58 protein-coding genes, 1 other RNA gene and 1 pseudogene (2 of these 60 cut by a window edge) are annotated in these 55,211 nt (G+C 73.3%); 37 read left to right on the forward strand and 23 right to left on the reverse strand.

The annotated features are described in order from the left end of the window. Together EDF64_RS12920 and EDF64_RS12925 are read right to left on the reverse strand one after the other, a co-directional pair. Nucleotides 1-646: the 5' portion of an ABC transporter ATP-binding protein gene (locus EDF64_RS12920; RefSeq protein ID WP_133520392.1), read on the reverse strand. The gene continues 1,238 nt to the left of window position 1, outside the view; the window shows 646 of its 1,884 coding nt (coding positions 1-646); the start codon lies at nt 644-646; its stop codon lies off the left edge, out of view. A gap of 81 nt (nt 647-727) precedes the next feature. Further along, nucleotides 728-1,090 (reverse strand): hypothetical protein, encoded by a 363-nt coding sequence (locus tag EDF64_RS12925; RefSeq protein ID WP_133520393.1) that lies wholly within the window; start codon nt 1,088-1,090, stop codon nt 728-730. A gap of 59 nt (nt 1,091-1,149) precedes the next feature. Here EDF64_RS12925 and EDF64_RS12930 point away from each other — a divergent pair, with 59 nt between their 5' ends. Beyond that, on the forward strand, nt 1,150-2,172 hold the full coding sequence (locus EDF64_RS12930) for a phosphotransferase family protein (RefSeq protein WP_166645731.1): 1,023 nt from the start codon (nt 1,150-1,152) through the stop codon (nt 2,170-2,172). Here EDF64_RS12930 and EDF64_RS12935 read toward each other — a convergent pair. Beyond that, nucleotides 2,126-3,001, reverse strand: coding sequence for an SMP-30/gluconolactonase/LRE family protein (locus EDF64_RS12935; RefSeq protein WP_166645732.1), 876 nt, complete (start codon nt 2,999-3,001; stop codon nt 2,126-2,128). The genes EDF64_RS12930 and EDF64_RS12935 overlap by 47 nt on opposite strands. Nucleotides 3,002-3,232: 231 nt before the next feature. Here EDF64_RS12935 and EDF64_RS12940 point away from each other — a divergent pair, with 231 nt between their 5' ends. Beyond that, nucleotides 3,233-4,435 (forward strand): MFS transporter, encoded by a 1,203-nt coding sequence (locus EDF64_RS12940; RefSeq protein ID WP_243736383.1) that lies wholly within the window; start codon nt 3,233-3,235, stop codon nt 4,433-4,435. A 20-nt stretch (nt 4,436-4,455) separates the two neighbouring features. On the opposite strand, the gene EDF64_RS12945 is transcribed toward EDF64_RS12940, so the two are convergent. Further along, nucleotides 4,456-4,740, reverse strand: coding sequence for a hypothetical protein (locus EDF64_RS12945; protein ID WP_133520396.1), 285 nt, complete (start codon nt 4,738-4,740; stop codon nt 4,456-4,458). Beyond that, nucleotides 4,737-4,976 (reverse strand): hypothetical protein, encoded by a 240-nt coding sequence (locus EDF64_RS12950; RefSeq protein WP_133520397.1) that lies wholly within the window; start codon nt 4,974-4,976, stop codon nt 4,737-4,739. Before EDF64_RS12950 ends, EDF64_RS12945 begins: the two co-directional genes overlap by 4 nt. Nucleotides 4,977-5,179: 203 nt before the next feature. On the opposite strand from EDF64_RS12950, the gene EDF64_RS12955 reads away from it, so the two are divergent. Further along, the gene (locus EDF64_RS12955) at nt 5,180-5,359 is read left to right on the forward strand and encodes a helix-hairpin-helix domain-containing protein (protein WP_133520398.1); all 180 of its coding nucleotides are present in this window, start codon (nt 5,180-5,182) and stop codon (nt 5,357-5,359) included. A 41-nt stretch (nt 5,360-5,400) separates the two neighbouring features. Here the strand turns inward: EDF64_RS12955 and EDF64_RS12960 are convergent, their stop codons facing one another. Further along, nucleotides 5,401-6,162, reverse strand: a complete 762-nt coding sequence (locus EDF64_RS12960; protein ID WP_133520399.1) for an alpha/beta fold hydrolase — start codon at nt 6,160-6,162, stop codon at nt 5,401-5,403. 64 nt (nt 6,163-6,226) lie between these two features. On the opposite strand from EDF64_RS12960, the gene EDF64_RS12965 reads away from it, so the two are divergent. Beyond that, nucleotides 6,227-6,649 carry a MarR family winged helix-turn-helix transcriptional regulator gene (locus EDF64_RS12965; RefSeq protein WP_133520400.1) on the forward strand — a complete coding sequence of 141 codons (423 nt, stop codon included), beginning with the start codon at nt 6,227-6,229 and terminating at the stop codon, nt 6,647-6,649. A 47-nt stretch (nt 6,650-6,696) separates the two neighbouring features. Here EDF64_RS12965 and EDF64_RS12970 read toward each other — a convergent pair whose 3' ends face one another. The 6 genes from EDF64_RS12970 to EDF64_RS12990 all read right to left on the reverse strand — a co-directional run bounded on the left by EDF64_RS12970 (nt 6,697) and on the right by EDF64_RS12990 (nt 13,400). Beyond that, nucleotides 6,697-8,373, reverse strand: coding sequence for a long-chain-fatty-acid--CoA ligase (locus tag EDF64_RS12970; RefSeq protein WP_133520401.1), 1,677 nt, complete (start codon nt 8,371-8,373; stop codon nt 6,697-6,699). A gap of 104 nt (nt 8,374-8,477) precedes the next feature. Further along, entirely contained in the window at nt 8,478-9,239 is a 762-nt protein-coding gene (locus tag EDF64_RS12975; RefSeq protein ID WP_133520402.1) for an SDR family NAD(P)-dependent oxidoreductase, read from the reverse strand. A gap of 79 nt (nt 9,240-9,318) precedes the next feature. Continuing rightward, nucleotides 9,319-11,772: an excinuclease ABC subunit UvrA gene (locus EDF64_RS12980; RefSeq protein ID WP_133520403.1), complete on the reverse strand. Its 2,454-nt coding sequence runs from the start codon at nt 11,770-11,772 to the stop codon at nt 9,319-9,321. Between the two features lie 71 nt (nt 11,773-11,843). Further along, complete coding sequence (locus EDF64_RS18265; protein ID WP_166645733.1) at nt 11,844-12,011, reverse strand: hypothetical protein; 168 nt, start codon at nt 12,009-12,011, stop codon at nt 11,844-11,846. 192 nt (nt 12,012-12,203) lie between these two features. Then, the gene (locus EDF64_RS12985) at nt 12,204-12,683 is read right to left on the reverse strand and encodes a VOC family protein (RefSeq protein ID WP_133520404.1); all 480 of its coding nucleotides are present in this window, start codon (nt 12,681-12,683) and stop codon (nt 12,204-12,206) included. 30 nt (nt 12,684-12,713) lie between these two features. Continuing rightward, the gene (locus EDF64_RS12990; protein ID WP_133520405.1) at nt 12,714-13,400 is read right to left on the reverse strand and encodes a hypothetical protein; all 687 of its coding nucleotides are present in this window, start codon (nt 13,398-13,400) and stop codon (nt 12,714-12,716) included. A gap of 118 nt (nt 13,401-13,518) precedes the next feature. Here EDF64_RS12990 and EDF64_RS12995 point away from each other — a divergent pair, with 118 nt between their 5' ends. Continuing rightward, a complete protein-coding gene (locus tag EDF64_RS12995) occupies nt 13,519-13,935 on the forward strand; it encodes a VOC family protein (RefSeq protein WP_133520406.1) in 417 nt (138 codons plus the stop codon). Here the strand turns inward: EDF64_RS12995 and EDF64_RS13000 are convergent. From EDF64_RS13000 to EDF64_RS13005, 3 genes are all read right to left on the reverse strand, one after another. After that, nucleotides 13,916-14,863 carry a methyltransferase family protein gene (locus tag EDF64_RS13000; protein WP_133520407.1) on the reverse strand — a complete coding sequence of 316 codons (948 nt, stop codon included), beginning with the start codon at nt 14,861-14,863 and terminating at the stop codon, nt 13,916-13,918. The genes EDF64_RS12995 and EDF64_RS13000 overlap by 20 nt on opposite strands. Nucleotides 14,864-15,021: 158 nt before the next feature. Further along, nucleotides 15,022-15,159, reverse strand: coding sequence for a hypothetical protein (locus tag EDF64_RS18270; protein WP_166645734.1), 138 nt, complete (start codon nt 15,157-15,159; stop codon nt 15,022-15,024). 84 nt (nt 15,160-15,243) lie between these two features. Beyond that, nucleotides 15,244-16,044: an alpha/beta fold hydrolase gene (locus EDF64_RS13005; protein ID WP_243736384.1), complete on the reverse strand. Its 801-nt coding sequence runs from the start codon at nt 16,042-16,044 to the stop codon at nt 15,244-15,246. Here EDF64_RS13005 and EDF64_RS13010 point away from each other — a divergent pair. Continuing rightward, nucleotides 16,043-16,246: a hypothetical protein gene (locus EDF64_RS13010; RefSeq protein ID WP_133520408.1), complete on the forward strand. Its 204-nt coding sequence runs from the start codon at nt 16,043-16,045 to the stop codon at nt 16,244-16,246. The genes EDF64_RS13005 and EDF64_RS13010 overlap by 2 nt on opposite strands. 64 nt (nt 16,247-16,310) lie before the next feature. Here the strand turns inward: EDF64_RS13010 and EDF64_RS13015 are convergent, their stop codons facing one another. Next, nucleotides 16,311-16,574, reverse strand: a complete 264-nt coding sequence (locus EDF64_RS13015; protein ID WP_133520409.1) for a hypothetical protein — start codon at nt 16,572-16,574, stop codon at nt 16,311-16,313. Nucleotides 16,575-16,697: 123 nt separating this feature from the next. Between EDF64_RS13015 and EDF64_RS13020 the strand changes: the two genes are divergently transcribed. The 3 genes from EDF64_RS13020 (at nt 16,698) to EDF64_RS13030 (ending at nt 19,869) form a co-directional block, all read left to right on the forward strand. After that, nucleotides 16,698-17,657 carry an SDR family NAD(P)-dependent oxidoreductase gene (locus EDF64_RS13020; RefSeq protein WP_166645735.1) on the forward strand — a complete coding sequence of 320 codons (960 nt, stop codon included), beginning with the start codon at nt 16,698-16,700 and terminating at the stop codon, nt 17,655-17,657. Between the two features lie 217 nt (nt 17,658-17,874). Continuing rightward, nucleotides 17,875-18,903 (forward strand): transporter, encoded by a 1,029-nt coding sequence (locus tag EDF64_RS13025; protein ID WP_133520411.1) that lies wholly within the window; start codon nt 17,875-17,877, stop codon nt 18,901-18,903. Nucleotides 18,904-19,059: 156 nt separating this feature from the next. Continuing rightward, entirely contained in the window at nt 19,060-19,869 is an 810-nt protein-coding gene (locus tag EDF64_RS13030) for a DUF1684 domain-containing protein (RefSeq protein ID WP_133520412.1), read from the forward strand. Between the two features lie 256 nt (nt 19,870-20,125). Here EDF64_RS13030 and EDF64_RS13035 read toward each other — a convergent pair whose 3' ends face one another. Further along, nucleotides 20,126-20,686, reverse strand: a complete 561-nt coding sequence (locus tag EDF64_RS13035) for a histidine phosphatase family protein (RefSeq protein ID WP_133520413.1) — start codon at nt 20,684-20,686, stop codon at nt 20,126-20,128. A gap of 73 nt (nt 20,687-20,759) precedes the next feature. Between EDF64_RS13035 and EDF64_RS13040 the strand changes: the two genes are divergently transcribed. From EDF64_RS13040 to EDF64_RS13100, 13 genes and pseudogenes are all read left to right on the forward strand, one after another. After that, a complete protein-coding gene (locus tag EDF64_RS13040) occupies nt 20,760-22,244 on the forward strand; it encodes a reverse transcriptase family protein (protein WP_133520414.1) in 1,485 nt (494 codons plus the stop codon). A gap of 97 nt (nt 22,245-22,341) precedes the next feature. Beyond that, complete coding sequence (locus EDF64_RS13045; RefSeq protein ID WP_133520415.1) at nt 22,342-23,643, forward strand: acyl-CoA dehydrogenase family protein; 1,302 nt, start codon at nt 22,342-22,344, stop codon at nt 23,641-23,643. Next, nucleotides 23,640-24,404: an LLM class flavin-dependent oxidoreductase gene (locus EDF64_RS13050; RefSeq protein WP_133520416.1), complete on the forward strand. Its 765-nt coding sequence runs from the start codon at nt 23,640-23,642 to the stop codon at nt 24,402-24,404. Before EDF64_RS13045 ends, EDF64_RS13050 begins: the two co-directional genes overlap by 4 nt. Further along, nucleotides 24,401-25,663: an NtaA/DmoA family FMN-dependent monooxygenase gene (locus tag EDF64_RS13055; RefSeq protein WP_133520417.1), complete on the forward strand. Its 1,263-nt coding sequence runs from the start codon at nt 24,401-24,403 to the stop codon at nt 25,661-25,663. Before EDF64_RS13050 ends, EDF64_RS13055 begins: the two co-directional genes overlap by 4 nt. Nucleotides 25,664-25,809: 146 nt before the next feature. After that, on the forward strand, nt 25,810-26,229 hold the full coding sequence (locus EDF64_RS13060; protein WP_208108908.1) for a carboxymuconolactone decarboxylase family protein: 420 nt from the start codon (nt 25,810-25,812) through the stop codon (nt 26,227-26,229). Between the two features lie 26 nt (nt 26,230-26,255). Beyond that, entirely contained in the window at nt 26,256-27,449 is a 1,194-nt protein-coding gene (locus EDF64_RS13065) for an LLM class flavin-dependent oxidoreductase (RefSeq protein WP_133520484.1), read from the forward strand. After that, nucleotides 27,446-28,816, forward strand: coding sequence for an NtaA/DmoA family FMN-dependent monooxygenase (locus EDF64_RS13070; protein WP_133520418.1), 1,371 nt, complete (start codon nt 27,446-27,448; stop codon nt 28,814-28,816). Before EDF64_RS13065 ends, EDF64_RS13070 begins: the two co-directional genes overlap by 4 nt. After that, complete coding sequence (locus EDF64_RS13075; protein ID WP_133520419.1) at nt 28,813-29,841, forward strand: LLM class flavin-dependent oxidoreductase; 1,029 nt, start codon at nt 28,813-28,815, stop codon at nt 29,839-29,841. The genes EDF64_RS13070 and EDF64_RS13075 overlap by 4 nt, the downstream gene beginning before the upstream one ends. After that, entirely contained in the window at nt 29,838-30,899 is a 1,062-nt protein-coding gene (locus tag EDF64_RS13080) for an ABC transporter permease (RefSeq protein WP_133520420.1), read from the forward strand. The genes EDF64_RS13075 and EDF64_RS13080 overlap by 4 nt, the downstream gene beginning before the upstream one ends. Then, on the forward strand, nt 30,896-31,807 hold the full coding sequence (locus tag EDF64_RS13085) for an ABC transporter permease (protein WP_133520421.1): 912 nt from the start codon (nt 30,896-30,898) through the stop codon (nt 31,805-31,807). Before EDF64_RS13080 ends, EDF64_RS13085 begins: the two co-directional genes overlap by 4 nt. Then, nucleotides 31,804-33,477, forward strand: a pseudogene (locus tag EDF64_RS18680) (dipeptide ABC transporter ATP-binding protein). Before EDF64_RS13085 ends, EDF64_RS18680 begins: the two are co-directional and overlap by 4 nt. Next, entirely contained in the window at nt 33,474-35,099 is a 1,626-nt protein-coding gene (locus tag EDF64_RS13095) for an ABC transporter substrate-binding protein (protein WP_133520422.1), read from the forward strand. Before EDF64_RS18680 ends, EDF64_RS13095 begins: the two are co-directional and overlap by 4 nt. Next, the gene (locus EDF64_RS13100; RefSeq protein WP_133520423.1) at nt 35,096-36,274 is read left to right on the forward strand and encodes an LLM class flavin-dependent oxidoreductase; all 1,179 of its coding nucleotides are present in this window, start codon (nt 35,096-35,098) and stop codon (nt 36,272-36,274) included. The genes EDF64_RS13095 and EDF64_RS13100 overlap by 4 nt, the downstream gene beginning before the upstream one ends. Nucleotides 36,275-36,814: 540 nt before the next feature. Here the strand turns inward: EDF64_RS13100 and EDF64_RS13105 are convergent. The 3 genes from EDF64_RS13105 to EDF64_RS13115 are packed head-to-tail and all read right to left on the reverse strand — an operon-like array spanning nt 36,815 to nt 39,775. Next, nucleotides 36,815-37,864 carry a transporter substrate-binding domain-containing protein gene (locus tag EDF64_RS13105; RefSeq protein ID WP_133520424.1) on the reverse strand — a complete coding sequence of 350 codons (1,050 nt, stop codon included), beginning with the start codon at nt 37,862-37,864 and terminating at the stop codon, nt 36,815-36,817. A 25-nt stretch (nt 37,865-37,889) separates the two neighbouring features. Beyond that, on the reverse strand, nt 37,890-38,663 hold the full coding sequence (locus EDF64_RS13110) for an amino acid ABC transporter ATP-binding protein (protein WP_133520425.1): 774 nt from the start codon (nt 38,661-38,663) through the stop codon (nt 37,890-37,892). Further along, nucleotides 38,663-39,775, reverse strand: a complete 1,113-nt coding sequence (locus EDF64_RS13115; protein WP_133520426.1) for an amino acid ABC transporter permease — start codon at nt 39,773-39,775, stop codon at nt 38,663-38,665. The genes EDF64_RS13110 and EDF64_RS13115 overlap by 1 nt, the downstream gene beginning before the upstream one ends. Nucleotides 39,776-39,982: 207 nt before the next feature. On the opposite strand from EDF64_RS13115, the gene EDF64_RS13120 reads away from it, so the two are divergent. The 4 genes from EDF64_RS13120 (at nt 39,983) to EDF64_RS13135 (ending at nt 42,719) form a co-directional block, all read left to right on the forward strand. Continuing rightward, nucleotides 39,983-40,231, forward strand: coding sequence for a DUF4287 domain-containing protein (locus EDF64_RS13120; protein ID WP_133520427.1), 249 nt, complete (start codon nt 39,983-39,985; stop codon nt 40,229-40,231). A 96-nt stretch (nt 40,232-40,327) separates the two neighbouring features. After that, nucleotides 40,328-40,903 carry a hypothetical protein gene (locus EDF64_RS13125; protein ID WP_133520428.1) on the forward strand — a complete coding sequence of 192 codons (576 nt, stop codon included), beginning with the start codon at nt 40,328-40,330 and terminating at the stop codon, nt 40,901-40,903. Beyond that, a complete protein-coding gene (locus EDF64_RS13130; protein WP_133520429.1) occupies nt 40,900-41,568 on the forward strand; it encodes an RES family NAD+ phosphorylase in 669 nt (222 codons plus the stop codon). The genes EDF64_RS13125 and EDF64_RS13130 overlap by 4 nt, the downstream gene beginning before the upstream one ends. A 77-nt stretch (nt 41,569-41,645) precedes the next feature. Continuing rightward, the gene (locus EDF64_RS13135; RefSeq protein WP_133520430.1) at nt 41,646-42,719 is read left to right on the forward strand and encodes a hypothetical protein; all 1,074 of its coding nucleotides are present in this window, start codon (nt 41,646-41,648) and stop codon (nt 42,717-42,719) included. A gap of 161 nt (nt 42,720-42,880) precedes the next feature. On the opposite strand, the gene EDF64_RS13140 is transcribed toward EDF64_RS13135, so the two are convergent. After that, nucleotides 42,881-43,444 carry a GIY-YIG nuclease family protein gene (locus EDF64_RS13140; RefSeq protein ID WP_133520431.1) on the reverse strand — a complete coding sequence of 188 codons (564 nt, stop codon included), beginning with the start codon at nt 43,442-43,444 and terminating at the stop codon, nt 42,881-42,883. A gap of 67 nt (nt 43,445-43,511) precedes the next feature. Beyond that, nucleotides 43,512-44,357, reverse strand: coding sequence for a siderophore-interacting protein (locus tag EDF64_RS13145; protein WP_133520432.1), 846 nt, complete (start codon nt 44,355-44,357; stop codon nt 43,512-43,514). 75 nt (nt 44,358-44,432) lie between these two features. Between EDF64_RS13145 and EDF64_RS13150 the strand changes: the two genes are divergently transcribed. The 11 genes from EDF64_RS13150 (at nt 44,433) to EDF64_RS18275 (ending at nt 55,064) form a co-directional block, all read left to right on the forward strand. Next, nucleotides 44,433-45,101: a heme oxygenase (biliverdin-producing) gene (locus tag EDF64_RS13150; protein ID WP_133520433.1), complete on the forward strand. Its 669-nt coding sequence runs from the start codon at nt 44,433-44,435 to the stop codon at nt 45,099-45,101. After that, nucleotides 45,098-45,391 (forward strand): DUF2470 domain-containing protein, encoded by a 294-nt coding sequence (locus EDF64_RS13155; RefSeq protein ID WP_208108909.1) that lies wholly within the window; start codon nt 45,098-45,100, stop codon nt 45,389-45,391. Before EDF64_RS13150 ends, EDF64_RS13155 begins: the two co-directional genes overlap by 4 nt. 132 nt (nt 45,392-45,523) lie before the next feature. Further along, a complete protein-coding gene (locus EDF64_RS13160; protein WP_133520434.1) occupies nt 45,524-48,181 on the forward strand; it encodes a phosphoenolpyruvate carboxylase in 2,658 nt (885 codons plus the stop codon). A 140-nt stretch (nt 48,182-48,321) separates the two neighbouring features. Then, on the forward strand, nt 48,322-49,533 hold the full coding sequence (locus EDF64_RS13165) for a multidrug effflux MFS transporter (protein ID WP_243736385.1): 1,212 nt from the start codon (nt 48,322-48,324) through the stop codon (nt 49,531-49,533). Between the two features lie 155 nt (nt 49,534-49,688). After that, nucleotides 49,689-50,027 (forward strand): STAS domain-containing protein, encoded by a 339-nt coding sequence (locus EDF64_RS13170; protein WP_133520436.1) that lies wholly within the window; start codon nt 49,689-49,691, stop codon nt 50,025-50,027. Beyond that, entirely contained in the window at nt 50,024-50,470 is a 447-nt protein-coding gene (locus tag EDF64_RS13175; RefSeq protein ID WP_133520437.1) for an ATP-binding protein, read from the forward strand. Before EDF64_RS13170 ends, EDF64_RS13175 begins: the two co-directional genes overlap by 4 nt. Before the next feature lie 66 nt (nt 50,471-50,536). Continuing rightward, nucleotides 50,537-51,496 carry an AraC family transcriptional regulator gene (locus EDF64_RS13180; protein WP_133520438.1) on the forward strand — a complete coding sequence of 320 codons (960 nt, stop codon included), beginning with the start codon at nt 50,537-50,539 and terminating at the stop codon, nt 51,494-51,496. A gap of 41 nt (nt 51,497-51,537) precedes the next feature. Then, the gene (locus EDF64_RS13185) at nt 51,538-52,095 is read left to right on the forward strand and encodes an RBBP9/YdeN family alpha/beta hydrolase (RefSeq protein ID WP_133520439.1); all 558 of its coding nucleotides are present in this window, start codon (nt 51,538-51,540) and stop codon (nt 52,093-52,095) included. Between the two features lie 126 nt (nt 52,096-52,221). Further along, entirely contained in the window at nt 52,222-53,370 is a 1,149-nt protein-coding gene (locus EDF64_RS13190; protein WP_133520440.1) for a hypothetical protein, read from the forward strand. A gap of 81 nt (nt 53,371-53,451) precedes the next feature. After that, nucleotides 53,452-54,327: a Nif3-like dinuclear metal center hexameric protein gene (locus tag EDF64_RS13195; protein WP_133520441.1), complete on the forward strand. Its 876-nt coding sequence runs from the start codon at nt 53,452-53,454 to the stop codon at nt 54,325-54,327. 2 nt (nt 54,328-54,329) lie between these two features. Beyond that, nucleotides 54,330-55,064, forward strand: coding sequence for a zinc ribbon domain-containing protein (locus EDF64_RS18275; RefSeq protein ID WP_166645736.1), 735 nt, complete (start codon nt 54,330-54,332; stop codon nt 55,062-55,064). 71 nt (nt 55,065-55,135) lie between these two features. On the opposite strand, the gene rnpB is transcribed toward EDF64_RS18275, so the two are convergent. Continuing rightward, an RNA gene (gene rnpB / locus EDF64_RS13205) (RNase P RNA component class A) lies at nt 55,136-55,211 on the reverse strand; it runs 285 nt beyond the window's last position.

The following is a 55,211-nucleotide window of genomic DNA, read 5'->3' on the forward strand; positions in this document are numbered from 1 at the left end:
TGTGGTCGGCGGCCTCTCGGCGCAGCGCAGCGAGGCGACTGCCCATCCGGCGTGCGGGGATGAGGAAGACCGGGAGCATGACCACCGCGAGCACCGTGACGAGCCACGAGGTGCTGAGCATGACGGCCAGGGTGAGGATCAGCGCCACGACGTTCGTGACCACGCCGGACAGCGTGCCGCTGAAGGCCTGCTGCGCACCGATCACGTCGTTGTTGAGGCGGCTCACGAGGGCGCCCGTCCGCGTGCGGGTGAAGAACGCGATCGGCATCTTCTGCACGTGGTTGAAGACGGCGGTGCGGAGGTCCAGGATCACACCCTCGCCGATCCGCGCCGAGTACCAGCGGGTCACCAACGACGTGGCGGCGTCGGCGACCGCGACGAGGGCGATGACGACGGCGAGCCAGACGATCGTGCCGACCGCGCCCCGAGCAGCGATGACGTCGACCACCTGGCCGGCGAGCACCGGCGTCGCGACGGCCAGGAACGCCCCCACGACGGAGAGGACGATGAAGACCACCAGCTTGGACCGGTACGGCACGGCGAACGTCATGATCCGCCGCACGGACTCGCGGGAGATGCCGTGCTTGCCGTCCCGGGCGGTGGAGATCTTGTAGAGCGAGCTCCAGGCAACGCCTTCCATGCTCATGGCAGTTCCTTCCGTCGGGCGCCGGGCCCGACCGAGCCGTCGGGTGACGTGCCCGACGGAGCGCAGGGAGTCAGGATACGACTAGGGCTTCTCGTCGACGAGCGCGATGAACCGGCTGCCCACACCCTCGACCTCGCGCCGCGTGAGCCCGGCCGTCGGGTCCGGCGCCTGCCACGGCTCGTGGTAGTCGCACATCAGGTAGTCCCAGTCGGGCCACCACTTCTTCGGTCGAGCCGTCTCGGCGAAGGCGCACACCACGCACTCGAGGCGCACCCAGACCTTCTTCTTCCCGGTGCGGTTCGCCCGGGACTGCACGAGCCATGCCGGCGGGTCCTGCTCGATGGCGTCGAGCTCGGCTTCGCTGAGGCGCGAGGGGATCCCGTGGTGGGTCGCCATCTCGAGGGGGATGTCGAGCCGGACGGCGGCTTCACGTCGGGAGAGCATCCGACCAGGGTATCCGGACCGGGGGAGCAACACCGGCGCGGGTCCGACATGATGGGAGCGTGGCGGACGAGGTGGTCGACCAGGCGTGGCTCCGGACGGTGCTCGCGTCGGTGGGTGGATCGACGGACCGCACGGAGCGTCTCACGGGCGGCGCGGTGAACCACACCTACCGGGTGGACCGAGCGGACGCCGAACCGGTCGTCCTCCGCTTCGCCGTCGACCCGCTCCGCACCGACGAGTTCCCGGTCGAGGCATGGGCGGCCGAACAGGCGAGCCGCATCGGGATCCCCACCGCGAGACCCATCGCGCACGGCGTCGAGGGCGGGGTGCCGTACGCGCTGTCGGAGTACGTCGCACCGGACCCCCGGGCCGTCCACCGACCCTGGCGCTGGCTCGGCACCTACGCCCGCTCCGTCGCCGCGATCCCGCTCCGCGACGCACCGCCGATGCTGTACTCCCGGTTCGGCACGGACCTCGCACACGCGTGGTCCGCCCACCTCGCCTACAACCTCGACGCGCTCGGCCCGCACGACCCGATCCGCCGCGACGGCGCGTACGCGTCACCCGAGGGCGTGCACGACCTGCTCGAACCGCTGCTGACGGGGGAGTTCGCGTTCGGACTCGCACACGGCGACCTCGCTCCGCGCAACCTCGTCTCCCGCGGCCCCGACCGCCCACCCGTCCTCATCGACTGGGGCGCTGCCGAGACCGGCCCGACGCCCTGGACGGACGCACGCCGCGTCTTCGAGTGGACGTTCGTCGACGGATCGGTCGCACGAGCGGACCACGACGACTTCACGGCAGCGGCCGGGCTGACCTCGGCGGCGGACCTCCGGACCCTCGCGTCGATGACGGCGCTGCACCTGCTCGACGTCACACGATGGGCACGCGAACACCGGCCGGACCAGTACGACGAGTACGTCGGACGCTGCCGCACCGGACTCGACCGGATCGCCCGCACCCCGGTCGAGCGCCAGCGTCGCCGGCACCCCGGACGAGCGCCAGCGTCGCCGGCACCCCGCACGAGCGCGAGCGTCACCCGCGGCCCGACGGACCGGGCACGGCGACGCGGACCGCGCTGATCCGCCCGGCCCGCGTCCGCGCCGTGGTGCCCGGGTCGTAGCTGTCCGCCGTCGCCAGGTACAGGGTCCGCCCGTCGTCGCCGCCGAGCGCGCAGTCGATCGCGCACCGACCCGGAGCGTCGATGCGGTCCGTCACCTCGCCGCCCTCGACGACGCGGAGGAACTCGCCGGTGTCCACCGAGCACACCCAGATCGCACCCTCGGCGTCCACCGTGCTGCCGTCCGGGGTCACGCCCTCCGGCAGGGCCGCCCACACCCGGCGCCCCGTGAGCGACCCGTCCGCCTCGATGTCGAACGCGGTCAGCCGTCCACCCCACGTCTCGCTCACCACGAGGGTCCGTGTGCCGGGCAGCACGTTCGCACTGTTCGGGAACACCAGCCCCTCGGCCGCGAGCCTTACGGTGCCGTCCGGCTCGATCACGTACAGCGGACCGGGCCGGAGCTCCTCGCCGCCGTACAGGTCGTACCCGAACGCCCCGATGTACGTCCGACCGGTCGCCTCGTCGACGACCAGGTCGTTGAGGAGCGACGACTCGATCCCGGACAGGTCCGCGAACTCCTCCGTCGAGCCGTCCGGCCGCACCGCCACGACCGTGCGCGACTCCATCGCGCTCACCACCAGGCGACCGTCCGCCAGCCACCCGAGCCCGGACGACTGCCCCGCGACCGTCGCCTCCAGCCGCGGACCGACACCGGCGGCGGGATCGATCGAGAACACCTCACCGGTGTGCATGTCCGAGTACCAGAGCCGCCCGCCGTGCCAGCGGTTCCCCTCGGGGAACCGGATACCGGAGACGACGTCGGACGCAGAGTCGAGAGTGGTGTGCACACCTTCACCCTGCCACCGCGCCGGTGGGCACGAGACGAGCCGTCCGTCACGTCCCGCACACCGGTGACCGCCTGGAGGCGCGACCTGCGTTCCGGACGCGAGTCGCGCCTCCAGGCGGTCACCACCCACCACCGTGAGCGGGGTTCCGACAGAACCCGTCTGCACAGCACCTGGCGCACCGGCGACGCCGTCGCATTCCATGGAGGTCCGACACCAGCGAAGGACCGGCGTTTGACCACCTCCACCCCCGCGACCACCACCTCGTCACCCGTCCCCGCCGCGCGCGGACGGATGCCGTGGCTCCCGCTCACCGCGCTCGCCGCCATCGGGTTCGTCCTGCTGTCGGCGGAGACCATGCCCGCCGGACTCCTGCCGGTGATCGCACGCGACCTCGGCACCGGTGAGGCCGTCATCGGGCAGTTCATCAGCGTCTGGGCACTCGGTACCGTGGTCGTCACCGTCCCCGCCATCACGTACACCCAGGGGTTCCGCCGGAAGCCCCTGCTGCTCGCGGCGCTTGCCGGGTTGGTGATGGCGAACGGTGTGACGGCGGTGTCGTCCGACGTCGTCCTGTCGCTCGTGTCCCGCTTCGTCGGCGGGGCGTTCACCGGCGTGCTCTGGGGGATGCTGGCGGCGTACGGACGGCGGATCAGTCCGCCGGACCGCGGCGGGCTGGCACTCGCTGTGGTCGCCACCGGCGCTCCCGTGGGGTTCGCGCTCGGCACGCCGCTCGGCGCGTGGGTCGGCGGGGTCCTCGACTGGCGGTGGTCCTTCGCCGGGCTGTCGGTGCTCGGCGTCGTCCTCATCGTCGTCATCGCGGCGATCGTCCCCGGGCTGAGCGGGCACGCGCGCACAGCCCGGCTGCCGCTGCGCCGCGTGTTCCTGCTGCGGGGCATCCCGATCGTGCTCCTGGTGATCGTGGTCTGGATGCTCGGTCACAACACGATCTACACGTACATCGCGCCGTTCCTCCGCGACGGCGGGAGCGGGCTCACCCCCGACCTCGTGCTCCTGGTCTACGGGGTGGCGTCGATCGGTGGCGTCGTCGTCACCGCCCTCGTGATCGACCGCCACCCGCGGTTGCTCCTGCAGGCGAGCATCGTGGCGTTCGTCGTCGCCGCCGTGGTGCTCGTCGTGGAGCACGCATCGCCGGTCGCGGTCCTGCTCGCGGCGGGGCTGTGGGGGCTCTCGTTCGGTGGCGCGTCGCCGCAGCTGCAGAGCGCGCTGTCGATCGCCGGGGGTGCCCAGGCGGACCTCGCGAACGCGTTCCTGCCGGTCGCGTTCAACCTGGCGATCTTCGCCGCCGGGCTGGTCGGGGCGGTGCTCCTCGGGGTCTCCGGCGGCCTGGTGCTCGGCGTGTTCATGGCGGTGCTCGGGGTCGTCGCCCTCGGGCTCACCGTGGTCGGGCGAGCGACCTTCTCGGCGCGGGGCTGACGCGGACCGGCGCCGTGTGGTCAGGTGCGGGTGGCCCGGCCGACCGCGTACCCGACGGCGATCGCCACCGTGGTGAGCATGACCGCGGCTGCTGCGCAGGGGAGCACCCGGAAGTCCACCCCGCCGCCCTCGGGCGCGAAGACGACCACCTGGATGCCGAGCACGACCGCGGCCACCGCCCCGACGACCGCGAACGTCGCGACCACCGCGAGTTGCGCGGCGTACGCGTTCCACGTGCGGCGGACCGGCGGGGTCGGTGCGGGACGGCCGTCACCGTACGGCGAAGGGTCGGGCACTGCGCTCACCGCGACTCGGCGCGGAACGCGCGGACGGCGTTCCAGATCGCGACGGCGCCCACGACCGCGCCGACGAGGACGATCCCCCAGAGGAGCGGGACGCCGACGGCCGGACCCGAGGTGCACACGCTCTCGCCCTCGCCGGCAGCTGCATCCGCGCAACTGCTCACGCGGAGGAGCGCGGAGAACACCACGACGATCAGGGTGACGACGGCGACCGTCGACCATGCGATTCCCCGGTGCATCCCTGCGTCCCCCGTTCGACGGTGCCTGCACGACCGAGCCTGGCGCACGACGCCCCCGCACGCCAGTCACGATCGTGCAACGTCCGCGGTCGCCCCTGGGACCGACCCACGGACGGACTGGAGGCGCGGTGCGGGCTGGCACCGCGCCTCCAGGCCGTCATCGGGTGGACTCTCCAGCCGACGCGACCCCGTAGGTTGGCCCCGTGAGCAACGACCTCCCTGCCATCGGGGCGCCGGCGAAGCGGGCGCTCGACGAGGCGGGCGTGCGCACGTTGGACGACCTGCGACGAGTGGGCCCGGATGCACTGGCCGGGCTGCACGGGGTCGGGCCGAAGGCGCTGCGGCTCCTGCGGGAGGCGCTCGAGGCGCCCGCCGGGGACTGAGCCGTCGCGGCGCGCGTCAGCGGTGGACGCGCGTCGGTGGATCAGTGTGCGGCCAGGAACGGGTCGATCACCGCCCAGGTCGCCTCGGGCGCTTCGAGGTGGGGCAGGTGGCCCGCGGCGGCGACCTCGGCGAACTGCGCTCCCGGCACGGCGGCGGCGACGGCTCGCCCGTAGTCGGGCGTGACGATCCGGTCGCTGGCGCCCCAGACCACGAGCGTCGGCACCTGCACGGCGCCGAGGCGGGCGAGGAGCGTCGGGTCGCTCATGCCCCCGGCCACCGCGGCCATCGTGCGGCCGTTCGCCTGCTGCACCGCGCGCTGCTCGTCGGTGAAGCCGGCGGGGTCCTGGTAGCCGCGCTCCGGGTCGTGCCAGGCGGCCTCGGCGAGACCACGCGCGTCGAGGGAGAAGAAGTCGGCGATCGGCTGCCCCTCGACGACGACGCCGACCCCGTCGATCACGACCACGGCACCGAGCCGACCGGCGAAGCGGTCGTCGGCGGCGGACTGGACGGCCATCTCGAGGGCGATCCAGCCGCCGATGGACGACCCGACGACGAGGACGTCCCGCTCGTCGTGGTCGACGAGCGCCTCGAGGTAGGTGCGGGCCAGGTCGGCGACCGAGGCGATGGACTCGGGTCGCTCGGTGCCGTCCCAGCCGGGGTGCGTCGGGGCGGTGGCCAACCGTGTCGCGGCGAGGTGGCCGACGATCGGGGCGACGGTGCGGGGACCTCCGCCGCCGTGCAGGACCAGCGCGGGGCGGGTGCCGGGCGTACCGGCTTGGAGGACGGGGATGGTGGTGGTCATGGTGGCCCCTTCTCGAAGGTTCTGTATCAACATGCTTATATACGGTTGTTGATACGGTAACACCATGTCGACGGATCTCGAAGCACTCGGGCAGGCGGTCAAGCGGGCGCAGTACCGGAACCACCGCACGATGGACGCCGCCCTGAAGGACGTCGGCGTGAGCCTCGTGCAGTGGGATGCCCTCCGCGCGATCGACCGCACGCCGGGTGCCTCCGGGCACGACCTCGCCACGGCCACCTTCCAGAGCGACCAGTCGTTCGGCACCCTGGCCGCGCGCCTCGTCGAGCGCGGACTGGTCGAGCGGACCGCCGGGCGGGGGCGACGGATCGAGCACGCGCTGACCGACGCCGGCCGGACCGCACTCGCCGATGGCCATGCCGTGGCGGGCCGGGTCCTGCAGGAGCTCTTCGCGCCGCTGGACGAGGGGGAGCGGGCGCGGCTGGGAGAGTTGCTCGGGGCGCTCACCGCGGGGGTGGCGGGGGACTGAGGCGGGCGAGCACGGCCCACTGGTCCGTCCGCGCTCGACCCGCCGCGTCAGGACGCCGTGGGCACCGCCGCGCTGAACCGCTCGACGAGGTCCCGCTTCAGCACCTTCCCGCTCGGCCCCAACGGCAGCGCGTCGACCACGTGCACGACGCGCGGGTACTTGTACGCCGCGATCTCGTCCGACACGAAGGTCACCAGCTCCTCCGGGGTCACCGTGGCGTCGGCGCGCAGCACGACCGCGGCCTCGATCTCCTGGCCGTGCAGCTCGTGCGGGACGCCGAACACCGCGGCCATGGCGACGTCGGGGTGCGTGGCGAGGACCTCCTCGACCTGCCGCGGGTACACGTTGTAGCCGTTGCGGATGATCATGTCCTTCGTGCGGTCGACGATCGTCAGGTACCCGTCGTCGTCCTTCGTGCCGAGGTCACCGGTGCGGAACCAGCCGTCGACGATCGCCGCCGCGGTGTCCTCCGGTCGGTCGAGGTAGCCGTTCATCAGGTTGTGCCCACGGATGACGAGCTCACCGATCTCGCCGTGGGGCAGCAGCGCGATCGAGTCGGGCACCGCGGGGTCGGCGATCTCGACGTCGACACCCCAGATCGGCGTGCCGATCGTGCCCGGTCGCGGCGGTGTCCCGACGTGGTTGAAGGTGGCGACGGGCGAGGTCTCGGTCAGGCCGTAGCCCTCGTGGATCGGGGCGTCGAAGACGGTCTGGAACCGTTCGAGCACGGCGAGGGGCAGCGAGGCGCCACCGGAGATCGCGTAGCGGAGCGACGGGCGGGCGTCCGTGCGGGTCGCGGCGTCGAGGAGCGCCATGTACATCGTCGGGACGCCCATGAAGATGCCGCACTCGTGCTCGACCATCGCGGCCAGCGCGGCGTCGCCGTCGAACTTCGGCAGCATGACGATCGTGGCGCCGGCACGGAACCCGGTGTTCATCGTGCAGGTCTGCCCGAAGGTGTGGAACAGGGGGAGCGCGCCGAGCAGGACGTCGCCGCGTCGCATGTCGAACGTGGACATGAGGTTCGTGTTCGCCTGTTCGAGCAGGGCGAAGTGCGACCCCTCGGCGCCCTTGGGCTTGCCGGTGGTGCCGCTCGTGTACAGGATCGTCGCGGTGTCGAACGGGTCGCGCGGGACGTAGGTGTCGAGGGGCTCGGCCGTCGCGGCGAGTGCCTCCAGCCGAGCGGGCGCGGCGGCGGCGGGCGCGGCGGTGCCGGGCGCGACTGCGTCGCCGGACGCAGCGGTGGCCGTGACGGCCGCGCCGTCGTCTGCCGCCGGCGCGAGCACGGTCACCGTCTCGACGCCGGCCAGGGCGGCGCCCGCGGCACCCTCGGCGAGCAGCGGTGCGGCGCACACCAGCAGGGCTGCCCCGCTGTCGCGCAGCACGTACTCGATCTCGCGCCGCTTGAGGAGCGCGTGCACCGGCACGGCGACACCGCCGAGCGCGAGGACGGCGTAGTACACCCGGGCGAAGTCGGCCACGTTCGGCACGAGCATCGCGACGCGGGACCCCTCGGTGATGCCCTGCTCGCGGAGCGCCCCGGCGTAGGCGAGGGTCTGCGCCCACAGCTCGGCGTAGGTGGTCCGCTGCTCGCCGACGATGACGGCGACGTCGTCCGGGTACCGCGCGGCGGACTCGGCGAGGATCGCGGCGACGGAGGCGGTGGCCCGGGTCGTGCGTGCGGTGCCGGCGTCGTCGCTGGCGGTGGGGGTGGTGCGGGTCATGCCGGTCTCCGTCTTCGCTGACGATTCGAGGTCTCCTCGATCGTACGTCTCGGCGTCGGCTCGCGATGCGACCCAACCTGGGGTGGCGCCCCCCTCGGCCGCCGTCAGCGCGCCGTCCACCCGCCGTCGATCGGCAGCGCCGTCCCCGTGATGAGCGATGCGCCCCCACCCGCCAGGAACGTGACGGCCGCAGCGACCTCCTCCGGCTGCCCGATGCGGTGCAGTGCGGCGATGCGCTCGACGGTGTCCTGTCGGAAGGCCTCGTCGGACAGCGCCGGTTCGGTGCCGTCCGTCTCGATGAAGGTCGGCGCGACGGCGTTCACCCGGATGCCGTACTGCCCCCACTCGACCGCCAGGCACTTCGTCATGTGGATCACGGCCGCCTTGCTCGTGCAGTACGAGGACTCGCCGGGCAGCGCGACGAGCCCCGCCTGCGAGGCGATGTTGACGATCGACCCGCCGCCCGCGCCCCGCATGTGCTTCGCCACGTGCTGGGAGACGAAGAACGTCGACTTCGTGGTGAGGGCCCAGACCGCGTCGAAGTGCTCCTCGGTCACGTCGAGGGCGTCCTCCACGATGCCGCCGCCGGCGTTGTTGACCAGGACATCGATGGTCCCGAGCTCCTCGACCACGGCGTCGATGGCCGCTCGGCATGCCGCGAGGTCGGTCACGTCCATCCGGACGGTGGTCACCCGCCGCCCGAGTGCGCGGATCTCGTCGGCCAGCGCGGTCGCGCCCTCCGGGTCGCGCACCCCGAGCGCGACGTCGGCGCCGTGCGCGGCGAGGTCGAGGGCGATTGCCCGTCCGATCCCGCGGGAGGCAGCGGTCACCAGGGCGACGGAGCCGGTCAGGGGCGTGGAGTGCATGCGTGGTCCTTCAGGTCGGCCGGGAGGCGCGGTGCGCGTCGTCCCCGTCGCCATCCTCCTGCAGGTGGCCGGTCGGCGCTCACGCGTGCTGCAGTTCCTCCCGCAGGAACGGTGCGGTCCGGCTCGCGGGTGACGCCGCCACCTCGGCGGGGGACCCGGCCGCGACCACGCGGCCGCCCGCGTCACCGCCGCCGGGGCCCATGTCGATGACGTGGTCGGCCTTCGCGACGACGTCCATGGCGTGCTCGACCACGACGACCGTGTTGCCCGCGTCGGTGAGGCGGGCGAGCTGTTCGGTGAGCAGTTCGACGTCGGCCGGGTGCAGGCCGGTCGTCGGTTCGTCGAGCAGGTAGAGCGTGTGACCGGAGCGTGCGCGTTGGAGTTCGGTGGCGAGCTTGATGCGCTGGGCTTCCCCGCCGGACAGCTCGGGTGCGGGCTGCCCGAGCCGGAGGTAGCCCAGTCCGACCTGGCGGAGCACCTCGAGGGCGCGGCCGGCGGCCGGGATCGCGGCGAGGAACGGAGCCGCCTCGTCGACCGTCATGCCGAGCACGTCGGCGATCGTGGCGTCGTGCCAGCGCACCTCGAGCGTCTCGGCGGTGTACCGGGACCCGTGGCACTCCGGGCACGGTGCCCAGCTCCCGGGCAGGAACAGGAGCTCGACGGACACGGAGCCCTCGCCCTGGCACACCTCGCACCGGCCGCCGGCGACGTTGAACGAGAACCGTCCGGCGGTCCAGCCGCGGGCCCGGGCGTCGTCGGTCGCCGCGAACGCCGCGCGCACGGCGTCGAACAGCCCGGTGTAGGTGGCGAGGTTCGACCGGGGCGTCCGGCCGATCGGCTTCTGGTCGACCTGCACGACGCGGTCGACGAGGGGGTGGTCCGCCGCCACCGCGGGCAGGACCCCGCCGACGAGCGAGGACTTGCCGGAGCCGCTGACACCGGTCACGGCGGTGAGGACCCCGAGCGGCACGTCGACGTCGAGTCCCCGGAGGTTGTGCAGGGTGACGTCCCGGAGCTCCAGTGTGCCGACGGGGACCCGCGGACTGCGGGCTTCGGCGGGCCCGGCGCCCGGGATGAGGAAGCGGCGTGTGACGGAGCCGTCCACGTCGGCCAGGCCGTCCACCGGGCCGCTGTAGAGGACGGTGCCGCCACCCGCGCCCGCACCGGGTCCGACGTCGACGATCCAGTCCGCCCGCCGCACGATGCGCATGTCGTGCTCGACGACGAAGACGCTGTTGCCGCCGGCACGCAGGTCCTGCAGCACCTCCATGAGCGATTCGGCGTCCGCCGGGTGCAGGCCGGCGCTCGGCTCGTCGAGCACGTAGACCACGCCGAACAGGCCGGACCGGAGCTGTGTGGCGATCCGCAGACGCTGGGTCTCACCGGGGGAGAGCGTGGGGGTCGCCCGGTCGAGCGAGAGGTACCCGAGTCCGAGTCCGGTGAGCACCTCGACGCGGGTGAGCAGGTCGCGGGAGATCGCGACGGCGACCTCGGTGTGCTCGCCCGACGACGCCCGGGAGGTAGCGGGGCCGGCGTCGGTGATCGTCGCGATCGGACGCAGGACATCGGCGAGCGCCGTCAGCGCGAGCCCGTTCAACTCGGCGATGGTGTGCCCGCCGACGGTCACGGCGAGGGCGGCCCGGGTGAGCCCGGTGCCGTGGCAGAGCCCGCACGGACCGGACTCGACGAACCGCAGCGCCTTCTGTCGCTGGGTCTCGCTCTGGGAGTCGGCGAGCGTGTGCAGGATGAACTGCCGGGCGCTCCAGAACCGTCCCTTGTACGGCTTGGCCACCCGGTCGCGCTTCGGGTGGACCTCGACGACCGGCTGCTCCTCGGTGAACAGCAGCCAGTCGCGGTCCTCGCGGGGGAGTTCCCGCCAGGGTCGTTCGATGTCGTACCCGAGGACCGCCGTCACGTCGCGGAGGTTCTTCCCCTGCCAGGCACCGGGCCACGCGGTGATCGCGCCGTCCCGGATGCTGAGTGCGTCGTCGTGCACGGCGGACGCCTCGGTGACCTCGTGCGCGGTGCCGAGTCCGTGGCAGCGCGGACACGCACCGGCGACGGTGTTCGGCGAGAACGAGTCCGACTCGAGGCGGTCCGCGCCCTCGGGGTACGTGCCGGCGCGGGAGAACAGCATGCGCATCGAGTTCGACAGCGTCGTCAGCGTGCCGACCGTCGAGCGGGTGCTCGATGCTCCGCGGCGCTGCTGCAGGGCGACCGCGGGTGGCAACCCGGTGATCGAGTCGACGTGCGGTGTCGAGCCCTGGGCGATGAGCCGTCGGGCGTACAGGGCGACGGACTCGAGGAAGCGGCGCTGTGCCTCGGCGAAGACCGTGCCGAACGCGAGCGAGGTCTTGCCCGAGCCGGACACACCGGTGAACGCGACGATGCGGTCGCGGGGGACGTCCACGTCGACGCCGCGGAGGTTGTTCTCGCGGGCACCGCGGACGCTGATGAAGCCGTCGCGCTCGGTGCCGGTCGTGGTGGTGGTCGGCGAGGGCAGCGCAGGGGAGGGCAGCGCGGAGGAGGGCATCCTCACGATGCTAGGCGCGGGCGGCTGAGCGCCGACGCCGGGTGCTGCGGGGCGTTCGTCAGCGCCGTTCCTCAGGGGCGGTACTCGTCGGGTTTCTTCGTCGCCGTCGTCGGCGGCTGCCCGGGCGGGACCACCCCGCCGGAGCCGAGCGACGTCAGCACGCCCGCGATGACCTGCCACGCGCGCAGTGCCACGCGGCCCGCGGTCTGCAGCACGGTCAGCATCGTTCCCCCGATCACGTCGTCGTCGTGCTCACCGTACCGTCGCGCCGTGCCCGTCGGACACCCCCGGCGACGTCGATGCGCAGGATCCGGCTCGTCGCGGCCGCGGCCCCCACGACCGCGGCCGCGAACGACCGGACTCCCCGCACGACCACCACGATGCACCTGCCACGCGGCCGTCGCATCCGCCGAACGGATGAAACATGACCGTCAGTCGACTGTCTCGTGCTCGTGGAGCTCGCCGCCGCTGCCCGGTCCCTTCCGCAGGTCCTGCGCGAGCATGACGAGGATGCCGCTCGGTCCCCGGAGGTACGTCAGCCGGTAGACGTCGCCGTAGGTCGCCACCCCGCGCAGCGGCAGGCATCCGTGCCGCTCCGCGATCGCCAGCGCCGCGTCGAGGTCGTCCACCGAGAACGCGACCCGGTGCATGCCGATCTCGTTCGGCAGGGTCGGCTCGGTGTCGATCGCGTCGGGGTGGATGTACTCGAAGAGTTCCAGTCGCCCGTGGCCGTCCGGGGTCTGGAGCATCGCGATCTTCGCGTGGTTGCCGTCGAGGCCCACGGCGGTGTCGGCCCACTCGCCGCTGACGGTGTCCCGACCGACGACGGCGAGTCCGAGGTCCGTGAAGAACGCGACGGCCTCGTCGAGGTCCCGGACGGCGATCCCGACGTTCTCCAGTGCGATGCTCATGGCTCGGAGGCTAGCGCGGAGCCGGCGTCGTCACCCGGCTCGCTCCGCCGCGCGTGCGTCCGCCGCCGCGAGTCCTGCGCGCATCCGTTCCGCCGTCCCTGCAGCCCAGCCCCCGGAACTCGCCAGCGGGAGTTCGGTCATGTACCGGCGGCGATGCTCGGGGTAGTCGCGCACGATCCGGTCCGGGTCGCTCAGGACGCTGGCGTAGAGCGCGGGACCGTCCGCGTAGAAGAGGTCGGCGACGACGAGCCGGCCGTCGGACCCGCGCATCACGTTCGCCGGGTTGTCGTCGAGCGGGCCCCACCACGGTTGTTCCCGCGCACCGAGACCGTGCACGGAGGTGATGCAGCGCGCGAGCTCCGCCACGGACGGGTCGCGTCGGGCGATCAGCTGCTGGAACGCCGTGCCCTCGTCCTCGGGGACGGGCGACAGGTACTCCATCACGGTGAGGTCCGCACCGCCGGCGAGTACCCGGTGGTCGACGAGCTCCGGGACCTGCCTCGTGTGGGCGGCTTCCCGGTAGAGCATCGCGGAGTAGGGGCCAGCCGGGTCGAACGGGCTGATCCGGGCGGCGAGGGTGCCGGACGGCGATCGCAGCGCGACTGCCCAGTCACCCGTGCCGCACGGCGTCCACCCGAAGCGTTCGAGGGTGCCCACGACCTCCGTCCACGGCATGTCGTCGGTCAGGTGCTCGTCGAACGCGTCCTCGGGTCCCATGCACCCATCCTCCACGCCCGCGGCGCCCTACCCCCCCCCTTCCCGTCCCCGCTCCGGTCTGGGACGATGGCCGCGACACGGACGACGGCGTCCGTGCGCGACCCGCGAGGAGTCCACCATGACCGTCCGGCTCAACCCCTACATCGGCTTCCGCACCCAGGCCCGCGAAGCCCTCGGGTTCTACCAGTCCGTGTTCGGCGGCGAGGTCGCGCTCAGCACCTTCGGCGAGGCCGGCATGACCCAGGACCCGGCCGACGCCGACAAGGTCATGCACGGCCAGCTCGACGGCGCGGACGGCCTCGTGCTGATGGTCTCCGACGCCCCCACCGGCATGGAGTCGCCCGAGGTCAGCAACATCTCGATCTCCCTCAGCGGTGACGACGGGGAGGCGCTCACCCGCTACTGGAACGGCCTTGCCGAGGGCGCGTCGATCATCGAGCCGTTGACCGAGGCCCCCTGGGGTGACACCTTCGGCATGCTCACCGACCGGTTCCGGGTGACCTGGCTCGTCAACATCAGCGGCGCGGCGGGCTGACGGCCTCCGCCGGCGCGATCGCGGCGATCGGCCACCGCGGCACCCAGCAGCGGACCCGGGCGGCGTACCGACGGAAGTCGCCGCCGAACCGGTGCTCCAGGTCGGCTTCCTCGAGCGGCCGGACGATGCAGTTCCAGACGATGGAGCCGGCGAGCGCGTAGACGACGACCATCCACGACGACAGCAGCAGGCCGACGGCGACGCCCTGCGTGATCCCGGCGAGGGCCATCGGGTTCCGGACGGACCGGTAGGGCCCGGCGACGACGAGCCGGTTCGGCATCGCGGACGGCAGCGGCGTGCCGTTGCCCTGGGTGGACATGGCGGCGGCCGAGGCGATGCCGAGCGCACTCGCGGCGACGAGGACGACCGCGCCGGTGACGACCGAGGTGACCGTCACCGCGTCGGGCAGCGGTGGGTGCAGCTGCCACCGGTGCTCGGCGAACGCGATGACGAGCGGGAGCACCCCGAGGAACAGGCCCCAGAAGACGACGATCTGCACGACCGTCCCGAGCACGTGCCGTCCGCGCGGCGCGTCCGGGTCGGCGGTGCGGAAGCGCAGCGGCCCGGCGGCCACCCACTCGGTCGGGATCCGTCCGAGCAGCACGAGTGCCAGAGCGAGCGCCGACCCGACGGTCGCGCCGATCATGACGAGGACGCCGACCCCGGCCTCGGTGGTGACCGTGGCCCAGATCGCCAGGGCGGCCATCACGACCGCCGTCCAGACCGTCGCGATCACGCCCGCGGTGCGGACGCCAGCGGCCGCCAGACCGGAGGCGACGACGAACAGCGGCACGTCGAGCGCGGCGACGACGACGGGGTCGAGCGACCCGAGGGTCGCGACCCGGACGGCCGGCACCGAGAAGACGGCGACCCACCAGACCGCTCCGGCGACGGCCTGCACCGCGAAGTACAGCCGACCCCAGGACATGCGAGCACGGTAGCAGTGAGCGAGACCGGAGACGGACTGGAGGCGCGGTGCCAGCTGGCACCGCGCCTCCAGTCCGTCAGGAAGTCACCGCGAGATCACTCGTGACCGTTGCGCAGTCAGCTCTGCTCGTTGCGCAGTCAGTCGTGCTTGTTGAGCAGTCAGTCGTGCTTGTTGATCTGGCCCAGCCAGCGGCCGAAGGACGGTGCCTGTTCGTCGTGCAGGCTGGTGAGGACCGGCTTCGGCAGGCAGGTGCGGTCGTCGTCGATGCCGGCGCTCTTGTGGAGGTCGAGGCTCATGGTGTGCTCCTTCGCATTCGGTGCTGAGTTCGACACCGAACGGGCCCGTTCCATTCCCACCCGGAGCCGCGGATCACGGAGTCGTCACACGGTGTGGTGTCGGCCCCGGCGCCGCGGCGCGACGCCGTCGGACTTCTCCGCGGCGTGGAACCCACGCACGAGGTCGGCGACGAGCGCGGGCTTCTCGACGATGAGACCGTGCGTGGCACGGGGGACGACGGCGAGCTCACCGTCGGGGAGCGCCTCGAGCATCGCCGCGAGGTGGTCGAGGCGGACCTCGTCGTCGTCGCCGCAGAGGATCAGCACGGGCATCCGGAGGTCGTGCAGGCGCGCGGTGCGCACGTCCGGCTCGGACTCGTGCAGCGTGCGTGCCTTGGCGGTCACGATCGCCCAGTGGTCCGCGCCGTCCGGGGACACCTCGGCGTAGGCGTCCGCCATGAACTGCGGCGGCTCGCCCTCGAGCACGCCGGGGTACCAGCCGTCGACGGCGTGGGGCGCACCGCCGAACACGAGCGAGCGGACGAGGTCGGGGCGGTCCAGCGCGAGGTGGAGCCCGACGACGGCACCGTCGCTCCATCCGAGCACGTCGACCGGTCCTGCGCCGAGGCCCTCGACAGCCCCAGCGACGACCGCTGCGGCGTCGGCGAAGTGCCACGGCCCCGGCACGTCCGCCGTCCGACCGTGCCCGGGGCGGTCGACGAGCACCACCCGGCGCTCCGCGAACGCGTCGGCGAGCATCCCCATGCTGCGCGAGTCGGTCCCGCCGGGGTGCAGGAGCAGGAGCGGCACACCGTCGCCGCCGGTGTCGGAGGTCCACGTCGTCGTCGCCATGGTCGAGTGTCCCACCGGGTCGGGCAGAATGGGGTGCGTGAACGAGACGGGCATGCCGCGCTTCCGACGGATCTGGTCCACCGTGCAGGTGGGCGTCCTCGCCGTCGCCGTCGTGTTCTGCATCGTGATGCTCGTGATCGGGCAGGGCAAGCTCGACCGGGTCTACGCGGTCGCGGCGGTGTTCTTCGGGCTGGCGCTCGTCGGGCACAGCACGTACCTGTGGCTCGTCAACCGGGGTGCGCGCGACCGCCCCTGACCGGATCGCTCCGCGAGCGACCGACCCTGACCCGATCGCTCCGCGAGTGGCCCGGGTGTGGTCGCTACTCGGCGAATCGGACGGCCAGCGGCACGAGCAGCCCGGCGACCCACACGAGCACCATCAGCAGCGCGCCGATCGCGATGAACCGGCGGCGGCGGCGCAGCTTCGGACTGCGTTCCTCGCCCCACATCTGCGCACGCACGAGCACCCGGTTCGCCTGCTCGACGACCTTCCGGACCTCCGGGTCGTCGAGCTCGAGCACCCCGGCCCGGGCGTGCTCGGCGATGACCGTGGCTTCGTCGACGGTGAGGTCGTCCTTGCGCATGGGCCCATGCTCCCACGCGGTGCCCGCCGCCGACAGGGCCGTCGTCGAGCGTGCGTCGATCGGCGCATGAGGGGTACGCCGACCTGGACGACGGCGCAGGGCACGGCGCGTACCAACGAGCACATGGCACATCGGTTCCGCGGGAAGATCGTCGTCGTCACCGGAGCCTCGAGCGGCATCGGGAGGGCCGCGGCGCACGAGTTCGCCCGACAGGGCGCCACGCTCGTACTGGCCGCGCGGAGCCACGACAGCCTCGAAGCCGCCGCCGCCGAGTGCCGCGAGCTCGGTGCCGAGGCGATCGCGATCCCCACCGACGTCGCCGACGAGCACCAGGTGAAGGACCTCATCGCCACCACGACGACCCGCTTCGGCCGGATCGACGTCTTCGTCGGCAACGCTGCGCTGTTCGTCTACGGCCTGTTCGAGCAGACCCCGACCGAGGCGTTCAAACGGGTCGTCGACACGAACCTCTACGGCCACCTCAACGCGATCACCCACCTGCTGCCGCACTGGAAGCAGCGCGGGAAGGGCACCTACGTCCTCGTCGGGTCGATCCAGTCGCTGCTCTCCGCGCCGTACCAGTCGGCGTACGTGACGAGCAAGCACGCGGCACTCGGCCTGGTCGACGTCCTCGGTGACGAGTACGCCGGCACCGGCATCCGCTTCACCGCCCTGCTGCCGTCGACGATCGACACCCCGATCTACCAGAACGGCGCCAACTACACCGAGAAGGCGTCGCACCCGCTGCCGCCGACGGTGTCGGTCGAACGAGCCGGTCGGGCCGTCGTCCGCGCCGCCGTGCGCCCGAAGCGCTACCGCTTCGTCGGCCGGATCCAGGCCTCGCTCGTGCCGCTGCAGTACGTGTTCCCCGGGCTGTTCCACAAGATCACGAAGCCGATGGTGCAGACGTTCGCGCTCCGCGGGCGGCAGGCACCGACCGACGGGAACCTCTACCGGCCCGCCGACGCCGACAACGCCACGGACGGCGGCTGGGTCGCGAAGCGACGGCGCGTCACGCGCCCCGTGCTGTGGGTCGGCGCGCTCGTCGCGGTCGCGGCCGTCGCCCTGGGCAGACGCCGCTGACGGCCTGGAGGCGCGTGGCGGGCCCGCACCGCGCCTCCAGTCCGGAGTCCACTGGCCCACCCCGTCGAGGGAGCAGCAATCGTCGTGTCCCGTCCGGCACCCCGACGATTCCTGCTCCCTCGACGACGACGTGCCCGAGTAGACGACGTGCCCGGGAAGCAGCGGCGCCGCGGCCGCGCACGCCGGGCGACGCCCGTGCCGCCAGAATGGTGCGGTCATGCCACGTCCAACCACACGCATCCCGCTCAACACCCTCGCCGTCCCGTTCGGTCTCGCCGGGTTCGCCGAGACCTGGTCGTACGCCGCACCCGTCCTCGACCTGCCGGCCGTCGTGCAGCAGGTGTTCTGGGTCGTCGCAGGCGTCACCTGGCTCTGGCTGCTCGGCGCGCACACCGTCCGTGGTGTCCGCGTGCGGGCGCACGAACGACTCGTCGACCAGCTCCGGCACCCGGCACAGGGTCCGCTCGCCGCCCTGGTGCCCGCGACCGCGATGCTGCTCGGCGTCGACCTGGCACGCGTGTGGCCGATCGGCGGCGAGGTCCTCGTGCTCCTGGCCGTGGCGACCGCTGCCGGGTTCGCGGCCTGGCTCCTCGCGACCTGGTTCGAGGGCCGGCTCGCCCTCGAGTCCGTGCACGGCGGCTACCTCCTGCCCACCGTCGCCACCGCCCTGGTGGGGTCGATCGCCACGCACGAGGTCGGCGCGACCTGGCTGTCGTGGGCCTGTTTCGGCGTCGGCGTGTTCTTCTGGGGCGTGATGACCGGCCTGCTGCTCCTGCGGCTCAGCTTCCGGCCGACGCTGCCCGGGCCGCTCGTGCCCACGATGGCGATCCTCGTCGCACCGCCCGCCGTCGCCACGGTGTCGGTGTTCGCCCTGACCGACGACGCCCTCACCCTGCCGGTGCAGGCGATCACGGGCCTCGGCGTCCTGCTGCTCCTCGTCCAGCTCGCGCTCCTGCCCCGGTACGTCCGGCTGGCGTTCTCGCTCGGCTTCTGGTCCTTCGTGTTCCCCGCCGCTGCGGTGGCGACGGCCGCGATCGACTGGATCCGGGTCCTCGACGTGCCGGCCGCGTGGATCCCGACCGTGGCGGTCCTGGTGCTCCTCTCCGTCCTCGTCGCGGTCGTCGGGGCGAAGTCGCTCGGGCTCGCCGCGCACCACCTGCTCCGGCAGGCGGAGGACGTCCTGCAGGCCGCCGACGACGAGGACGCGGAACCGGGCCCGGTGACGGGCGCCACCCGGGTGGTCTGACGCCGACACCGGCCGGGAGGCGCGGTGCGGGTCCGACCCGCACCGCGCCTCCCGGCCCGGGTCGCGACCACCGCTCGCCGCACCCGGGCCTGGTCGCGTGACGTCCCGAGACGGCGACCGTCGCGGCGGCGCCGCGGGACGACGTACCGTCGTCGCATGAGCACGACGACGCCGACCGCACCGTCCTTCGAAGCCGAGTGGGCCGCGTGGCACGACGCCCACGAGCGGGCCCGTGCGAGCGAGCACGGCTTCCTGGCGATCACGAGCATCCGGTGGTTGACCGGTACGCCCGAGCGGTACGACGACGCTCCCGGGGCGTGGTCGACCTCGGCCGAGGGGCCGGTCGTGCAGCTGGACGCGGGGGAGTGGATCGAGGTCGACGGGGTCCGGGTGACCGGCGAGCACCGGTTCGGTCCGCTGCCGGAGCGCTCGGGCACGTCGGTCGTGTGGCTCGACGGGGACGCGACGGTCGTCGTCGAGGTCGCTCGTCGCGGGGGCAGCGACGTCCTCCGGCCGCGACACCCCGCGAACCCGAAGCGGGTCCGGTACGCCGGCACGCCGGCCTACCCGCCGACCGAGCGGTTCGTCGTGACCGCCCACTTCGAGCCGTTCGAGACCCCGCGCGAGGTGACGGTCGGCTCGGTCGTCGACGGACTCCAGCACGTGTACGAGGCACCGGGTGTGCTGACGTTCGACCTCGACGGGCCGCGGTCGCTGCTGGCGTTCAACGGCCACGAGGACGGGTTGCACGTGCTCTTCACCGACCGCACGAGCGGGGTGACGACGTACGCGGCGAACCGGAGCCTCGACATCGCGGCGCCGGACGCATCGGGCACGACGACGATCGACTTCAACCGGGCGACGAACCTGCCGTGCGCCTACACCGAGCACGCGACGTGCCCGCTGCCTCCGGCGGAGAACCGGCTCGACGTGGCGGTCGAGGCGGGGGAGCAGCTGCCCGTCTGACGCGCGCGGCTCGTGGGCTCGGCGACTCGGAACGACATCGACTCGGAACGACATCGACGACGTCGTACGACATCGTCGGTGTCGTCGTGTGCGGACGCCGGGGCTTGCACACGCGGGCCTGCGACGATGTCGTCGTCGTACGACATCGTCGGTGTCGCACGGCGTCGAGTGTTGCGGCGAGGCACGACGCCGCCGCCGCCGACGCCGCCGCCGCCGACGACGATCACGCCGCGGACGAGGCCGACGCAGCGGGCGGTCAGCGCCGCGGGACGCGGGTCCAGCCGCTCGTGGCGCGCCACGCCGCCGGGTCGAAGGTGAACACGCTGCCCATCCCCGGCTGGTCGAGCGCGCGGGAGACCGGCACGCGCAGCAGGTCCGCGAGCAGGAGCGCCCCGACCGCACCGTGCGACACGATCGTCACGTCGCCGTCCGCGCTGACACGGCGTACGGCGTCGACGATGCGAGCCTGCGCGTCGACCGCCCGCTCCCAGCCCCGCACCGAGTGGCCGGGGTCGGCGAAGAATGCGTCGACGACCACCTCGAACTCGTCGAGCGGCAGGTAGCCCGTCGCGCTCCGGTCGATCTCGCCGAGGGCGGCGTCCGAGTCCGGCATGGCGCCGGTGGCTGACGCCAGGACCTCGGCCGTGTCGATCGCCTTCTGCTCCGTGCTCGACACGATCCGGCGGACACCGGGGTGCCAGGCGACGTCGACCGCCCCGGCTGCACGGGATCGACCGTCCGCCGACAGCCCCCACGACTCGATCGCTCGGGCGGGGTCCACGACGACCTCGGCGTGGGTCAGGAAGAACGAGACCATCCGACGATCCTGGCAGACCGTCATCGATCCCCCTGCTCGGCGCTCGGTCGGTGGGCCGCCGTAGGGTGGGCGTGTGGAGTTCCCGGGGGAGGCGGACGGCGCGCGAGACGCGTCGACCTCTCCGGGGTCACCCCGGGGCACGCAGTACCAGCAGGACGACACGCCCCGAGCGGGACGGCGCGCTCCGCGCGCGACGCCGCACGGAGGCACCGACAGGTCCCTCGGGAACCCCACGCCCCTCGACGTCGTCGCGGGTGCCCTCGCCGACGCGTTCCTGACGGCGGACCGGTGGGAGCCGGACGACCTGACGGCAGCCGGGTACGTCGTGGTCGGGGTCGAGCGGGCCTACGTCGGGCTCGCCGTCGCCGCCGCGCTCGACGCGTACCCGCGCCCGCCGGTCGACGCCCCGCGACAGCTCGCCGCCGTGCTCGCGTCCGCGCCGCGCCTGGTGGCACTGCACCGTGCCCGTCAGGACCGTCGACCGGTGCGGGTCCTCGTCCGCCGGGCCACGGCGGTGCGCGCACGACCGGAGACCGAAAGCCGGCTCCTCGTCGACACCCTGCCCGAACTGGCCCGCGCGCTCGACCTCACCGTCGGTCGGCTGCTGTGGCTCGCCGACACCCGCTCGTGGAACCGCCGCCCCGGCCCGTCGAGTCCGCTCCACCACCACCGGCACGAGTGGGTGCGCCGCCCCGGACGGACGCCGCGGCTGCTCGAGAAGCCGATGGAGATGCTCCGCCGGACGCAGCGGACGATCCTCGACGAGCTCCTCGTGACCTTCCCGGTGCACGGCGCCGCGCACGGGTTCGTGGCCGGGCGGAGCGTCGTGTCGGGCGCGGCGGTGCACACCGGGCAACAGGTGGTCGTGTCCGCCGACCTCACGTCGTTCTTCGCGAGCGTCACCGCCCCGACGGTCTTCGGCGTCTTCCGGTCGGCCGGGTTCGCGGAGCCGCTCGCGCACGTGCTCACCGGCATCTGCACGCACCGGGTGCCACCCCACGTGCTCACCGCCATGCCCGACGGCGGGAGTCCGGAAGACCGTGCAGCACTGCGCCGGTCGCTCGCCGCCGCGCACCTGCCCCAGGGCGCCCCGACGTCCCCGGCGCTCGCGAACACGGCGCTCCGGCACCTCGACGCCCGGCTCGACGGGTGGGCCGGGGCCGTCGGCGCGGTGTACACGCGGTACGCCGACGACCTGACGTTCAGCGGCGGCGACCGGCTCGCGGGCCGTGCGGACGCCTTCCTGCGCGGTGTCGACCGGATCGTCACCGACCAGGGCTACCGGCTCAACCCGGCGAAGACCCGGGTGCGGCGGCGCGGAGTCCGGCAGTCGGTCACGGGCGTGGTCGTCAACGATCGCACGAGTCCGGGGCGGCGCGAGGTCGACCGGCTCCACGCGATCCTCCACAACGCCGCCGAGCAGGGCCCGGCATCGCAGAACCGCGCGGGACACCCCGAGTTCCGAGCGCACCTGCTCGGCCGGATCGGCTGGGTGGAGCAGGTGCACCCAGGTCGCGCTCGGCGGTTGCGGGAGGAGTTCGCGCGCATCACGTGGTGAGCGCTGCCACCCGGCGCGTGTGACGCCGCGTTGCGTCCCGTTGCCCGGCGTTGCGGCACCGCTGCGGTGGACCGCCGCGGGTGGCTAGCGTGCGGGCATGTCCCCGAGCGAGATCCCGGCCGACGGCCGCTACGAGGAGCTCATCGCGCCGCTCCGGCCCGTCGTCGAACGGATCGCCGTCGACGCCCGGGAGCGCGAGCGCGACGAACGGCTCGCCACCGAGCAGCTCGGCTGGCTGGTCGACGCCGGCTTCGCGCGCTGGCGCACCCCGGTCGCGTGGGGCGGCGTCGGAGCGCGGCTGTCCGACGTCCTCCGCGCGATCGCCGAGCTCGCCGAGGTCGACCCGAACCTGGCGCACGTCTGGCGCAACCACTTCTCGTTCGTCGAGGACCGGGTGCACGCCCGGGGCAGCGCGTTCGACCACGAGATCGTCGGACGGCTGGGCCGCGGGGAGCTCGTCGGCGGCGGCTGGAGCGAGACGCCGAACGCCACCGGGGCCGACATCACGACCACGATCGCGCGGGACCCGGCCGGCGGCTGGCGCGTCAGCGGACGGAAGTTCTACTCGACGGGGAGCGTCTACGCCCGGTGGATCACCGTGCTGGCGGTCGCGGACGACGGGGAACGGTTCGTCGCGCTCGTCGACGCCGAGGACCCGGCGGTCGTCGTGGGGGACGACTGGGACGGCTTCGGACAGCGCGTCACGGGGAGCGGGAGCGTCACCTACGCCGACGTGCCGGTCCCCGACGAGCGCGTCCTGCCGTACGCCACCAGGTACCCGTACCAGGAGCAGTACTACCAGTCGGTGATGCACGCGATCCTCGTCGGCATCGGCCGTGCGGCGCTCCGCGAGGGCGTCGAGGCGCTCCGGGCCCGGGCACGCGGCCACCACAACGGCACGACGACCGACCCGACGCGGGACCCGGAGCTCCTCGGCGTGATCGGCACCGTCGCCGCGCGGGTGTACGCAGCCGACGCGGCCTTCGTGGGGAGCCTCGGCCCGCTCGACGAGGCGGTGGACCGGCACGCAGCCCTCCGTGCCGACGACGACGGCGACGGCGACGGCGACGGAGACGACGACGGCGACGACGACGACGACGGCGGCCGCGACGCCATCGCGGACCCGGCGCGCCCTGCTGCCCTCCGTGCCGCCCTCGAGCGCAGCTGGACCGCCGTCGCACACGCGCAGACCATCGTCACCGACGCCGTGCTCGACGCCACCACGCTCGTGTTCGACGCCCTCGGCTCCTCCGGCACCTTCCGGTCCCTCGGGCTCGACCGGCACTGGCGGAACGCCCGGACGCTCGCGTCCCACAACCCTCGCGTGCACAAGCGCCGGATCGTCGGTGACCTGCTCGTGAACGGCACCAGCCCGCTCGACCCGAGGAGCCCCCGGTGACCGGGACGATCGTGGCCGTGCCCGACGCCGAACTCGCCGGGGCGGTCGCGCGCCCGCGGGGCATCGCCGACCTCGCGGCCCGGATCGTGGCGTCCGGCGCCGACGTCGTCGCGCTCGGGACCGACCGGTTCGACCCCGACCGGGGCCGGGGTCACCGGCTCGACCCGACGACCGCCGCGCTCGCCCTCGGCCGGGCACTGCCGACGCACGGCCTCCTCGTCGCCGCCGCGCCGACGCGCGAGCACCCGTACAACGTCGCCCGCCGGGTGCTCTCCCTCGACCACGTCCTGGAGGCGCGGGTCGGGCTGGTCGTCGGAGCCCACGACCACGGGCTGCCCCCGTCCGACCACCGGCACGACCCGGCCGAGTTCGTCGCCGTCGTCCGCGGCCTCTGGCGGACCTGGCCGCTCGACAGCATCACCGGCGACCGCGAGACCGGCCGGTTCGCGGACACCGACCGGATCCGGCCGCTCGACCACGACGGCGGCCCCGGCGGGTACCGGGTACGCGGGCCGCTCACGACGCCGTCGAGTCGGCAGGGCGAACCCGTCCTCGCGGTCTGGCACGACGTGGTCCTGCCGGACGGAGCAGCCGCACCGGACCTGGTCCTCGGCGGCGACGCCCGCCCACTGGCACCGCTTCCCGACGCGAGCGACGTGACGGAGGCGAGCCGCGCCTCCAGTCCGACGCCGTGGGGGACCGGCCGCCGGACGCTCCGCGACCTGCTCGGTCTGCCGGTCCCCGGCGTGGTGACGCCGTGACGGACGCGGGCCTGGTCCTCGGGGTGAACCTGCAGGGATTCGGCCAGCGGCCGGCCGCCTGGCGGACACAGGACGTCGCGGCGACGGACCTGCTGACGGCGGAGTTCTGGGCGGACCTCGGACGGACGGCCGAACGCGGGCTGCTCGACATGGTGTTCCTCGCCGACCACCCGTCCTTCAGCGACCCGAACGTCCGTGCGTACGGCCAGCTCGAACCGTTCGTCGCTCTCGGGGTGATCGCCGACGCGACGACGCACCTCGGGTTGGTCGGCACCGCGTCGACGACCTACAACGACCCGGTGGACCTGGCGGAACGGCTGCTGTCCCTCGACACGGTGTCCGGTGGGCGGCTCGCCTGGAACGCGGTCACGACGTACGACCCGTCGGTGTCGGCGAACTTCGGCGTCGCGACGAACCCGGACCGGCCGGAGCGCTACGCCCGCGCCGGCGAGGTGGTCGACCTCGTGCAGGCGCTCTGGCGCTCCGCCGCGACCGGGGTGCCGGTCGCGCAGCACGGCGAGTTCGTGCACCACGAGGGCACCATCACGGTGCCGCCGTCCGCGCAGGGCCATCCCGTGGTGTTCCAGGCGGGCGGATCGCCGCACGGCCGCGACCTGGCAGCCCGCGTCGCCGAGGGCGTCTTCGCCGTCGAGCTCACCCCGGAGCCGGCACGGGAGCACTACCGCGCGGTGAAGCGCGCGGCGGCGACGTACGGGCGGGACCCCGCCGACGTCGTGATCGTGCCCGGGCTGTCGCTCGTGCTCGGGAGCACCGAGGCCGAGGCCCGACGGCGGTTCGACGAGCTCGAGGCCCTCGCGCCGGACGGGTACGCGCTCCGGGCACTCGGGACGCACCTCGACGCCGACCTGACCGGGCTCGACCCGTCGGCACCGATCCCGGCGGCGATCCTCGACCGCGAGGTCGACCCCGTCACCTACGGCCCCTCGCTCGGCTACCACGAGACCGTCGTGCGGTGGGTGCGGGCGAACAACACCTCGTTGCGGCAGGTCCTGCGGGGCTTCGGCGGCTACGGCGCCCGGATCGTCGTCGGGACACCCGAGCAGGCTGCGGACACGATCGAGGAGTGGTACCGGACGGGGGCCGCGGACGGCTTCACCCTGATGATCGACGAGTTCCCGCGGGGGCTCGAGACGGTGGTCGACGAGCTCGTGCCGATCCTGCAGCGGCGCGGGGTGTTCCACCGCTCGTACGAGGACGTCACGCTCCGGGGGCGGTTCGCGGCGCGTCGGCGGGGCTGACCTCGCACCGTGCGAGGGCGCGCCCACCCCGGCGCCGTGACGTCGTGTGACGCCCGCACCCCACCCCCGCGTCACACGACGCAACCGCGGTTCACGCTCGGCAACACACGTCGCCAGGGGCTCCGTCCGGTCATAGCGTCGCCGTCATGACCGACTACCTCGACCGCGAGCAGGACAAGACCTTCACGAAGGTCTACAAGCAGCAGACCCCGGACATCCTCAAGGCGTTCGTCGACTTCGACGCGTCGGTGTTCCAGGCCGAGGGTCGCGCGATCCCGCTGAAGTACCGGGAGCTCATCGCCCTCGCGGTCGGCATCACCACGCAGTGCGTGTACTGCATCGACGCCCACAGCCAGCGCGCGGTGCAGGCCGGTGCGGACGAGGCCGAACTCGCCGAGGCCGCGTGGGTCGCCACCGCCATCCGCGCCGGAGGCGGCTTCGCCCACGGCCGCCTCGGCTTCAAGTTCGGCGCCGAAGCGACGGCCCCCGCCGGTGCCCCCACCGGCGCCACGACCGCCCCCACGCACGCCGAAGCGACGGCCGCCGCCGCCACGCACACCCACTGACCCCCACCCCGACGGAAGCGCACCCCATGCCCGACCGCACCACCCTCGTCACCGCCCTGCAGGGCGCCGGCTGGCACCCCGCCGCCTGGCGCACCGCCGGTCCCGACGCCCACCGCCTCGCGAGCCTCCGGCACTGGCGCGACGTCGTCGTCGAGCAGGACCGCCTCGGCATCGACGCCGTCACCCTCGAGGACTCCTTCACCGCCGGCCCGGCCGACGCCGCCGGCGACCTCGACACCCGGACCGTCGTCGGCCGGCTCGACGCCCTCCTCGTCGCGAACGCGGTCGCCCCGGCGACCCGCTCGCTCGGTCTGGTGCCGACCGTCTCGGTGACGCACACCGAGCCCTTCCACGTCGCCACGGGCCTCCAGACCCTCGACCACGTCTCGCTGGGGCGAGCCGGGTGGCGGATCCAGGTGAGTCCGACGACCCGCGAGGCCGCGCTGTTCGGCCGCCGCCCCGGCGGCGACGACGCGGGCGCCCTGTTCGCCGAAGCACGCGAGGTCGTCGAGGTCGTCGCACGACTCTGGGACAGCTGGGACGACGACGCGATCATCCGCGACGTCACGACGGGCCGCTTCATCGACCGCGACCGCATCCACGGCGCGGCGTTCGAGGGCGCCTCCTTCTCGGTGCACGGCGCGTCGATCGTGCCGCGGTCGCCGCAGGGGCGCCCGCCGGTCTTCGCGCTCGCGCACCGTGCGGACGCCGCCGCGTTCGCCGTCGACGCCGCGGACGTCGCGCTGGTCACGCCCGGGTTCGACGGCCTGGAGGCGCGGGACGCGTTGGCACTCGTCCGTGACGCCGAGCAGACGGCCGGCTCCGACGTCCGCCGTCCGGTGCTCGCGGACCTCGCGGTCCTCATCGGGTCGTCCGCGGCTGCCGCCGCGGACGAGCTCGCGGCGCTCGACGCCGCGGCCGGTGCGCCGTACGCGCTCGGCTCCGGCTCGGACACGACCGTCCTCGCCACCACGGTCGCCGACCTGGTCGACCGGATCGGCGCGCTCCGTGAGCTCGGTTTCGCGGGCGTCCGCCTCCGTCCGCTGCGGATCCCGATCGACTCGACCGCGATCGCCCGGCAGCTCGTCCCCGCCCTCGTCACCGCCGGCCTCCGTGCCGACGTGGCGTCCCGTCCCACCGCCGACCTGCGCACGCGGCTCGGCATCGCACCGGCGGTCAGCCGGTACGCCCGTCCGTCTTCCCTGGGGGTCTCAGCATGAACGCCAAGCGTCAGGTCCACCTCGCCGCTCACTTCCCGGGCGTCAACAACACCACGATCTGGAGCGATGACCGGGCCGAGAGCCAGATCGCGTTCTCGTCGTTCGAGCACTTCGCCCGCAACGCCGAGCGCGGGTTCTTCGACTACCTGTTCCTCGCCGAGGGGCTGCGGCTCCGCGAGCAGAAGGGCCGCATCCACGACCTCGACGTCGTCGGGCGTCCGAACACGCTCGCGATCCTCGCCGCTCTCGCCGGCGTCACCGAGCACATCGGCCTGGTCGGCACGCTGCAGACCACGTTCAACGAGCCGGTGGAGCTGGCGAAGCAGCTCGCCACCCTCGACCACCTCACCGACGGCCGGGCCGGGTGGAACGTGGTGACGAGCTCGGACGCGTTCCACGGCGCGAACTTCCGCCGCGGCGCGTTCCTCGACCACGCCGACCGCTACACGCGCGCCGCCGAGTTCGTCGAGCTGTCGCGTGCGCTGTGGGACTCGTGGGAGCCGGACGCGGTCGTGGCCGACCGTGGCGCGGGCGTCTTCGCCGACCGGTCCCGGATCCACGACGTCGACCACCACGGTCCGCAGTTCGACGTCACCGGCACGTTCCCGGTGCCGCGGAGCCCGCAGGGGCACCCCGTCGTGGTGCAGGCCGGCGACTCCGACGAGGGCCGTGACCTCGCTGCCCGGCACGCCGAGGTGGTCTTCTCGCTGCACACCGAGTTCGTCGACGCGCAGGCGTACTACGCGGACATCACCGACCGTCTCGAGCGGGTGGGGCGCTCGAAGGACGAGCTCCACGTGCTGCCCGGCGCGACGTTCGTGATCGGGTCGACGCCGGCGGACGCCGAGGAACGGTCGCGAGCGATCCGGCGTGCCCAGGTCAGCCCGGCGACGGCGATCGCCTTCCTCGAGCAGGTCTGGAACCGCGACCTGTCGTCGTACGACGTCGACGGCCCGCTGCCCGACGTGGAGCCCGACCTCGACGGCGCCGCGATCACCCGTGGCCGAGCCCGCCACGTGCGGGACGTCCCCGCGCTCGTCCGCGGCTGGCGCGACCGCGCCGAAGCGGAGCGCCTGTCGATCCGCGACCTCGTCATCGAGGTGTCGACCAGGGGCGGGTTCGTCGGCACGCCGTCGCACATCGCCGCCGAGATCGACCGGTACGTGCAGGAGCGCGCGACGGACGGCTTCGTGGTGGTCCCGCACACGAACCCGTACGGACTCGACGAGTTCGTCGACACGGTCGTCCCGCTGCTGCAGGAGCGCGGCGTGTACCGGGAGTCCTACGACGAGGGCGCAACGCTCCGCGAGACCCTCGGTCTGCCGGGGACGATCCGCTCGGCCCGCGGAGCGGGGGTGCTCGCGTGACGGTCCGCAGCCTCGCGATCCTCGTGCCGGGCAACTTCGAGGACGACGCCCCCGTGGACGGTCTCGACGCCACGCTCGGCCTCTTCGAGACAGCCGAGCGCCTCGGCGTCGACGGCGCCTGGGTCCGGCACCGGCACCTCGAGCACGGCATCGGCTCGGCCGCGGTGTTCCTCGCCGCCGCGTCGCAGCGGACCACCCGCATCGAGCTCGGTGTCGCCGTCGTCCCGATCGGGTGGGAGAGCCCGTTCCGGCTGGCGGAGGACTTCTCGCTCGCCGACGTCCTGTCGCACGGACGCGTCCAGGTCGGGCTGTCGACCAGCTCGCCGCACGAGGACGTCCTCGGCGACCTGGTGTTCGACGGCGACTGGCGCTCCTTCGACCGCGGGTACGGCCGGGTGACCCGCTTCGTCGACAACCTGCGCGGGACGTACCTCGGCGACGAGGACACCGTCATCCAGAGCCCCGGCGCCGTCCAGCGTCCCCGGCTGCAGCCGTACGCCCCCGGGCTCGTCGACCGGGTCTGGTACGGCGGCGGGTCGCTCCGCTCGGCGGCCTTCGCGGGCAGCGCCGGGCTGAACCTGCTCATCGGCAACCTCACGTCCGGCGAGGGCACCGACGACTACGGCACCGCGCAGCGGAACCAGCTCGCCGCGTACCGTGCGGCGCTGCCCGTCGGCCGCGCGCCCCGGGTCGCCTGGGGGCGCTGCGTGGTGCCGACGGACTCCGCCGACCGGGTCTCGCGCGAGCGCTACCGGGCCTGGTACGAGTCGCGGCTCGCCCGGCAGGCCGGGCCGCAGGGCCCGCGGCGCACGCTGTTCTCCGCCGACCTGGTCGGGCCGGCCGAGCAGATCGTCGAGCAACTCGTGCACGACGCCACACTCGCCGAGGTCGACGAGTTCCGGGTCGAGCTGCCCTACGAGTTCGCCGGTGACGAGTACGAGCAGATCGTCGCGGACGTGGTCGCGAAGGTGGCGCCCGAGCTCGGCTGGAGCGCGCACCGGCAGCCGGAGGTGATCGCCGCGTGACCCGCTACGTGCTCGCCCGGATCGGGCAGGCCGTGCTCGTGCTCTGGGCGGCCTGGACGATCTCGTTCTTCGTCCTCTACGTGCTGCCGAGCGACCCGGCGCGGATCATGCTCGGTCCCGACGCCACCGACGTCACGGCGGCGCAGCTCGACGCGCTCCGGCACCGGTACGGACTCGACCAGCCCGTGCTCGTGCAGTACGTGCAGCACCTCGGGTCGCTGCTGACCGGCGACCTCGGTCGGTCCATCGGCGTCGGCCGCCCGGTCACCGAGGTGATCGGCGAAGCGGTCGGCCCCACGGTGCAGATCGCCGTCGCCGGACTGCTGCTCGCGGTCGTGTTCGGCGGAGGCCTGGCGGTGCTGGCGACCTGGACGCGGAACCGTGCGTTCGGCCAGTTCCTCCTCTCGCTGCCCCCGATCGGCGTCGCCGTCCCCGGGTTCTGGTTCGCGCTCCTGCTCGTGCAGTGGTTCTCGTTCGGACTCCACGTCTTCCCGGCGTTCGGCGGCGAGGGGCCGGCGTCCGTCGTCCTGCCCGCGATCACCCTCGCGCTGCCGACCGGGGCGACGATCGCCCAGCTGCTGTCGAAGTCGCTCGTGCAGACGCTCCGCGAGCCGTACGTCGACACCGCCTACGCCAAGGGTGCGGGTCGCTGGCGCGTGCAGCTCCGGCACGCGCTGCGGAACGCCGCACTGCCGGCGCTGACCGTCACCGGGCTCATCGTCGGGCAGCTGTTCTCCGGCACCGTCGTGACCGAGACCGTGTTCTCACGCCCGGGGCTCGGCCGTGTCACCGCGACCGCCGTGCAGGGCCAGGACATCCCCGTCGTCCAGGGCATCGTGCTCGTCGCGGCGGCGGTCTTCGTCGTCGCGAACCTCGTCGTCGACCTGGTGTACCCGCTGCTCGACCCGCGCGTCGTCCTGGCCGGCAGCCGTCGGCGGCTCCGCGAGCAGGACGGCGCGGGCGCCGGGACGACGCCGGGCGCGACCGCCGGGTCCACCACGACGCCGGGCGCGACCCCCGGGTCCACCACGACCGCACCCCAGGGAGCCCCCGCATGACCGACACCACCCAGCTCGCCCTCGGCCGCCCCGGCGTGCTCGTCGCCGACGGTGTCCCCGGCTCGCCCGGCGTCCGCAGTGGGGCGACCGCGGCGCTCCGCACCCTCGCCGCCCGCCCGACCCTGACCGTGGCTGCCGTCTGGCTCGCCCTGGTCGTCCTCGCCGCGGTGCTGCCGGGCGTCCTCACGCACCACGACCCGCTGGCCGCCGACCCCGCCGCGAAGCTCACCGCGCCGGACGCCGCGCACTGGTTCGGGACCGACCAGCTCGGCCGCGACCTGTACTCCCGGGTCGTGCACGGCACCGCACTCACGCTGCAGGCCGCGGTCCTCGCGATCGTCATCGGCCTGGTGGGCGGGTCGGTCGTCGGACTCGTCGCCGGGTTCGTCGGCGGGGTCGTGGACACCGTCCTCATGCGCCTGGCCGACGTCCTGCTCGCGATCCCGAGTCTGCTGCTCTCGCTGACGATCGTCACCGTGCTCGGCTTCGGCACCGTCAACGTCGCCGTGGCGGTCGGCGTCGCGAGCATCGCCACCATCGCCCGGATCATGCGGTCCGAGGTCGTCCGGGTCCGCACCGCGGCGTTCGTCGAGGCGGCGTCGGCGAACGGGAACCGCTGGTGGCGCGTGCTGGCCGTGCACGTCCTGCCGAACGCGGCCGGCCCCGTCGTCGTCCTCGCCGCGCTCGAGTTCGGCACGGCGATCCTCGCCGTCTCGAGCCTGAGCTTCCTCGGCTACGGTGCCCAGCCGCCGGCTCCGGAGTGGGGGTCGCTCGTCTCGACCGGCCGCGACTTCATCGCCACCTCGTGGTGGCTGACCACCATCCCGGGTCTCGTCATCGCGGTCACGGTCCTCGCCGGCAACCGCATCGCACGGGCCCTCGACACCGAACGGCGGGCCGTCCGATGAGCCTCCTCAGCATCCGCGACCTGACGGTCGCCTACGGTCGCGGCCGAGCCACACGCACCGCGCTGCACGGGATCTCGCTCGACGTCGGTCGCGGGGAACGCGTCGCGATCGTCGGCGAGTCCGGTTCGGGCAAGTCGACGACGGCGCACGCAGTCCTCCGGCTCCTGCCCGCAGCGGCAGCCCTGACTGGAGGCACGGTGCGGCTCTCCGGGGCGGCCGCCGGTACCGCGGACCTCGACCTGGTCACCGCGTCCGACGCCGCCGTGCGCTCGGTGCGCGGGCTGCGGATCGGGTTCGTCCCGCAGGACCCCACCGTCTCGCTCAACCCGGTGACCCGGATCGGCACCCAGGTCGCCGAGGTGCTCCGGATCCACGGGCTCGCCACGCGCGCCGAGGCCGCGGACCGGGCCGTCGAGGAGCTCCGTCGCGCCGGCATCGACCGCCCGGAGCTCCGTGCGCGGCAGTACCCGCACGAGCTGTCCGGCGGCATGCGACAGCGCGTCCTCATCGCGATCGCGCTCATCGGCGACCCGGAGCTGCTCGTCGCCGACGAGCCGACGAGCGCCCTCGACGTCACCGTGCAGCGGACGATCCTCGACCACCTCGACCGACTCGTCGCCGAGCGCGGCACGAGCGTCCTCTTCATCACGCACGACCTCGGGGTCGCCGCCGACCGGGCCGACCGCATCGTCGTGATGTCCGAGGGGCGGATCGTCGAGCAGGGCACACCCGCCGAGGTGCTCGACGCACCCCGCGAGGCGTACACGCGTGCACTGATCTGAGCGGCGCCCAGTCTCGACGACGTGCGCGGATCCGTGGGAGCCGCACCGCGCCTCCCGGCCGTCACCGGCACGCCCCTCGTGATCGCGACCGGACTGCGGAAGTCGTTCGACCGCGTGACCGCCGTCGACGGGGTGGACGTGACCGTCCCGCGGGGCCGGACGCTCGCGCTCGTGGGGGAGTCCGGCTCCGGGAAGTCGACGACCGCGCGCCTCGTCCTCGGACTCGAGCGACCCGACGCGGGGACCGTGCGGTTCGACGGCAGCGACGTGACGGGCGCCCGTGGCGGCACGCTCCGGGCGTACCGGCGACGCGCGCAGATCGTGCAGCAGAACCCCTACGCGGCCCTGCACCCGCGCCTGTCGGTCGGGTCGATCATCGCGGACCCGCTCGCCGCGTTCGGCGTCGGGACCCGGCGCTCCCGGCAGGCGCGCGCCGCGGAGTTGCTCGACCTCGTGGCGCTGCCCGCGTCGGCGGCGGCACGTCGACCGTCGGAGCTGTCGGGCGGCCAGCGGCAGCGCGTCGCCATCGCACGTGCGCTCGCGCTCGACCCGTCGTTCGTCGTCCTCGACGAGCCCGTCTCCGCGCTCGACGTGTCCGTCCAGGCGCAGATCCTCGACCTGCTCGCGTCGCTGCAGGAGACGCTCGGCGTCTCGTACCTGTTCATCTCGCACGACCTCGCCGTCGTCCGGCGCATCGCCCACGAGGTGTCCGTCCTCCGGGGCGGGCGCGTCGTGGAGCACGGCGGTGTCGCCGACGTCCTCCACCACCCGCAGCACGAGTACACCCGTGCCCTGCTCGACGCGATCCCCGGACGATCCCGGCGCGTCGCACCCGACCCCGCAGGCGTCGTCGTCGACGGCGCAGCCGCACCCGAAGGAGTCTCATGACCATCCACCGCACCCCGATCCGTCTGGTGGCCGCGATCGCGGCCGGCACCGCGGCGGCCCTGGTGATGGCCGGCTGCTCGTCGGGCAGCACCGCGTCGTCGTCCTCGTCGTCGAAGCCCGTCGACGGCGGTTCGCTCACCTACGCCGTCGCGAACGACCCCATCACGCTGAACCCCTCGGGTGTCGGCGCCGGCAACGACACGCTCGCGATCACCCGCCAGCTCGTCGACTCGCTGCTCTGGCAGGACCCGTCGGACGGGTCGCTCAAGCCGTGGCTGGCGACGAAGTACTCGGCCAACGCGGACGCCACCGCCTTCACGTTCGACCTGCGCTCCGGCGTGACGTTCTCGGACGGCACGGCGCTCGACGCCACGGCCGTGAAGGACACCTTCGACGACATCGCCGCCGCCGGAGCCACCAGCACCGCCGCGGCGTACTTCTCCGGGTACCAGGAGACGAAGGTCATCGACGACGACACCGTCGAGGTCGACTTCACGACGCCGAACGCCGCGTTCCCGAACGCCACCGCGTCGGTCGCGCTCGGCATCGTCGCGCCGAAGACCACCGAGACGCCGTTCGACGACCGGGCCGACGGCAAGGCCGTCATCGGGACCGGGCCGTTCACGCTGTCGTCCTACACGAAGAACACCTCCACCGTCCTCACGAAGCGGAAGGGCTACGACTGGGGTCCCGCCGCGCGGTCGAACACCGGTGCGGCGCACCTGTCCAAGGTGACGTTCCAGGTCGTCCCCGAAGCCAGCGTCCGCACCGGCAGCCTGCAGTCCGGTCAGCTCGACGCCATCAGCAGCGTGCAGCCGAGCGACGTCGACACGCTGCAGTCGCAGTACGAGCTCGTCACCCGCGCCAACCCCGGGCAGGTGTTCGGCCTCACGTTCAACCAGAAGCGCCCGCTGGTGTCCGACCTCGTCGTCCGCAAGGCGATCGCGCAGGCCGTCGATCCGAAGACCGTGCGGGACACGTCCCTGAACGACCTGTTCAAGGTCGCGAACTCGGTGCTCGGCTCGACGACCCCCGGCCACGTGGACACGTCGTCGTCGATCGAACACGACCCCGCGGCCGCAGCCGCGGCGCTGCAGGACGCCGGGTGGGAGAAGGGCTCGGACGGCATCCGCGCGAAGGACGGCAAGAAGCTGCAGCTCACGCTCATCTGGATCACGAACTTCGGGCCGAACCAGACCTCGCTCGAACTCATCCAGCAGGAGCTGAAGAAGGTCGGCATCGGCCTGACCCTCGAGAGCGGCACCGTGCCGCAGTACCTCGCCAACACCACCAGCGGCGACTGGGACCTGGCGTGGGACAACAGCTCGCGAGCCGACGGGGACGTGCTCCGCTCGAAGTTCTCGAGCGCCGGAGCACAGTCGATCGGTGCGTCCGACACCACGCTCGACGCGCTCTTCACCCAGGAGCTGTCGCAGTCCGACCCCGCCGAGCGCGCGAAGACCTTCGCGTCGATCCAGCAGCGGATCGCCTCACAGGTCGACTTCGTGCCGGTGCACGAGCTCACGAGCATCATCGCCACGGCGAAGGACGTGCACGGCATCGCGTTCGGCGCGGACACCCGGCTCGACCAGCTCACCGGCACGTGGAAGGACGCATCGTGAGCGGCCCCCTCGAGCCGCGGGCGGTCCCGCTGTCGATCCTCGATCTCGCGCCGGTGTCGGCGGGCTCCACCGCCGCGGCCGCTCTGCGCAACACCGTCGACCTCGCCAGGCGCGCCGAGCAGGCCGGGTACGCCCGGTACTGGCTCGCCGAGCACCACCTCAACTCCGGGGTGGCCGGCAGCGCGCCGACCATCGTGATCGGGGCGGTGGCCGGCGCGACCTCGACGATCCGGGTCGGGAGCGCCGCGACGCTCGTCGGCAACGTCCGGGGGCTGCAGATCGCCGAGACCTTCGGCACCCTCGCCGCGCTCTACGGGCCGCGGATCGACCTCGGGCTCGGGCGCTCGGGTGCGCCGGCCCCCGGCACCCCGAAGTCCCCGTCGCTCGCGCCGCGCGAGGACGAGGTCGTCGACGGTCTCCTCATCCCGGCGCCGTTCGACTTCCGGATCGCGCCCGGCAGTCGGTTCGCACTGCAGGGGGAGCTGCTCGGCCGGGTGCCCGGCGACGTGGACCGGTTCGAGGGAGAGCTCGACCTCATCCGTGAGCTGTTCGCCGGCACGTGGTCGCGGGACGGCACGGTCGTCGAGGCCCCGCCCGCCGCCGGAGCACCCGTCGAGCTGTGGATCCACGGCTCGACCGGCGGCGCGAGTGCCCGTGCGGCGGGTGCGCTCGGACTGCCGTACGGCGCGAACTACCACACGTCCCCGGGCACGGTGCTGGCGTCGGTGCAGGCGTACCGAGATGCCTTCCGCCCGGGAGTCCTCGACGCCCCGCACGTCATCGTCTCGGCGGACGTGGTCGTCGGCCGCACCGCCGCGGAGGCCGCGGAGCTCGCCCTCGGCTACGGCCAGTGGGTGCACTCGATCCGCTCCGGGGTCGGGGCGATCGAGTACCCGACGCCGGCATGGGCGCGGGAGCACCCGCTCGCCGCCGCCGACGAGGCCTCGGTCGCGGATCGTCTCGCGACCCGGTTCGTCGGCGACGCGGGGTCGGTGGCGGACCAACTCGAGACGCTGCAGCGCGTGACCGGAGCGGACGAGCTGCTCGTCACGACGATCACGCACGACCACGAGGCGCGGGTGCGTTCGTACGAGTTGCTCGCGGAGGAGTGGGCGGCGCGCGCGTCGTCGCCCGCCGCGGCGTCGCCCGGTGCGGCGGAGGCTGCGGTGGGCTGACGCGGCTGTCCTTGCGTGTGCGTGTTCCGACGTCCCACGAGTCGATCGACTCGTGGGACGTCGTTCGTTGCGCACGCATCCGGTGCGTGTGCATGGTGCGACGTTGCGCGTGTCGATCGACTGGTGGGGTGTCGTTCGTTGCGTGTGCATGGTGCGACACGGCCGGCGTCGTACGACGTACGTGTTGTCGTTGCCCCGCGTCCGCGACGGTGCGCGCGTGCATGGTGCGACTCCGTCGACGTCGTACGACGTGCGCGTTGTCGCTGCCCCGCGTCCGCGATGGTGCGCGTGTGCACGGTGCGACTCCGTTGACGTCGTACGACGTACGCGTTGTCGTTGCCCCGCGTTCGCGATGGTGCGCGTGTGCACGGTGCGACTCCGTCGACGTCGTACGACTGCGACGGTGTCGTTCGGCGTCGGGACGCCCGCGCCCCCACGCCCGCACCCGCACGCACGACACCCCGCACGCACGACGCCCTCCCACGCACGACACCCCCGCGGCCAGGACGGCCACGGGGGTGTCGGACAGGGCGTGCGGGGTCAGCTGGCGTCGAGCGGCAGGCCCTCCGGGTTGAGCTCGGACTGCTTCACGGCCTCGTTCGACAGGTTGTAGGCCGTGAGCCACTTGGCGTAGGTGCCGTCGTCGATGAGCTCGTTGATCGCGCCCTGCACCGGCGCGGCCAGCCCGTTGCCCTTCTTGGTCGTCGCCGCGATGAGCCCCTGCAGCGAGCCGCCGGCGCCGGAGTACGTCCCCGCGGTCGTCGTCGCCTTCGCCGTCCCCGCGTTCTGCTTGTTCTGGTACGCGATGGTCGGATTCGGGCCGAGGTAGCCGTCGACCTTGCCGGACTGCACGGCGAGCAGCTTCGCGTTGGCGTCCGGGTAGTACTTCACCGTGATGGTCTTGCCCTCCTTCGCGAGGTCGGCCTTCCACCCGAGCAGGATCTTCTCCTGGTTCGTGCCGGAGTCCGTCGCGATCGTCTTGCCGGCGAGCACGGACGGGTCGCCGTCGAACGTGAGCGAGCTGCCCTTCTTGACCTGCAGGGCGAGGTTGTCCTGCCGGTACGAGGCGAAGTCGTACTTCTCCTTGCGCTGCTCGGTGACGGTGATGTTCGACAGCCCGACGTCGGTCGAACCGCCGTCGATGCCCACGAAGAGGTTGTCCCACGTCGCGTTCTTCACCTGCGGTTCGAGCCCGAGCTTCGCGGCGACGAGTCGGCCCAGGTCGGGTTCCGAGCCCGTGAGCGTCTTCTGGTCGTCGCCGGTGAACGCGAGCGGCGGGTACCCGGACGGCAGGGCACCGATGCCGATGACGAGCGTGCCGGACTTCTTGATCGAGGCCGGGAGCTCGTCGTGCAGCTTCGAGTCCTCGGCGACGCGGACCTTCGTCTCGGTCGCCGCGCCGTTCGACGCAACTCCGATCGTGACGGTGCCGTCGGACGAGCCCGAGCCCGAGCCCGAGCCCGAGCCGGAGCCGGAGCCGGTACCGGCGTTCGCGTTCGCGGCGCAGCCGGCCAGGGCGACGACGACTCCGGCGGCGAGGACGAGGGCGCCGGCGCGGTGCCGCCAGCGGGAGGGGGTGATCGGGGACATGGTTCTCCTGAGGGTGGGGGGATGGTCAGCGGACGCGGGACAGGAAGTCCCGCGTGCGCGGGTGCTGCGGGTCGTCGATGAGCTGCTCGGGCGGCCCCTGCTCGACGACGCGGCCGTGGTCGAGGAACACCACGTGGTCGGCGACCTCGCGGGCGAACGCGACCTCGTGCGTGACGATGACGAGCGTGGTGCCGGACTCGGCGAGTGCCCGGATGACGCCGAGCACCTCGCCGACGAGTTCCGGGTCGAGCGCCGAGGTGGGCTCGTCGAGCAGCACCACCGACGGTTCGAGCGCGAGCGCACGGGCGATGGCCACGCGCTGCTGCTGTCCGCCGGAGAGCTGCCGCGGTCGGGTGTCGGCGCGGTCCCCGAGGCCGACGCGGTCGAGCAGCTCCCGGGCGCGTGCACGAGCGGTGGCACGGTCGACGCCGGCGGCGATCGGCCCCTCGGCGACGTTCTCGAGCGCGGTGAGGTGCGGGAACAGGTTGAAGTGCTGGAACACGAACCCGATCCGGGAGCGCTGCCGCAGGATGAGCCGTTCGGGCAGTTCCCTGTACCGGTGGAGCCCGTCACGCCCGGTGCGGACGCGGACGCCGATGGTCTCGCCGCCGACGGTCACGACGCCGCGGTCGAGCGGCTCGAGGTGGTTGATCGCCCGGAGCAGCGTGGACTTGCCCGACCCGGACGGGCCGAGGACCGCGGTGACGCTGCCGGCGGGGAGTGCGAGGTCGATCCCGTCGACCACGACGTTCTCGCCGAAGGCCTTGACGGCACCGTGGATGCCGATCGCCGCGCCCATCAGACGGCCCGGTCGTTCGTGGTCGAGGTGCCGGACGCGACCGCCCGCGCTGCCGCTGCGGCCTGCGCGCGGCGATCCGCGCCTCCAGGCCCGCCGTCGGAACCGGGCGGACCGCCGCGCCGCACCGCCGTGCGCACCCGCTGCCAGGGTGTCGGCGGCAACGCCCGGACGGAACCGCGGGCCGTCCACCGCTCGACGTAGTACTGCACGATCGACACCGCGCTGGTGAGCACGAGGTACCAGATCGTGGCGACGACGAGCAGCGGGATGATGTCCGTCGGGTAGGTGCTCGACAGGTTCTGCACGACGCCGAACAGGTCGAGCAGCGAGACGTAGAAGAGCAGCGACGAGGCCTTGAGCAGGCCGACGACCTGGTTGACGAACGCCGGCACGATGGACCGCAGCGCCTGCGGCAGGATCACGCGGACGAACTGTCGCCGACGGGGGAGGCCGAGTGCCTGCGCGGCCTCGTGCTGCCCGTGGTCGACAGCGAGCACACCGGCGCGGACGATCTCCGACGCGTAGGCGATCTCGCTGAGGCTCAGCCCGATCACGCCGATCGCCAGGTCGCCGAGGACGTTGGCGGTCGGCACCTCGAACTGCGGCCCGAAGGGGATCCCGATGCCGATGGTCGGGTACAGCGACCCGAGGTTGTACAGGAAGACGAGCACGAGGATGAGCGGCACCGACCGGAACAGCCACACGTACCCCCACGCGAGTCCGGACAGCACCGGGTTCCGTGAGAGCCGTGCGATCGCGACGACCACACCGCCGGCGAAGCTGATCACCGCGCTCAGCGCCGTCGCCGTCAGCGTCAGCTGCAGTCCGGTGAGGACGGCCGGGCTGAACAGCCACTTGCCGACGGCGGGCCAGCCCCACTGCTCGTTCGTGAAGAGCGTCTCGACGAAGTTCAGCAGCACGACGAGCACGAGGGCCGCGGCGATCCACCGCAGCGGGTGGCGCAGCGGCACGACGGGGCGGTCGAGTGCGGCGCGTCCGGCCGCGTCGATGGTCGCGTCCTCCGGCCTGGAGGCGCGGTGCGCGTCGTCCGCTCGGCTTCCGGTTCCGACGCCGGTCGCGCTGCGTCCGGGTGCCTCGGTGATCTCGGTCATGCGGCGACGGTAGAAGGGGTCGGCTGCCCCGACAACGCCGTCCGCAACACTCCGGCACGCGGCGGAACACGACGTCACGGGGGCGTCGTCGATGACGTTCCGTGACGCGGGCGGGCGCTGTCCTGACGATGCCCGCTCGGGTCGCTGTCCTGACGGTGCCCGCTCGGTCACTGTCCCGACGTTGCGGGGCGCGCTACTGTGACGCGCATGACCGCACACCGTGTGACCGCTCCGGAGCCGCCGGCCGACGGCGTCACGCCGAAGGGGCCGGCGTCGTACTTCCCGAGCATCGAGAAGACGTACGGGCGTCCGGTGCAGGAGTGGCTCGACCTCGTGGCCGACCGGCTCGACGACCACCAGCACATGGAGGTCGTCGTGTGGCTGAAGTCGGAGCACGGCCTGGGTCACGGTCACGCGAACGCCCTCGTCGCGTACGTCCGGCACGCGCTGGCCTGATCGGCACGCCTTCCGCCTGTTCGTGGTCGTCATCAGGTTGACACGGTTGTCGTCCCCGCGAGACAATCGGTTGACACGGTTGACAGGAGGCCGAACATGGCGACGACCGAACGGGTCCGCACCGATCGTGCGGCGGGGACGCGCGGGAGCGACCGCACGACCCTGAGCCCCACCGAGGAAGCCCTGATCGACGCCCTCCGTGGCCGGATCCTCGGCGGCCGCGCCGACGGTGCCCTCGACACCGGTGCCGACGTCGAGCTGCTCGCCGACCGCATGGTCGCCGCGCTGCCCACCGTGAAGCACGAGGCGGACGCCCTCATCGGCCCGTTCTACGACACACCGACCCTGGCGGCCTGGCGCGGGGTGACCCGGCAGGCGCTCAGCAAGGCCACCGCCAAGCGCGACCTGATCGGCCTGAAGATCGGTGACGGCAGCCTGGTGTTCCCGTCCTTCCAGTTCGGCGTCTCCGGGGCGCCGCTGCCGAACCTCCGCCAGGTGCTCGCGCTCATCGACCCCGACCGCATCGACCCGTGGGGCAGCGCGCTCTGGCTCAACACCGAGGCCGAGGAGTTCGGCGGGACGACCGCCGCGCAGGCGCTCCGCGACGGCCGCGACGAGCAGGTGCTCGCCGCCGCACGCCGCGCCGCGCACGCCTGGGCAGCGGACGCGTGAGCCCGAGCCGGAACGAGGTCGCCCAGCGCCCGCCGCGGGACGACCTCGACCTCTCCGACTTCCCCGCCGAGGAATCGCGCGGCACCACCTTCTACCGGGCGAAGCGACACGACCGCGGCACGTGGTGGTTCGCGAGCACCGAGCCGGACGCCGACGGGGTCGACGGCGGCCGGTTCGACCTCGCCGTCCCGCGGGGCACCTGCTACTGGGCCGACGCGGTCGAGGTCGCCGTGCGGGAGCGTCTGGCGCACCACGTCCTCACGACCAACACGGTGTTCACCGCCCGTGCACGCGAGATGGTGGTCGTCGCGGCCCGGGCCTCGCGCGGTCGCCGGTTCGCCGACGTCACGCACCCGGCCGCGGTGCGGTTCGGGGTGGGCGCGGAGCTCCAGACGATGGGGGACTACCGCGTGCCGCAGGCCTGGGCGCGGGCGTTCGACGCCGCCGGGTTCGCCGGTGTCCGCTACAGCACGCGGTTCACGAGCGCCACCGCGGCCAACGCCTGGGCGGTGTTCGGCGCGGCCGGCGTCCCCAAGCGGCCGCGACCGGAGCGGGTGCACCGCGACGGCGTGACCGCGTGCCGTGAGTCCGGCATCCGGGTCCTCGACGACGGTTCCGACGCCGGACCCGAGCGGTTCACGTTCGCCACGCCACCTGCCGAGTGAGCCGAGGCGGGCCTGGTGCGCCCGGCGGAGACGCGGCGGTGCGGCGGTGTGTCGGTGGTCCTGCCTAGCGTGACAGCGTGGCCGAACCCGTCGACGCGTGGTGGCGCCGCCGACAGTGGTCGCGCGGCGTGGCGGTGCCGTACGCCGTGGGGGAGTTCCGCGGCGACTGGGCCTCGTACCCGGTGCTCATCCGCCAGTACCACCCCGACTGGAACCACGGCGTCGTCCTCACCCAGATCCCACCCGCGGCCGAGGTCCTGCTGACCTGGGAGTGCGACGTCGGCCACGTCTTCGTCGCCACCCCGGCCGAGCAGCGGTCCCGCCCCGGTCGCGAGCGTCGCCGCTCGGTCTGGTGCCCGGAGTGTGCGGTGCAGGCGCAGCCCCAACGTTGGCCGGTCCTGCCCGAGGACTGGCCCGAAAGTGTCCCCGTGCCGCAGCGGGTCGTCCGGGTCGCCGGTCGGCAGACGCTGCCCGCGGCCCCGTCGCGCGGCTTCGGAGCGCGGACCCCCACGGCGGGTGCGCCGCCGATGGGCATGCCCGCGGCGAGTACGCCTGCGGCGGGTGCGTCCGCAGCGGGTGCGCCGGCGGCGGGCGCGGTGCCGTCGGGTGCGTTCGCCTCGACTCGTGCGCGATCCCGGCGCCCCGACATCGGTGCACCGCGGCGTCCGAAGCAGTCCGTGCCGCGGACGATCTGCCCGAAGACCCCGCGGCTGCCCTCGGGGGACTCGTTCACGAGCGTGTGCGCCCCCGCGACGGCGTCCGCGGTCGAGGCCGAGCTCCGTGCCGCCCTGTCCGAACGGTTCGAGTTCACGTTCGACCACTCCGCGATCCGGCTCGACCGGCCGTTCTTCGACCACGTCGAGGCCTGGCCGGACGTCATCCTGCCGGAGCTCCGCGTCGCCATCGAGTACGACTCGACGGGCAGGCACGGGCTCGAGCACGTCGGGCCCCGGCAGGAGACCGACCGCCGGAAGGACCGTGCCGTGCGCGGCGTCGGGTGGGAGGTCGTGCGCATCCGAACCGGACGGCTCCCGGCGCTCGGGCCCTACGACCTCGAGGTCTCCGGCATCTCCGGCCGGACCATCGCCCGGCTGACCGACACCCTGCGCGAGATCCGCGGCGCCCTCTTCGTCGACGCCTACGCCCGCTGACCGATCCCTCGCACAACCGAAGTGCGTCCGAACCGCGCACCGCCGTGGTTCGGGCGCACTTGCGTTGTGCGGGCCGCACGGCAGCGCGGCAGCACCGCGCACGCCGACGTCGCGCGACACGACCGGGCGACCACGCGCGCGCTCGCGCGCCCGCGCGCGCCTCACCCCCGGAGCGCCAGCGCCTCGCTCGTCCACCGGGCGTGCAGCGCCCACGGGTCGCTCACCCCGGCGGCCACGACGGCGACGTGCTCGAGCAACTCCGGCGTCACCCGGAACCACTCCGTCCCCGGGTACCGCGTCGCCGCGAACCGGGCGTGCCGCCGCCGCTCGAGTGTCCGGTCGCCGCGCTCGAGCCCGAGGAGCTCCTGGTGCGGGATCGCCGCGAGCCGCTGCCGCGGGTTCGTCGTGGTGCCGATCTTGATCCGGTCGCCGAAGTCGTCGCGCATCCGCAGGTAGTAGACGACGTCGACGCGGGGCGGAGCGAGGTCGCCGTCCGGCACGTCCCCGTACCGCCACTCGCAGGTCGCGCACACGGCGGCCGACGGGTAGCGCACACCGATCCGCGAGCCGCAGACCGGGCACGGTCCGGGCAGCGCATCCTCGACGCCGACGTGCTCGGCGCCGAACTCGGTCACCAGCGTGACGTGCCCGGCGCAGAGCGGCACGGGGGACCCGGGGAGGTGCGCCGCGTCGCATCCGGGCACGCAGCACGAGAGGGCGACCATGCCCGGAACGCTAGCCGGACCCACCGACGCGAGCCGCGCCTCCAGGAACGGGAGGACGCCGAGCGGCTCAGTCCGTGAAGATGACGCCGATCGGTTCGCGCTTCTCCTCTTGGAACTCGTCCTCGCCGCGGCCGAGCGCCCAGTAGGCCGACAGCGACATCTCGGACTTCTCGAGCCCCCAGTCGTCCTGCAGCAGCCGACGGATCGCCTTCATCGCGGTCCGCTCGCCGTGTGCGAAGACCTGGACGGGCCGGGAGGCGCGGGGGAGTCCCCGAGCGGCCTCCAGCAGGAGCGTGCCCGGCTGTGCGCCGGTGGCGTCGCGGTGCAGCCACCGCAGGTCGACCCCGGTCGGGTGCGCGATGCGCTGCTCGTCGGCGGGACCGGCCACCTCGACCAGGGCGACGCCCGTGGCGGAATCGGGCAGGGCCTCCAGGGCGGCGGAGATCGCGGGCAGCGCGCTGTCGTCACCGAGCAGCACGTGCGTGACGGCCGGGTCGGCGGAGGGCGCGTACCCGCCACCCGGACCGGACAGTGCGAGCAGGTCGCCGGGCTGCGCGGCGGCTGCCCAGGGGCCGGCGAGGCCCTCGTCGCCGTGCACGACGAAGTCGACCGCGATGGTCTTCGCGGCGTGGTCGACGGCACGGACCGTGTAGGTGCGGCGCGCCGGCCGGTCGTGCTTCGGCAGCGTCTCGCGGAGTGCCTCGAGGTCGTACGGCGGCGTCAGGCCGAGCGCCGGCTTGGCGAGCAGGAGCTTGACGTACTTGTCCGTGGCGAGGAGCCGCTCGGGGTCGGCTGCGGCGACGAAGTCGTCGAAGGCGGGGCCACCGAGGTGCACCCGCACCATGTGGGGTGTCAGGCGCTCCGTCCGGTCGACGACGAAGACGTGCTGGGGGCGTTTGGGTTTCGAGCTCATCGCAGGTGAGCTTCCTCTCTCGACTTCCGGACCCGCTGTGCTTGACGTCCGGTCTACTGAGGTTAGCCTTACCTCATGGACACGACGGTCACTCCGTTCTCCGAGGTGCTGCGACGACGCACACGTCGGTCGCACGGCGCCTCCGCGGGCAACGACTTCATGGCGGACCTCGTGGGTGGCGCGTGCGACGTCGCCGACTACGCCGCGCTGCTCGGGCAGTACGCCTTCGTGTACGACGCCCTCGAGCGTGCCGCCGACCGGATGGCCGACCACCCCGTGGCCGCCCCCTTCGTGACGTCGCAGCTCACCCGGATGCCGGCGATCCGCGCCGACCTCGAGTACCTCGTCGGTCCGGACTGGTCCGAGCTCGTCTGCCCGCTCCCGGCCACGACCACCTACGTCCGCCGCCTCAACGAGGTCGCGGCCACGTGGCCCGGCGGCTTCGTCGCGCACCACTACACGCAGTACCTCGGCGACCTGACCGGCGGGCAGATGATCGGCCGGCTGCTCGCCGACCAGTTCGGCTTCGAGACGAACGGGATCCTCTTCTACATCTTCGACCAGGTGGCCGACCCGAGCGCCTTCCGCGACACCTACCGGGCGCAGCTCGACGCAGCTCCCTGGACCGCCGAGGAGCGGGAGCGCGTGATCGCCGAGGTCGAGCTGGCGTACGAGCTGAACACCGGGCTGCTGGCGGGGCTCGACGCCCGACGTGGCGGCACCGGCACGGCGGTGACCGCGTGACCGGGCCGCTCGACGACGAGGCCCGACGGGCGATCCTCCGGCACATGAACGGCGACCACCCCTCGGACAACCTCGTGATCGTGCGGGCGAACGGCGCCGCGACGGCGGTGGCGGCGTGCATGACCGAGATCGACGCGGTCGCCGGGGTGTGGATCGCCCAGCTCGACGACGGCGGTGAGGAACAGGTCATCGTGCCGTGGACGTCCCCGCTGACCGATCGTCGGTCGGCCCGCGAGCAGATCGTCGCGGCGCACACCGCCGCCCAGGCGCGGTCGGCCGACCCGAGCTGAGCCCGCGGTCCGTCCGACGACGCCCGACCCGCGCCGGGCGGTCCGTCCGGACGGTTGTCGTCACCCGTGTCGACGGGCCGATACGCTGCTGGGACCCGGGACCAGCCTCCCGGACGACCCGGAAAGGACCTCATGACGGCGATCGACGGATCGACGCGCCACGGACGCGCACGGGACGACGTCAGCGGAGCGGTCGACAGCGACCTGCGTGCGGACGTGCGGTACCTCGGCAACCTGCTCGGGCGCGTGCTGCGCGAGACCGGCGGCGAGGACCTGCTGCACGACGTGGAGAGCCTCCGCGCCGCGGTCATCGACGCGTACGAGGGCGGCGAGGCCGAGGGAGCCGCACGTGCCGAGGCGATCGTGGCGGCCATGTCGGCCGAGCGCGCCGAGGCCGTCGCCCAGGCGTTCACGACGTACTTCCACCTGACGAACCTGGCCGAGGAGCACCACCGCGTGCGCGTCCTCCGGTTCCGCGGCGACGACGGTGGCCAGGCAGGCGACTCGTTCCCGGCGACCTACGCCTCGCTCGTCGAGCAGGTCGGCGCGGACGAAGCGGCCGCTCGACTCCGCGACCTCCGGTTCCACCCGGTCCTCACCGCGCACCCGACCGAGGCCCGCCGTCGCGCGGTCACCACGGCCGTCCGCCGCATCACCGACCTCATCGACGAGCGCGACCGGACGACGAACGTCACCGCGCGGACCGAGAACGAGCGCCGCCTGCTCGAGGAGATCACGACGCTCCTCCGCACCTCGCCGCTCCGCACGACCCGGCCGACCCCGCTCGACGAGGTCCGCACCGCGATGAGCGTCTTCGACCAGACGCTGTTCGAGATCGTGCCGCAGGTCTACCGCCTGCTCGACGACCGGCTGCTCGGCGACGAGGCCGGACGCGCCTCGGTCACGGCACCGGCCTTCGTGCGCTTCGGCACGTGGATCGGCGGCGACCGCGACGGCAACCCGCACGTGACCGCCGACGTCACACGCCAGGCCGCCGAGATCGCCGCGGAGCACATCCTGCTCGGGCTCTCGCGCGCCGCCACCCGCATCGGCAGCACCCTCACGCTCGACGCGAGCGAGACCCCGGCGGACGCCGGCCTCACCGCCCTCGTCGCGGCGCAGGAGCAGCTCGACGCGGGGATCGCCGAGCGGATCGGGGTCCGTGCGCCGAACGAGACGCACCGCCGCGCGCTCATGTTCGTCGCCGCCCGGATCGACGCCACCCGTCAGGGTCCGTCGCCGCTGGCCTACTCCGGCCCGGAAGCGCTGCTGACGGACCTCCGCACGATCCAGACCTCGCTCGTCGCGGCCGGTGCCACGCGCCCCGCGAACGGCGAGCTGCAGAACCTCGTCTGGCAGGTCGAGACCTTCGGGTTCCACCTCGCCGAGCTCGAGGTCCGGCAGCACTCGCAGGTGCACCGGAACGCCCTCGCCGAGATCCGCGCCGGCGGCGAGCTGAGCGAGATGACCGAAGAGGTCCTGTCGGTCTTCCGCACGATCGCCGAACTGCAGGCCCGCTACGGTGTCCGCGCGGCCAGCCGCTACATCGTCTCGTTCACGCAGTCGGCGGCCGACCTGGCGAACGTGCACGAGCTCGCGGTGGCCGCGCTCGGATCCGTCGAGGCCGCCCCGGTGCTCGACGTCATCCCGCTCTTCGAGACCTTCGCCGACCTGCACGCCAGCGTCGACATCCTCGACGAGGCCGTCCGCACCGAGCCCTTCCAGCGCCGTCTCGCCGCGACCGGCCGCCGCCTCGAGGTCATGCTCGGCTACTCGGACTCGTCGAAGGACGTCGGCCCGGTGTCCGCGAACCTCGCGCTCTACGACGCGCAGGCCCGCATCGCGGATTGGGCGAAGGAGCACGACGTCGAGCTCACGCTCTTCCACGGACGCGGCGGCTCGCTCGGCCGCGGCGGGGGACCGGCGAACGAGGCCGTGCTCGCGCAGCCCCGCGGCTCCATCGACGGACGGCTCAAGATCACCGAGCAGGGCGAGGTCATCTTCGCCCAGTACGGCGACAAGGACATCGCCGCTCGCCACCTCGAGCAGATGGCCTCGGCCACGCTGTTCGCGTCGTCGCCCTCGAACGAGGAGCGCACCGCCGTCGCCGCGACCCGCTTCGCCGAGCTCGCGCAGCAGCTCGACGACGAGTCCCGGCAGGCGTTCTACGACCTCGTGAAGGCGGACGGCTTCGCGCCGTGGTTCGCACGGGTCACCCCGATGGAGGAGATCGGTCTCCTGCCGCTCGGCTCCCGCCCGGCCCGTCGTGGGCTGTCGGTGGAGTCCCTCGAGGACCTCCGCGCGATCCCGTGGGTGTTCTCGTGGACGCAGGCCCGGATCAACCTCGCCGGGTGGTACGGCCTCGGTTCCGCGCTCGAAGCCGTCGGCGACGTGGAGCTCCTCCGCACCGCATACGTCGAGTGGCCGCTCTTCGGCGCGATGATCAAGAACGTCGAGATGTCGCTCGCGAAGACCGACGAGCACATCGCGCGCCGCTACCTCGAGCTCGCCGACCGCGACGACCTCGCCGCGAAGGTGCTCGACGAGATGCTCCGCACGCGCGCCTGGGTGCTGCGCGTCTCCGGTGGCAGCGACGTGCTCGAGGACCGTCCCGTCCTCGCCCGCGCCGTCCGCCTCCGCAGCCCCTACGTCGACGCGCTGTCGCACCTGCAGCTCCGCGCCCTGCGCGCGATCCGCACGTCGGGCAGCACGGACCCGACGGACGGCGACCACCGGCTGCTGCTCCTCACCGTCAACGGGATCGCGGCCGGCCTGCAGAACACGGGCTGATCCGTCGGGTCGGTCCGGCCCACGGACTGGAGGCGCGGTGCCCGCTGGCACCGCGCCTCCAGTCCGTTGTCGGACGCGTCCACCCACCGGACGTCGCGTCCCCTTGTCGAATCGATTCGGGCGGGCGTAGCGTGGCCGGGGTGACGACGGAGCGCACCATCGACCCGACGACCGCGGGCGTGCTGCCCCCGATCCTGCCGCTCGCGCTGATCGTCGGCGTCTCGCCGTTCGCGACCGACATGTACATCCCGGCGCTGCCCGCCATCGCCCGTGACCTCGGGACCGCGCCGAGCGCCGTGCAGCTGTCGCTGACCGCGTTCCTCGTCGCGTTCGCCGTCGGGCAGCTCCTGGCCGGGCCGGTCAGCGACGGCATCGGTCGCCGTCCGCTCATGCTCGTCGGCACCGCGGTCTTCGCGCTCGCGTCGGTGGGGTGCGCCCTCGCGCCGGACGTGGTGACCCTCGTCGTGGCACGGGTGTTCCAGGGGCTCGCCGGTGCCGCCGGTGCCGTGGCGGGCCGCGCGATGGTGTCGGACGTCATCACCGGGCCGCGGATGGCGAAGGTGTTCGGAACCCTCGCGGCGATCAACGCGATCGGTCCGGTGGTCGCGCCGCTGGCCGGGGGAGCGGTGCTGACGGTCGGCACGTGGCGCCTCATGTTCGTGGTGCTCGCGGCGCTGGGCGCGGTGTTCTTCGTCGCCGTCGTGTTGCGGTTCCACGAGACGCTGCCGCGGGAGCGCCGTGGTGGCGTCGGCTTCGGCGCGAACTGGGGGCGGATCCGCGAGCTCATGGCGATCCCGCGGTTCCGCGCGTACGTGCTGACCGGGGTGCTCTCGACGATCGGGTTCTTCGCCTACATCGCCACGAGTTCGTTCGTGTTCCAGTCCGAGTTCGGGTTCTCCGAGGGGATGTACACGATCGTCTTCGCGACGAACGCGTCGATGATGATCGTGACGACGCTCGTCTTCCGCCGGGTCGTCGGCCGGTTCTCCGAGGACGCCCTCCTCGCGCTCGGGCTCGCCGTCGGGACGCTCGGCGCCCTCGGGGTCCTGTCGTCGGCGCTCCTCGGACTCGGCCCGGTGCCGGTCTGGTGCTCGCTCGCCGTGGTGACGGCAGCGTGGGGGTTCGTGCTGCCCGCCGCGATGACCCGCACGCAGCACGTCGGCGCGGCCCACCCGGGGACGGCGGCCGCGCTGCAGGGCGGGTTGACGTTCGGCCTCGGCGGGCTCGGGACGCCGCTCGCGGGGGCGCTCGGCGGGACGGCGACGGCGATGGGGTCGGTCATGGCCGTGCTCATGGCGGCCGCCGTGGTCGTCCAGCTCGTCGCGACACGGCGGAGTCGGTCGTCGGCCTGACGCGGCGGGGTCGGTCGTCGGCCCGACGCGGCGGAGTCGGTCGTCGGCCCGACGCCGCGGCCCGTCCACCCGGACCCGGCCCGGTCGGACGTGTTCCCGCCGCGGACCCGGTAGGTTGCATGGTGCACCCCGTACCGACCTGAGGAGGCACCGACATGGACATCGTCGTACACGAGGCCACAGCCGACGCCGCGGTGCTGGAGTGCAGCGGCCGGCTCAACATGGTCTCCGCACCGACCTTCCGCGAGACGGTGGCGCAGGTGGTCAGCGGCGGGCGTCCCCGCGTGGTGGTCGAGCTGTCCAACGTCGAGTTCATGGACTCGTCCGGTCTCGGCGCCCTCGTCGGCTGCCTGAAGACCGCCCGCCAGGCCGGCGGCGACCTGCGCATCGCGGCACCCTCCGACCAGGTCGAGATGGTGCTGAAGCTCTCCAACATGGACAAGATCCTCCGCACGTACCCGGACGGGGACGCCGCGGTCACCGACTGGGGATGAGCACCGCGGTGGGCGGGCACAACCTCGACCTGGCGTGTCCGCCGGACGACGTCACGGCCGTGCACGCGTTCCTGGCGTCCGTGTGGGCGACCGAGCCGTCCCTCTCCGCCGAAGACCGGATGGCGCTCGAGCTCGCACTCGTCGAACTCACGTCGAACGTCATCGAGCACGGTGCCGGCGCGTCCGGTGTGGCGTGCTCGCTCCGGGTCGACGTCGGGCAGGACGCCGTCGAGGCCCTGCTGACGGACGACGGCGTCCCCGTGCCGATCGACCCGCGGGCCGCACGGTTGCCGGACGCCCTCGCCGAGAGCGGGCGCGGGCTGGCGCTCGTGCAGATGGTCGTGGACGACCTGCGCTACGAACGGGTGGACGACCGGAACCGGTGGATCGTCCGCCGTGGCCGCGGAGGATCCGTCGCTTCATCCGCATCCCGCAGCGACTGAGCCGTTACCCGCAAGGCAGCCGATCCGACGCACGGTGCCGGGGGATCCCGTGTGACGATCCAGTCGATGAACGTCGAGCCCGACCCCAGGATCCGCTTCGAGACGTCCGGGGTCGACCTCGAGGCGGCGATCGCCATGTACCAGGACGCCTACGAGGGTGCCGGGTTCCGGGCGGGTCCGACCGAGCGCCCCTTCAGCTACCGGTTCCGCGTCGTCGGCGACGACACGATGTCGTTCCGGTCGACGCGCTTCGACGCCCGGATGGAGGGCGAGATCGAGGCGCGGGACGAGTACGTCGTGATGTGGCTCGCCGACGGCGGTGGGATCGTCGACCGCGGCCGTGACGAGGTCGCCTTCGCACCGGGCACGCCGATGATGTTCCCGACCGGCCGCCCCTTCGCGTTCGACCTGCAGGACGTCCGGCAGAGCCTCGTGCAGTTCGAGCGCACCTACCTCGAGGGGATCGCCGCCGAGGACCACGGCGCAGCGCCGGCACCCCTGGTGTTCGACCACACGCAGACGCCGCGGCCGGACGACCTCCGGCGCTGGAACGCCCAGGTGCAGCGAGCCGCCACGACGGTCCTCGGGAACGCACCGGTCTCGCCGCTCGTGCTCGCCGAGACCGCCCGATCGACCGCACGTGCCCTGCTGCGGACCTTCCCGCACACGGTGCTCGGGCCGGACGTCACCCTGCCGCAGGGCGCCACGGGGCGCGTCCGAGAGGCCGTGGAGTACATGCACGCCTACGCGCACACGGCGATCTCGACCACCGACGTCGCCGAGCGGGTGGGGCTGAGCATCCGCGGACTCCAGCAGGCGTTCCAGCGGCAGGTCGGGTCCGCCCCGAACGCCATGCTCCGCGGCATCCGGCTCGACCGTGCGCGCGACGAGCTCCGCCGTGCCTCGCCGGGCGAACTCACCGTGGCCGCGGTGGCGATGCGCTGGGGCTTCGCACACCTCGGTCGGTTCTCGGGCGCCTACGCCGCACGGTTCGGCGAGTACCCCCGCGACACGCTGCACGGCTGACCCGCCGCCGTCGCGTCGCTCCGCGCCGGTACGCTTCGACGGTGCGCAGACCTCGACCGTGGGTGATCGTCCCCGGGATCTGGAACTCCGGCCCCGACCACTGGCAGTCCCGCTGGCAGGCCGAGCGGGAAGCGGCGGGCGTCGACGAGGTCGTCCGGATCGAACCGTCGTCGTGGAGCGAGCCGGAGCCGGAGGACTGGAGCGCCGCGATCTCCCGCGCGGTGACCGCGTCCGCCGAACCCCCGGTGCTCATCGCGCACAGCCTCGGCGTGCTCGCCGTCGCGCACTGGCTGCGACAGGGATCCCGACCGGCGGCGGCCGGCGCCTTCCTCGTCGCCGCGCCCGACCCCGCGGCGCCCGGGTTCCCGACCGCCGCAGCCGGGTTCACCGCGCCCACGGCACGGGCCGGCCTCCCGACACGCCTGGTGGTCAGCGACGACGACCCGTACTGCTCGGCGGCACGTGCCGTCGGGTTCGCGGAGACCCTCGGATCGTCCGTCGTGCGGGTCGGTGCACTCGGCCACGTGAACGTCGACAGCGGTGTCGGCGCGTGGGCCGAGGGGCGGGCGCTGCTCGACGACTTCGAGCGCTCACTCTGACCTGACCCGGCCCGGACCACGCCTGCGGCCGACACGCCGTTCACGTTCGAGGCGATATGGCAGGCGCGGCAGCGACACACCGCGGATGTCCGCGGAAATGAGCCTTGCGATATTTATCCTCCGAACATGGAATCGCAGTCCGGTGCACGCACCCCCCTCGTCGACCCGTTCGGTCGCGAGCTCGAGGAGTGGCTCCGTGACGCCCCGGCGACGCGCGCCCCGTACCTGGCGGACCTCGTGGTCCCGCCGGTCACCGGTCCCGTGCAGCGACCGGACGCAGCGTCGGACGCCACCGCCGAGCTCGCTCCGACCGTCTCCGGAGCGGCGCCCGAGCGCGTCGCGGAGACGCCCGCCGTCGCTCTGCCCGAGGCTGCTGCGCCGGCTCCGGCCGCCGCTCCCGCCGCTCCCGCCGCACTCGTCGTGTCGACCGATGACTCCGCGTTCCGCCGACCCCGCGACCGGGCCCGGCACGCCGCCGTCTGCGCGCCCGCGTTCCCGGAGCCGCCCGAGCGCCTCGCCCTCCGGCTCGAGGACCTGGCCGTCGAGGTCTCCGCGTCCACCGGTCGCACCACCATCGAGCGCATCGTCCTGCTCGAGGACGAGGTGCGCCGCCGTGACGAGGACCTCGCACGCCTCGCTGCGTGGGAGGCCACCGTCGCCGACCTGAGCGACCCCGAGCTCGAGGCCGCCCGCGGCTTCGCGCACACCGTCTTCGCCGACCTGCTCGCCGACGCCGCCCTCGAGGCCGACCGTCGTGACCGCGCGGCCGCCCGTCGCGCCGCCACCGGCACCGTCGCGGTGGTGGCCTCGACGCCCTCGCCGGCCGCCTCCGCGGCTCCCTCCGCGGCCGTGGTGGAACCCGCCCCTGCGGCTCCGGTGCTCGTCGAGCCGACCGTGGTCGAGGTGACCGACGTCGTCGACGCGATCGACGCGCCCGGTACGGCGACCACCCCGGACCGCGACGCGCCCGTCCGTCCGGTGCTGTCCCTCCCGGTCGTCTCCCCGGTGTCCGCGACCACGCGACCAACCCCGCTCATCCAGCCCGCCACCGGGCCCACGGTCATCGACCGTGCCGCGTTCGCCGCGGCGCTCACCGCGCACAACGGCGCGACGGCGAGCACCCCCGTCGTCCTGCCCGAGGCGATCTCGGGCCCGGTCGAGCCTGCCGACGCGACGACAGCCTCGGCGACCACGGACGCGACTCCCGTCGAGTCCACGCCCGGCTGGTGGTCGCGGTTCGTCGCCCGCATCCTGCACGCGTTCGGTCGTCGCTGATCTCCCTCCACAGGCTCCCGGGCGGTGGCGCTCCGTCCACAGGAGCCGCTGCGGACGCGTCGGTCTCGGTAGACTGACGGGATGCCGACGCTCCGCGAACTCCAGGCCGTGATCGAAGACCTGTGGCCCGCCGCAGGGGCCGAGTCGTGGGACTCCGTCGGCCTCGTCGCGGGCGATCCCGACCAGGCCGTCGAGCACGTCCACCTCGCGGTCGACGCCGTGCCCGCCACGGCGCGCGAAGCCGTCGAGATCGGCGCCGACCTGCTCCTGACCCACCACCCGCTGCTCCTCCGCGGGGTCACGACCATCGCCGAGTCGACGTACAAGGGCAGCGTCCTCACGACCCTCGTCCGTGGTGGCACCGCCCTCGTCGCGGCGCACACCAACGCCGACGTCGTGACGACCGGCACCTCGGCGGTGCTCGCCGACCGGCTCGGTCTCGTCGACCAGCAGCCCATCGAGCCCGGCGCGGACCCCGCGACCGGCATCGGACGCGTCGGGTCCCTGGCCGAACCGACCACCCTCGGTACCCTTGCCCGCGCGCTCGTCGACCTGCTGCCGCCCACCGCGACCGGCGTCCGTGTCTCCGGCGACTTCGACCAGCCGATCCGCACCGTGGCCCTCTGTGCCGGTGCGGGCGACGCCTACCTCCGGCACCCGGCCGTCCTCGGCGCCGACGTCTACGTCACGAGCGACCTGCGGCACCACCCCGCGTCCGAGTTCCGCGAGCAGGCGCTCCTCGGGGGCGGACCGGCCCTGATCGACACCTCGCACTGGGCCACCGAGTGGCTCTGGCTCGACGTCGCCGCCGAACAGCTGCGTCGCGCCGCCGGTGTCCGCGTCACCGTCAGCGACCTCCGGACCGACCCGTGGGACTTCGCCGTCCTGCCCGCGGCCGAGCCGACCACCGACCCCGCGTCGCACGACGCCGTCCCCACCACCACTGAAGGAGCCTGACCATGAAGGCAGCACCCGAGGACCAGGTCATCCTCCTCGACGTCCAACGACTCGACAACGACGTCACCCGGATCGCCCACCGCATCACCTCGCTGCAGAAGGGCGACCGGCTCACCGAGCTCAGCACGAAGGCCGCCGGGCTCCGCGCGTCACTCGCCGCCGCGACGGGCGACGTCGAGGACGCCGAGCGCGAGCTCGCCCGCCTCGAGTCCGACACGTCGACGGCGCAGGCACGCGTCGAGCGTGACACGACCATGCTCCAGCACGTGTCGAGCGCGAAGGACGCGGCCGGACTGCAGAGCGAGCTCGAATCGCTGCAGCGCCGCATCGGTGACCTCGAGACCGCCGATCTCGAGGTCATGGAGCACCTCGACGTGTTCCGCGCCCGCGTCGGCGACATCGAGGCGCAGCTCGCCGAGGTCGAATCCGCCCGCACCGGGCTCGTCGCCGAGCGCGACGCCGAGATCGCCCGGCTCGAGGCCGACCGCGAGTCCGCCGTGCAGAGCCGTGCGAGCGTCGCGGCGAAGGTCCCCGCGGACCTCCTCGCGCTCTACGACCGGCAGCGTGCACGGTACGGCTTCGGCGCGTCGCTCCTGCAGGGCGGCGTCTCCACGGCGTCCGGCGTGACGCTCACCAACTCGGACCTGCAGACCGTCCGGCGCGCAGCGCCCGACGACGTCGTGCTCTGCCCCGACAGCGACGCGATCCTGGTCCGCACGGCGGAGTCCGGGCTCTAGCGGCGACCACCTGACGTGACAGGAGGCGCGGTGCCAGCTGGCACCGCGCCTCCAGTCACGTGGCATGGGTGCGAATGGGCCGGCCGTACGCCGGGTTCTGTCCCGCCGCTCGCGCGGCGGTGACGGCCATCTCTCTCGGACCGACGT

It is taken from the genome of Curtobacterium flaccumfaciens, assembly GCF_004361695.1.
Classification (GTDB): domain Bacteria; phylum Actinomycetota; class Actinomycetes; order Actinomycetales; family Microbacteriaceae; genus Curtobacterium; species Curtobacterium flaccumfaciens_B.

Excerpts from the sequence above, each read along its gene's own strand:
- EDF64_RS12965 (WP_133520400.1), top strand. The coding sequence starts at position 6,227 with ATGTCGACGGATCTCGAAGCACTCGGGCAGGCGGTCAAGCGGGCGCAG.
- EDF64_RS13195 (WP_133520441.1), top strand. The coding sequence starts at position 53,452 with ATGCCGACGCTCCGCGAACTCCAGGCCGTGATCGAAGACCTGTGGCCC.
- EDF64_RS13160 (WP_133520434.1), top strand. The coding sequence starts at position 45,524 with ATGACGGCGATCGACGGATCGACGCGCCACGGACGCGCACGGGACGAC.
- EDF64_RS12970 (WP_133520401.1), bottom strand. The coding sequence starts at position 8,373 with ATGACCCGCACCACCCCCACCGCCAGCGACGACGCCGGCACCGCACGC.
- EDF64_RS12990 (WP_133520405.1), bottom strand. The coding sequence starts at position 13,400 with ATGGGACCCGAGGACGCGTTCGACGAGCACCTGACCGACGACATGCCG.
- EDF64_RS13150 (WP_133520433.1), top strand. The coding sequence starts at position 44,433 with ATGGACACGACGGTCACTCCGTTCTCCGAGGTGCTGCGACGACGCACA.
- EDF64_RS13045 (WP_133520415.1), top strand. The coding sequence starts at position 22,342 with ATGTCCCCGAGCGAGATCCCGGCCGACGGCCGCTACGAGGAGCTCATC.
- EDF64_RS18270 (WP_166645734.1), bottom strand. The coding sequence starts at position 15,159 with ATGAGCCTCGACCTCCACAAGAGCGCCGGCATCGACGACGACCGCACC.
- EDF64_RS13180 (WP_133520438.1), top strand. The coding sequence starts at position 50,537 with ATGAACGTCGAGCCCGACCCCAGGATCCGCTTCGAGACGTCCGGGGTC.
- EDF64_RS13085 (WP_133520421.1), top strand. The coding sequence starts at position 30,896 with ATGACCGACACCACCCAGCTCGCCCTCGGCCGCCCCGGCGTGCTCGTC.
- EDF64_RS13030 (WP_133520412.1), top strand. The coding sequence starts at position 19,060 with ATGAGCACGACGACGCCGACCGCACCGTCCTTCGAAGCCGAGTGGGCC.
- EDF64_RS13010 (WP_133520408.1), top strand. The coding sequence starts at position 16,043 with ATGCCGCGCTTCCGACGGATCTGGTCCACCGTGCAGGTGGGCGTCCTC.
- EDF64_RS18275 (WP_166645736.1), top strand. The coding sequence starts at position 54,330 with ATGAAGGCAGCACCCGAGGACCAGGTCATCCTCCTCGACGTCCAACGA.
- EDF64_RS13070 (WP_133520418.1), top strand. The coding sequence starts at position 27,446 with ATGAACGCCAAGCGTCAGGTCCACCTCGCCGCTCACTTCCCGGGCGTC.
- EDF64_RS13105 (WP_133520424.1), bottom strand. The coding sequence starts at position 37,864 with ATGTCCCCGATCACCCCCTCCCGCTGGCGGCACCGCGCCGGCGCCCTC.
- EDF64_RS13170 (WP_133520436.1), top strand. The coding sequence starts at position 49,689 with ATGGACATCGTCGTACACGAGGCCACAGCCGACGCCGCGGTGCTGGAG.
- EDF64_RS13000 (WP_133520407.1), bottom strand. The coding sequence starts at position 14,863 with ATGTCCTGGGGTCGGCTGTACTTCGCGGTGCAGGCCGTCGCCGGAGCG.
- EDF64_RS13190 (WP_133520440.1), top strand. The coding sequence starts at position 52,222 with ATGGAATCGCAGTCCGGTGCACGCACCCCCCTCGTCGACCCGTTCGGT.
- EDF64_RS13065 (WP_133520484.1), top strand. The coding sequence starts at position 26,256 with ATGCCCGACCGCACCACCCTCGTCACCGCCCTGCAGGGCGCCGGCTGG.
- EDF64_RS12980 (WP_133520403.1), bottom strand. The coding sequence starts at position 11,772 with ATGCCCTCCTCCGCGCTGCCCTCCCCTGCGCTGCCCTCGCCGACCACC.
- EDF64_RS13125 (WP_133520428.1), top strand. The coding sequence starts at position 40,328 with ATGGCGACGACCGAACGGGTCCGCACCGATCGTGCGGCGGGGACGCGC.
- EDF64_RS12995 (WP_133520406.1), top strand. The coding sequence starts at position 13,519 with ATGACCGTCCGGCTCAACCCCTACATCGGCTTCCGCACCCAGGCCCGC.
- EDF64_RS13110 (WP_133520425.1), bottom strand. The coding sequence starts at position 38,663 with ATGGGCGCGGCGATCGGCATCCACGGTGCCGTCAAGGCCTTCGGCGAG.
- EDF64_RS13095 (WP_133520422.1), top strand. The coding sequence starts at position 33,474 with ATGACCATCCACCGCACCCCGATCCGTCTGGTGGCCGCGATCGCGGCC.
- EDF64_RS13035 (WP_133520413.1), bottom strand. The coding sequence starts at position 20,686 with ATGGTCTCGTTCTTCCTGACCCACGCCGAGGTCGTCGTGGACCCCGCC.
- EDF64_RS12985 (WP_133520404.1), bottom strand. The coding sequence starts at position 12,683 with ATGAGCATCGCACTGGAGAACGTCGGGATCGCCGTCCGGGACCTCGAC.
- EDF64_RS13060 (WP_208108908.1), top strand. The coding sequence starts at position 25,810 with ATGACCGACTACCTCGACCGCGAGCAGGACAAGACCTTCACGAAGGTC.
- EDF64_RS13115 (WP_133520426.1), bottom strand. The coding sequence starts at position 39,775 with ATGACCGAGATCACCGAGGCACCCGGACGCAGCGCGACCGGCGTCGGA.
- EDF64_RS13175 (WP_133520437.1), top strand. The coding sequence starts at position 50,024 with ATGAGCACCGCGGTGGGCGGGCACAACCTCGACCTGGCGTGTCCGCCG.
- EDF64_RS12975 (WP_133520402.1), bottom strand. The coding sequence starts at position 9,239 with ATGCACTCCACGCCCCTGACCGGCTCCGTCGCCCTGGTGACCGCTGCC.
- EDF64_RS13005 (WP_243736384.1), bottom strand. The coding sequence starts at position 16,044 with ATGCCCGTCTCGTTCACGCACCCCATTCTGCCCGACCCGGTGGGACAC.
- EDF64_RS13020 (WP_166645735.1), top strand. The coding sequence starts at position 16,698 with ATGGCACATCGGTTCCGCGGGAAGATCGTCGTCGTCACCGGAGCCTCG.
- EDF64_RS13145 (WP_133520432.1), bottom strand. The coding sequence starts at position 44,357 with ATGAGCTCGAAACCCAAACGCCCCCAGCACGTCTTCGTCGTCGACCGG.
- EDF64_RS12960 (WP_133520399.1), bottom strand. The coding sequence starts at position 6,162 with ATGACCACCACCATCCCCGTCCTCCAAGCCGGTACGCCCGGCACCCGC.
- EDF64_RS13025 (WP_133520411.1), top strand. The coding sequence starts at position 17,875 with ATGCCACGTCCAACCACACGCATCCCGCTCAACACCCTCGCCGTCCCG.
- EDF64_RS13015 (WP_133520409.1), bottom strand. The coding sequence starts at position 16,574 with ATGCGCAAGGACGACCTCACCGTCGACGAAGCCACGGTCATCGCCGAG.
- EDF64_RS13140 (WP_133520431.1), bottom strand. The coding sequence starts at position 43,444 with ATGGTCGCCCTCTCGTGCTGCGTGCCCGGATGCGACGCGGCGCACCTC.
- EDF64_RS12950 (WP_133520397.1), bottom strand. The coding sequence starts at position 4,976 with ATGCACCGGGGAATCGCATGGTCGACGGTCGCCGTCGTCACCCTGATC.
- EDF64_RS12925 (WP_133520393.1), bottom strand. The coding sequence starts at position 1,090 with ATGCTCTCCCGACGTGAAGCCGCCGTCCGGCTCGACATCCCCCTCGAG.
- EDF64_RS13120 (WP_133520427.1), top strand. The coding sequence starts at position 39,983 with ATGACCGCACACCGTGTGACCGCTCCGGAGCCGCCGGCCGACGGCGTC.